Here is a 56768-nt window from a genome sequence, read left to right on the forward strand (position 1 = left end):
ATTATCATGTTGCTTTGGCTAATCACTTTAGTCGCCGCAAAATAATGCTCACATTTAAGCACTACATTACGGGCAAGTGCATGCTTTGCCAGCGCCATATCAATAATATCTACCTGCGCACCTTTTAACGACACCAACGCGTGCGATGCCTTTGCGTAATTTTGTACGGTTAAGTCATTTAATATTGGGTGATCGTGCCTACAAATTAGCGAAAAATGCTCATTACAAATAAAGGTGTTTTTTATGTGGTTACTGGTAGGGGTAAGCACATCAATGACTATATCGAGCTCTTGGTTTTCGAGTGATTTTTCCATATCAACATGCGACACCTGTCGGCTGTTAATTGTTATATTGGGGGTGTTTGTGAGTAGGTCGCTCATTAGCGGCGGAAAAAATATCGATTCTAAAATATCTCTAAAGCCAAATTTTATTTCGCGCTTAAAGGCGGCTATATCAAAAAGCCGTTCGTTATTTAAGGTTGACTCTAATACCTGCACCGACTCAATAACTTGCGCTATTATTTTTTGGCAAAAAGGTGAGGGCACCATACGCCGCCCGTGGCGAATAAATAATGGGTCGTCAAACTTTTCTCTAAGGCGAGAAAGCGCATGGCTAACAGCAGGTTGCGTTAAATGCAGTTTATCCGCTGCAGTGGTAATACTGCCCTCTTGATATACCGTTTTAAGTATTACAAACAGGTTTAAATCTATCTTTCCATGCATAGTATTTATGTTTAACCATTAATTAACATCACTTCTATTTATCTTAAGCGAGACTAAACTAAAGTCAACAGAGTTTAATTTAGGATTATTATGAGCAATACACTAGAGCAGCAAGCCGCAAAAATGACCATAGGCAGCGACAAATTTAAACTTATTATGCCGCCTAAATTTAACACCCTAAACGAGCAACGCAGCTACGAAAAACAACGCCTAGCCGCAGGCTTTAGAGTATTTGCTATGTATGGCTTTGATGAAGGACTTGCTGGGCACATAACACTTCGCGACTGCATAGAGCCCGATACCTTTTGGGTAAACCCTGTGGGTATGCATTTTTCGCATATTAAAGCGTCAGATCTTATTCGGGTTGATCATAAAGGTAATATTATTGAAGGCAGCACACCGATTAATAACGCCGCGTTTGCTATTCATTCACGCATACACATGGCACGACCCGACGTAAACGCAGTAGCCCATGCCCATACACGTTATGGCCGTGCGTTTTCGGCATTAGGAGAGTTACTTAAACCAATTTCGCAAGATGCCTGCGTATTTTACGAAAACCACAGCGTATTTGATGTATTTAGCGGCGTAGTGGCCGACAGCGAAGAGGGCGATATGATAGCTAAGTCACTGGCTGATCACTGCGCTGTTATTTTGCAAAACCATGGTTTACTTACCGTTGGTTCGTCGGTTGATGCCGCAGTTGCCAATTTTGTATTGCTAGATAGCTGCTGCCAAAGCCAATTATTAGCGCAAGCCGCAGGCGAGCCTAAGCTTATTTCTCACGATGTTGCGCTACACACTAAACAAGCCAATGGCTCAGAGCTAGTTACATGGGGGAACTTTCAGCCCATGTATCAGGTTGTTGCCGCAAAAGATAACAGCTTTTTAGATTAAAACACTGGCAATAGCTTAATTTTGATAGACTAAAATTTGCGCGGTAATGGCCCACACACCCAAAGCCGCGTATAAATACTATGCACTCACACGCAAACACACACATTATAAAGATACGTTGAGGGTTTTATGAATATAACAACAATTAAAAACCACGCCGATGTTGGCAATTTAAACCTTGCGGAAATATCACCAGAGCAACTTCCTCGCTCTACTTATCATGCCATTTTACAATCGGCAAAAAACTTTGGTGATGCAACCGCTATTGAATACATTTTAGATGGCGACTGCATTAGCGAAGCGCAAATTCCGTTTGCAAAAAAGCTTATTCACCGCATTTTAATGACCTTTAAAGGTAAAAGCTTTGCTAATCCGCACCGTAAAATGAGTTACAAAGCGCTTGCCAATAACGTAACAGGGCTTGGCAATGCATTGCACTCGTTGGGTATAACAAAAACCGAGGTAACCTCGCTGGTGCTACCTAACTTCCCTGAAACCTATGTGTCGCTTTGGGCAGCAGAGGCCGCTGGCATTGCAAACCCCATAAACCCCTTGCTTGATGAGTCCATAATGAAAGAAATTATGATCTCAGCCAATACCAAAGTAATTATTGCCCTAGGCCAAGTCCCTGGTAGCGATATTTGGCAAAAAGTAATGGCAATTAAAGAGCATATACCCGGCCTAAAAGCGGTTATTAGCTTATTTGGTGACGACATAGCGTGCTCGAAAAATAATAAAGTACCCGTGTATGGGTTTAAAAAGTTACTCGCGGCGCAAAGTACGCAAGCAGCTAATTTTACTTTGCCTGAGCAAAACGATGTGTGCGCGTATTTTCATACGGGTGGTACCACCGGCCTACCAAAACTTGCCAAGCACTTACACTTAAACCAGCTTACCAATGCAGGGCAGGTTAATTTACTTTCGCCAGTAAACGCAGGCGATACCATGCTAGTAGGTTTGCCCATATTTCATGTAAATGCGGCAGTGGCAACAGGCATAGCCTCAGTTATGAAAGGCTGTAAAATTTTACTCGCAAGCCCTTCTGGCTTTAGAGGTAAAAACATCATTCCAAACTTACTCACCCTAATTAATAATTACGATGTAGCCGTTATGACCGCCGTACCTACGGTTTACGCTGCTATGGTTGAGCAAATTACCTCGCAAAAAATATCGGTGCCACCGCTTAAAATGAAGTTTGCCATTTGTGGGGCCGCGCCGCTTTCATCAGATTTACAAGCCCTGTTTACTAAACTCACAAACACCCCACTGGTAGAGGGTTATGGCTCAACTGAGGGCAGCTCAGTAAGTACGTTAATGCCTGTAAACCCAATTAATAAAGAGGCTTCTGTAGGGCTGCCAATACCTGGTATTACGCTTAAAATTGCCGATATAAACGAGCAAGGTACGCTTGTTAAAATTTGCGATACACTCGATGTCGGCGAAATAATAATAACCGGTAATAACGTATTTCCCGGTTACGTAGAAGATGCGCATAACCAAGGCGCATGGGTAGTTGATGAAAACGGCCAACAGTATTTTAGAACCGGCGATTTAGGAAAAATAGATGAGAGCGGGTATGTATCTTTATGCGGTAGACAAAAAGAGCTAATAATACGTGGCGGGCACAATATAGACCCCAAAATGATAGAAGATGCCGCAACCAGCCACCCCGAAGTAACACTTGCAGCCGCCGTGCCACGCCCCGACAGCTACGCAGGAGAAGTGCCGGTACTTTACGTAACGCTTAGCCCACATAGCACGCTTAAGCTTGATGATCTCACCGCGTATGTTAGCGCCAACATACCTGAGCGGGCAGCAATACCAAAAGCTATTTATATAATTGATGAAATACCGCTTACTGCCGTAGGTAAAATTTATAAGCCCGAATTGGTTTGCCTAGAAATAAAACAAACCATTACAGAGGCTCTTAGCGAGCAATTAATCAACAAAACCGTGCAAATAAATGTGTTTGCTGATAAAAAGTTAGGCATAAAAGCCACAATTTTAGTTAATGAAGATGAGTTAAACGCGCTGCAACAACAGATAAAAACGCTGCTAACCCCGTACTCATTTAACTACGAAGTGCTGGCATTAAAAACAACAGAGGCCGTCTAATTTGAACGCATCATTTTTAACAGAAATCATACTCCCACTCGCTCTTGCCCTTATTATGTTTGGCATGGGGCTTGGGCTTACAGTTGGCGACTTTACGCGGCTTTTTAAAAAGCCCTTAGCAATTGCTATGGGCTTACTAGGCCAAATTATTGCCATGCCGCTACTGGCTTTAGGTTTGTGTTATTTACTTAATTTACCCACGCCTATAGCAATAGGGTTAATGATTTTAGCCGCGTGCCCAGGTGGTACTATGTCAAACGTAGTGAGCCAGCTGGCAAAGGCTAATTTAGCGCTTTCGGTAAGCTTAACCGCTGCCTCAACCGCTATTAGCATTATTACCACCCCGTTTATTATTGGCTTTGCCATGCACCAATTTGCGCCGCAAGACGATGCTAACTTTTCTATATTAACTACATCGCTTGGCCTGTTTGTAATCACCTTAGTGCCTGTAGCCATAGGGATAAGCCTGCGCCATTTTAAAAGCGAATTTGCGATTAAAAGCGAGCCGTTTTTTAGGCGTTTTTCGTTATTTTTTATGCTCGCCATGATAGCCGCGCTAGTAATAAAAGAACGCGCCTTACTGGCAAGCTCGTTTGATGCTGTATTTTGGGCCTGCCTTGCATTAAATATTGGCTCAATGGTCATTGGCTTGCTCATAGCTAAACTTTCAAACCTTAACCTGACCGATTCACTAACACTTGGGATTGAGGTAGGGATTCAAAACGCATCGTTGGCTATTTTAATTGCTATAAGCTTTTTAAATAAGCCCGAATACGCAGTAACAGGCGGTGTATATGGCCTTGCCATGTTTATTGGGCCGCTGTTATTAATTGCTGGGCTTAAGTTTAAAAACAAACGCCTTGTAAACGCTTAAAAAATAATGCGAAGCGCCAAGTTTAGTTCACTAAGTTTGGCGCTTTTTTTATAGCTATTAACGTTTAAAAATAGGCTGCACTTGTCCGCGTAACCATACTAAAGCGTCGTCTTTATCAGTACTTTGATGCCAATATAAATGCTGATAAATAGCAGGCATAGTGGTGGGCACGGGCCGTGCTATTAGCGTGTCGTCTAGCAATTGACTGGCAACCATTGAAGGCAAGGTGAGTAAAAATGGCGCGTCTTTTATTACCTCTTTCGCGGCAAAATAATTTTGACAACGTATAGCCACCTGCCTATTAAAACTCAATTGCAATAACGCAATATCTTCAATAACAGTACCGGTTGCTCGGTTAGATACCGCAACATGCTTAGCCGCTAAATAATTATCTATATTGAGTTGGTTTTTAAGCGGGTGGTTTTTTTTCATGAGTACACAAAAGTGATCACTTGAGAGAACAGCATGGCTAATGGGCGCTTTTATTGGCCGTGCTATATCAATTGCCATATCTATTTGATGATTAGCTAATTGCTTATGCATATCTTCGCGGCTTAATTTTACGCTCGCTAAGCTTGCATTGGGAGCATGTTTTGCCAGTGCAAGTTGCAATTTAGGCAAAACAATAGGCTCTATTGCGTCGTGCAGGGCTATTTTAAAAGTTTGTGCAGTGGTCGCTAAATTAAAATCACCGCAGGCTTGTAGCACTTGGCGTAATTTTTCGAGTAAATCTATTAGCTCGGGTGCCATACGTTGGCACGCAGGGGTGGGCAGCATTAATTGCCCTTGGCGCTCAAATAACGGATCGTTTAATACACTGCGCAAACGTTTTATAGCATGGCTGACTGCTGAGGGCGTTATGTACAGCACCTTTGCGGTTTCGCTCATGTTTTTTTCACGGTATAGACATTCAAATATTTTAAGTAAATTTAAATCTAACTGCTGAATATTTTTAGCTTCAATCATTATTACCCGCTCACACTATGAATGTAATTCACACTTAACTGGTAATATATTTCATTTAATTCATTAGGGCGAATGTTTTATGCTGGGTTAACTAAAAAATAAACAGGCAACCCTAATGAACTTTGAGCCAAGCCAAAAAAGCCAAGACTACCTAAAGCGTGTAACCGCCTTTATGGATGAACACGTATTGCCTATTGAGCAAGCAGTAGTTGCGCATAACCATGCTAAAAATAATTCAAACGATTGGGCCACTTGGCAGTTAAGTGAGCACATTGAGCCATTAAAAACGATAGCAAAAGCCGCTGGCCTGTGGAACTTATTTTTACCCGATGCAGAACTAGCACAAGGCTTAACCTGCTTAGAGTACGCCCCTATTGCAGAGCAAATGGGTAAATGTTTATTTGCATCAGAAATATTTAATTGTAACGCCCCCGACACCGGCAATATGGAAGTGCTTTATCACTTTGCAAACGATGAGCAAAAACAACAGTGGTTGACCCCATTATTAAATGGCGATATTCGCTCAGTATTTGCCATGACCGAGCCCGATGTCGCTTCATCAGATGCGACAAACATGCAAGCAACCATAGATGTTGATGGCGACGAGCTTATTTTAAATGGCAAAAAATGGTGGACCACCGGCCTTGGTCATCCTAATGCACAGGTGGCTATTTTTATGGGGCTTTCTAACCCCGAAAACGATAAACACAGCCAGCATTCAATGGTACTTGTGCCGCTAAACACACCCGGTGTAAACATTAAGCGTATGCTAAGTGCCTGTGGCGATTTTGATGCCCCCTACGGCCACGGCGAAATGGAATTTAATAACGTACGCGTACCAAAACAAAATCTTATTTTAGGGTTAGGCAAAGGTTTTGCCATTGCACAGGGGCGCTTGGGCCCTGGGCGAATTCATCACTGTATGCGCGCAATTGGTGCAGCAGAGCGCTGTTTAGAGCTCATGATTAAACGCGGGCTGTCGCGCAGTGCTTTTGGTAAACCCTTACTTAAATTAGGCGGTAATTTAGAACGCGTAGCGCAAGCGCGTATGGCAATAGATCAAGCTCGTTTATTAACCCTGCACGCGGCATGGAAAATAGACACTCAAGGCGTTAAACACGCCATGACCGAAATATCGAGCATAAAAGTAGTAGTGCCTAATATGCTGCAAATGGTCTCAGATATGGCAATACAAGTGTTTGGTGGCGCTGGGGTGTCGAGCGACTTTCCTATAGCCTCGTTTAATGCAATGGGGCGTATTTTACGCCTCGCAGATGGCCCAGACGAAGTACATATGGGCATGGTTTCGCGCCTCGAACTTAACAAATACCGCTAAGGCAACACCATGAAAACACGACTAATAATAACAGGTGGAGCCACAGGGCTGGGTAAAGCGTTAGCCCTGAGTTACGCAAGTAATTTGGGCGCTAACTTACAAATTTGTATTGCCGATATAAACGCCGAGCGTGCAGCTACAACCATTCGTGAGCTGCAAGCACTAAAAAGCGATGCTTTTTTTTACGCCTGCGATGTAACCAAGCAAGCAGATGTAAAGGGGCTTTACGATATTATCCAAACCAAGTGGCAGGGCGTAGATATTGTTATAAATAATGCAGGCGTTGCCACAGGCGGCTCGCTTGAGGGCGAATCGCTTGAGCAATGGCAGTGGATTATGGATATTAATTTGCTCTCTATGGTGCGGGTGTGCCAAACGTTTTACCCCGCCTTTGTGCAACAAGGCGGTGGCTACTTTATTAATATAGCTTCACAAGCAGGGCTTACCCCTATTCCGTTTATGAGCAGTTATAACGCCGTAAAAGCGGCGGTTATAGGTTTTAGCGAAACCCTAAAGCTCGAACTCGCCCACGATAATATAGATGTAAGTGTTGTGTGCCCGAGCTTTTTTAAAACCAATCTTGATGAATCCATGCGCACCAGCGAGCCGGCCATGAAAACCATGCTTAACCGTGCCTTTGAGCGCTCCCCCATAAACGCAGAGCAAGTTGCCGATATTATTTATCAGCAGTCGCTTAAGCGCCCATTTTTAATTTTGACCCATAAATTAGGTAAACAGGCCTTTTTAATGAAAAAACTACTCCCCATTGAGTGGTACATTAAAAGCATGCTGAAAAAAACACGCTCTATGCAACGTTTAAAATCAAAATAATAAAGGCTAGCAATGAACACACAATTATTAGATCAAGCCAAAAACGTACGCCAAGGCGAAGAGCTCGACACACAAAAAGTAGATGCCTGGCTTAAACAGCACCTTACACAGTTAACTGGTGAGCCAAGTGTTACTCAATACGCAGGGGGGGCATCAAACTGGACCTACTGCCTAGAGTACCCAGAGCAATCGCTTATATTACGCCGTGCTCCCAAAGGCACCAAAGCCAAAGGCGCACACGATATGGCCCGTGAATATAAGCTGCAGCAAGCGCTAAAACCAGTTTACAGCTATGTGCCAAATATGGAGGCGTTTTGCGACGATGAAAACATACTCGGCACCGACTTTTACGTTATGGAAAAGCTTACGGGGATAATTCCGCGTAAAAATTTACCACGCGGATTAACCCCCACGCCCGAGCGCACCAAAAAGCTGTGCGAAAACGTACTCGACTGCCTAGTAGAATTACACAAAGTAGATTACAAACAGGCCAATTTAAGCCATTTAGGCAAAGGCGAAGGCTACACCCAGCGTCAAATTAGCGGCTGGAGCGAGCGCTTTACTAAAGCCAAAACTTGGAATGTACCCAGCGGTAAAAAAGTCATTAAATGGCTCGAAAACAACATGCCAAGTAACGAGCGTATTTGCATAACACATAACGATTTTAGGTTTGATAACGTTGTGCTTGATGCAAACGACTACACCAACGTACTGGGTATTTTAGATTGGGAACTTGCCACCCTTGGCGACCCACTTATGGATTTGGGCAATACATTGGCTTACTGGGTAGAGCCAGGAGATGACTTTTTAGCCCAAGCCACGCGCCGTCAACCCACTCACTTAGAGGGCATGCTAACGCGCAAAGAAGTGGTGGCCTACTACTGTAAAAAAATGAATATAACCGTAGATGACTTTACCTTTTACGAAGTGTACGGGCTGTTTAGACTTGCCGGCATTGTGCAGCAAATTTATTACCGCTATCACCATGGGCAAACTAAAAACCCTGCCTTTAAACACTTTTGGGTGTTTGTACATTACCTTTTATGGCGCTGTAAAAAAGCCATTAACAACCAAGGTAAAGTCTAATGTGCATTTTATATTTAGTACGCCACGGGCAGGCCAGTTTTTCGGCTGATAATTACGATACGCTCTCAACAAAAGGGCAACAGCAAGCCACACTACTGGGTGAATATTTAGCACAAAAGCAGCTTACGCCCGATGCTGTATTTGCAGGCAGTATGCTGCGCCATAATCAAACCGCAGAGCTGAGTTTAGTAAGTGCTAATAATGTGCCGGTACTAATAAACGATGCGCGATTAAACGAGTACGATCACGAACATATTTTAGCGGTTTATAACCCACAGCTTGCCACCCCAAGCCAAGTTCGCGCGGCACTTAGCAAGCAAGCCGAGCCTATGGAATACTTTAAAACGGTATTTATTAGCGCCATACAGCAATGGGTACTCAATCCCGACAGCACTCAATATAACGAAAGCTTTAATGCATTTACTGCCCGTGTACTTGGCGCGCTTGAACAAATAGCCAATGAAAACCACGGTAAAAAGGTACTTATTTACACCTCTGGCGGGCCTATTAGCATTATAACCAGCCATTTAATGGGGCTAAAGCTCGAGCGCTTTATTGATATTAATTGGAGCTTAGTAAACGCAGGCGTAACCAAAGTAGTGGCGCGCGGCAAAGGAAAAAATCAAAAATTAACGATAAGCAGTTTAAACGAGCATCACTTTTTAGAGTGCCACCCACAACAAAAATTAATTACATACACCTAAGGATCTAATTATGCGCAAAAACATACTAATAACAGGTGCAAGTTCAGGCTTAGGCAAAGGCATGGCAAAAGAGTTTGCAAAACAAGGTTGTAATCTTGCTTTATGTGCTCGGCGCTTTGAGCTATTAGAGCAGCTAAAAAGTGAGCTTGAACAAATAAACCCAAATATAACCATTAGCATAAAAGTGCTTGATGTTAACGACCACGAGCAAGTATTTAGCGTATTTAACGCCTTTAAAGATGAGCTTAACGGCCTTGATAGAGTGATTATAAATGCTGGTATGGGCAAAGGGGCTTCTATTGGTACGGGTTATTTTAATGCCAACAAACAAACCGCACAAACTAACTTTGTGGCCGCACTTGCGCAGGCTGAGGCCGCAATGGAAATTTTTAGAGCGCAAAACCATGGTCATTTAGTGACTATTTCATCTATTAGTGCTGTACGTGGTTTTAGGCGCGCCATGACCGTTTACGCCGCCACTAAAGCGGCTATTACCTCATTAAGTGAAGGCATACGCATAGATGTAATGCACACGCCTATAAAAGTAAGCTGCGTACACCCAGGTTTTATAAGAAGCGAAATAAACGAAAAAGTAAAAACAGTGCCGTTTATTGTTGATACCGAAACTGGCTGCAAAGCACTGGTAAAAGCAATAAATAAAGAAAAAGCCAACAGTTTTGTACCAAGCTGGCCGTGGGCATTTCTGCATTGGATTTTACGAATAGCACCGCTGAGTACAATTCGTAAAATGTCGTAATTATACCAATCAGCAATAATACTTAACCATTTAATTATGCGGATTGGTATTGTTTGAGATTTAGGCATTAAAAAAGGTGGCAAATGCCACCCTTTATGTACGTGTTTACTTAACCTACGTTTAGGTTATTTGTAAAATTATAGTAGTGCAAAAATCTTTTGCAGCTGTGGCATGTACTCGCTCACAAGCTCAAGGTTGTTTTCGCTTACTAGTGGGTCTGTAGATTCTTCAGCCGCGCTTGAAGCCTTACCAAACGAGCCCATTAACGAGCTAGCGTCACTGCTTTTAGCACTTTTAAGGCTTTGCAGGCCACCCATTACTTTATTTGCTGTTTCTTGGTTTTCAGCTGAAAGACCCGACTTAAGGTTTTCGATGTAAGCCATAGATACTTCTGAGCCAACAGATACTAATTCTTCAGGCGAAAAACCGTAACGGTTAGTAATATCGGCAAAGCTTTTATATAAGCCTTGCTCTTTAATCATGCTTAATGCGCTATTAGCAAGAGAGCTTTGCTCTTCAACATTTTGATCTGCAGAGCCACCTAGCATGCTTGCTAAATCTAGGTTTTTTAACGAATCTTGACTGCTAGCCCAGCTAGAAACAGCCGGCAGTGCTTTCATGTAGCTTTGTAATTGGCCTTCGCTAATATCTTCTGCAAGGCTTGAAAAACTCATTGCTAATAAGCTAAGTGATAAAATTATTTTTTTCATTGGGCGTTTCCTATTATTTAATTAAAGCCATTAAAAACTAAATGTAAGCGCTTGCCAATACATAACTAAAGTATTAGGTGTATTTAGGCTATAAAGTAGTATAAATACTTTAAAGTTCTATAACTTAAGCTGATTCAGCACAAATATAGTTACAAATGTTATACTGCATTTTTGTCGATAAGAGCTGAACGTAATGTTAACTATTTCAAATACTGTCACTATAGATGAATGGGAACTAGAGCTAACTGCTATACGTTCGCAAGGTGCCGGTGGCCAAAACGTTAACAAAGTAGCCAGCGCCATTCATTTACGCTTTGATATTAACCGCTCAAAGTTACCCGATTTTTACAAAGAACGTTTATTAAAGCTAAACGACTCTCGGATCACCAAAGAGGGCGTGGTGGTAATTAAAGCCCAAAGCTTTCGCACCCAAGAGCTTAACCGAGAAGATGCACTAAAACGTTTAAAAGATTTAATTTTAAGTGCAACCAAGGTAAATAAAGCCCGCCGCGCAACCAAGCCAAGCCGTAACTCGCAGCGCAAGCGCATGGATAAAAAAACCAAACATGGGCAAACCAAAGCCCTGCGCGGTAACATTAAGTTATAACTCACTAAGTTTATAAGGCTTTACAGTAAAGTATGCTTAATTTACGCCTACAGCTAATAGTTAAGCGTAGGCGTGAGTGGGCTATTCGTAGGTATGATGGCGGGTGGCACTAAAGCGATTTAATATATGGTGCATTACATACACCGCAGATAGACTGGCCACAATAGCCACCGCAACAGAGCTAAAGCGATACATGGCGCTATAAACAAGGTCTTGCCCGGGGCCTAGTGAGTTGCCAAACAAAATACCAAACGTGGTTAACACACCAAATCCTATGCCCGGAGCGCCGCCACCAATAATATGAAAACGGCTAAATACAAACGACAACGTCCACAGTATAAGCACCGGAAACAATAAAAAGTCAGAGTGATTATACAATAACACTTGCGCCAACAGCGCGGCATTACAGCCAATTAATGTACCAATAGCGCGCTGCCAACCGGCCATACCTGCGGCTTTCCAGCACAGCGAAAACAAAATTAATACCGATGAGGCTTGCGCCGATATTGAATCTTGTAAATCGAGGACTTGAAACGCCACAAACGAAAGCGTAGCAACCGTTGCGCATAATAATACCTCATGGCGAATGCTTTCTTTAGCTTTAGCGGGTACCGCCCTCACGGCACGCGCGGTTACATCAGGAAAAACACAATGCATAACAAACGCTATAACAATAGAGAGAACAGTAGCCAAACCATTACTTAAAATAAGCGGGTATACACTACTTTTACCGGTTACATAGCTTGAAAAATGCAGCTGAATTGACAACCCAACCACGCCTAGTGCGCCAAATAAAAAAGCCGCACCTGAGCTCATTTGATAAAACAAAAAGCAAAACGCTAAAAATACGATAATGGTCATCAGTACCGGAAGGTGCGAAAACAAGCCCTGCATTATTAAAACCATTGGAATACTAATGGCGGCACTGGCTAAAAACTGGCGCACAATGCTTTTATTTAACACCGGCACTAAACCAAGTAGCAACATGGGGTAAACAGTAAAAAATATACCGTATGGCCAGTTCATTAATTTACTAATAGTAAATCCTATGGTGCAACCACCGGCTATGCGTAGCGCTTGGCGTAAACCGTTTGAGTCTAATTGCGGTGCTTGGCTAACAACTTGAGTCATACGGCCTCCATTAATAAATGTAGTGTAGCCAGCTAATAAACCTAATTTGAGCCGACGCTAACCATTGCCCAATTGTTGACTCTGGCAATAGTTGCACAGTGGCACGGGCACCACTTGGCATATTAGCAATTAATTTAGCATTATCTGGCATCACTAAATGAATACGCTGGCGCTGAGCATCGCGCACCCAACGATTACTGGTTTCGGTACTACTAAGCGAGCCATTTGCACTGAGTTGCCCATCGCTTACGCCTGCCTCAAACGTGCTTATATGCGCGTTGTAAACCTCACCTGGGCGGCTATCAAATACCACTCGCGCCAAACTACCTGGTTTCATATTTAGTAATGATTTTTCTCTAAAATCGGCAACAAGGTCGGCCTTATTAGCCACTATAGCTAAAAGCGGGCTACCCGTTACCGCATATGCGCCATCAAGTAGTTGTAAGTTAGAAACCACACCAGCGCTTAGCGCACGCACTTGGGTGTACGATAAGTTAAGCTCGGCTTGTGCTAATTGGTTTGCAGCATGGCGAAGCGCTAAGTTTTGCGCGCCGCTTTCGCCTCGGGCAAGTACGGCTTCTGCCAATTGCGCTTCTAATGAGGCGACATTTGATTTACTTGCTTCAAAGTTAGCTTTAATGCTTTCAAGCTCTTGCTCTGAAATAGAGCGCTGCTTAAATAATGCTTCGCCACGGTTATTAAGTAATTGCTGTTCGTGCAGCTTTGCCTTGGCCGCCGAAATTTGCGCCTCCAGTGCTTTTACATTGGTATCTAAACGTTTGTTTTGTAATTTAGCGTCGTCAAGGGCAAGCTGTGCCTGCTCTAGCGCTAATTTATACGGGCCTGAGTCTATTTCAAACAATACATCCCCAGCTTTTACGGTTTGATTATTATTAACCAATACCTTAGTAACACGGCCATTTATTTGCGGGGCAATTTGCACCACAGGATGATAAACCCGCGCTTGCGGCGTTACCGGCATAAACATGTCGGCAATTAAATAGTAAATAAATATAACAACAAAACCCGCTAACGAGAGCCTTACATAACGAGTAAATTTTTGATCTGGTGTCATTGTGTCTCTTACTCTTTACTTTGATTTTTAATACAGTTTAGTGCGTTTTTTTCCATATTGACGATGCCATAAGCAAGCGCATCGAGTTGCTGTGTGCTTAGCCCGCTGTATAGCTGGCTTTTAATATCAATGAGTTTTTCGTTTAGCGACTGTAAAATTGCCCCACCTTGCTCGGTAAAGTAAATTTTTTTACTGCGTTTATCGTGCTCATCAACTTTACGGGTAATTAATAGCTGCTCTTCTAATTGCTTTAATGTGCGAGTAAGCGAGGGCATTTCTATTCCTAAACTCTGCGCAAGCTCAAGCTGTGTTATGCCCTCGCCCAACATATTTATATGAGTTAGCGCCGTCCAGCGCGATTGCGTAAGCCCTAAAGGTTCTACAGCTAAAGTGATGGCCTCGCGGCACAGCCTATGAACCCGCCCCATGTTACCAATAATGGTTAAATCGAGCGTTTCGTGAAAAGGTTTTTGAGTAGTCATAACCACCTCAAATTAGTTAGCATGCTAAGTATTTTAGCATTAGTTAGCGTGCTAAGTAAATATTGAGGGGTGTGGCAAATAAAAAAGCCCCAAGGCTGGGGCTAAATAAATTTGTGGATTTAAAAATTAAGGAGGTTAGCAGGGGAGTACTGATCGGTAAGCACTTTTGTATTGGCAGGCCAATCTTGCTTGTTTTTGGTACTTTGCATATAGGTACTAATTGCTTTTAAATCTACATCGTATTTTTTTAAACGCGGGTTAAGTGCTTTAATTCGCTGATTAATTTGCGCCTCAGTAGGCATAGAGTTTACACCCGCCAAAATAATACGGTTAGAACGATTAGCACGGCTTACGTTAATAAAATCGCCAAACACGGCGTGGTAAGTTGCCGACTCATGCTCGTATAATTTACTGCTCGAAAACGTATTAGCGGCAATTACACCGCCCTCGGCCAATACGCTTTTTACCTCTTCAAAAAACTCTTTGGTGAGTAAGTGCTCAGGAATATAATCGCCGTTAAACGCATCAAGAATAATCCAATCGTACTTTTGCTTTTTAATGGCTGCGCGCTTTATAAATATACGCCCGTCTTGCACGCTTGAGGTGACCGCATCGTTTTCTATAAAGTTAAAATAGTTACGGGCTACTTTTAAAACTGCGGGATCTATTTCAACATTATGAATTTTAGCAGCAGGGTAAAGCGCATGAATGACATTAGAAAGCGTACCGCCACCTAGGCCAATAATAAGCACATTTTTAGGGTTGTCGGTTACTAAAAGGCTGGCAAACGTAAGTTTTGTATAATTAAAAACCAGTTTGTCGGGGTTGTTTTTGTACATACAGCTTTGGCTGGTTTGGCTACTTTTTGTATTAAATTTTAAGCAGCGAAGGTCATGTGTTTCATCAACAATAATATTGCGATATAAAGAACGCTCCTCGTGCACTACATTACTGTGCGCCGCAACCGAAAACAGTACCGCTAAAAATAATAAACAGTTACGCATGGGCAAGCTCCTTATTACCAGCAAGGCTATTAACAGTAATTGCCAGCACACCTAACAGGCCCAAGGTTAACGCAAAGGCACTTATAATGGTGTTTACATCAAACGCCAGTACAAAGTAAAACGAGGTAATAATAGTCCCTAAGGCGCTGCCCAACGTGCTTACAAAATATAAAATACCCGCCACTTGGCCACTTTTATGGCTGTCGGTGACTAATAAACGCACCGAGTAAGGCGAGATCATGCCTAAAATAACGGTAGGAATAAAAAACAACGCCGTAGAGGCAAGTAACGAGCCGTAGCGTGTATCTTCAATGTGGGTAAAAATAAACTCCATTATTGGCTGCGAAAAAAGCGCAATAGGCACCACCATAATACTGGCAGTTAAAAATATTAAGCCATATTTTGTAAGCGAAGCATTTTTAGTACTTAGCTTACCGCCAAGTAAATACCCAAAAGAAAGGCTAAGCATAAATACGGTAATTATGCTGCCCCAAATGTGCACACTACTGCCAAAAAAAGGCGCTAAAATACGCCCGCCTAATAGCTCAATACCCATAATGCAAAAGCCACTGCAAAAGGCTAAAAAATAGATTAACGCGTTTGTTTTTATACTCATGTAATTATCGTTATGTAACCTAAAGAGATCTCCATACTAACGTGATGGCTCGGCAGTCGCTAGTGCATTAATTAATCGCTCTGTGATTTTTTAAAAAGTTGTTTTGTTATAAAGTAACACATGTTAAACTTGTTGTTATAATATAACACCTTCGATTTCCCTATTATCATGAAGTATTCTTTAGTTTATTTAGCCTGCTTAGGCATAAGTGCGCAATCAGTGGCGCAAGAGCAAAACGACGAAATTGAAAAAATATCGGTTACTTATAAACAAGCATACCGTGGCGACATTCCTCAAAAGCAAATGCCGCAATCTATTGTAAGTGTTAGCAGTGATGCGCTTGATCAAAAAGGCATTACTAAATTACAAGACGCGCTCGATTTTTCGGCCAGTATTTCGCGCAAAAATAACAGCGGCGCACTATGGGATAGCTTTTCTATTCGGGGTCTTTCGGGTAACGAAAACATGCCATCGGGCTATTTAATTAATGGCTTTAGCGGTGGGCGTGGTTTTAGCGGCCCGCGTGATGTATCTAACATTGATTACATTGAAGTACTAAAAGGCCCTGGCTCAGCGCTTTATGGGCGCTCAGAGCCCGGCGGTACTGTAAATATTGTGACTAAAAAGCCACAGTTTGAGCCGCAAGGTGAGCTAAAACTAAGCTTAGGCAGCGACAGTTTTAATCGCGTTGAAGGCGATTACACAAACGGCATTAACGATACCACCGCGTTTAGAATAAATGGCGCGTGGCAAGATAGCGACAGCTACCGCGATGAGGTGTACACCAATAAAAAGGTAATTACGCCGTCTATTTATCATCAAATAAACGCATCAACCAGTGTGACTTATGAGTTTGAATACGTAGATTTAGCGCAGTTATTTGACCGTGGTGTTGTCGTACTCGATAACGATTTTGACACCGTACCAAGCTCGCGCTATTTAGGTAACCCAAACGATGGCGACACGCAGGTGTATTCACGCGGGCACCAAATTACTTTAAATCACGATATTAACGATGAATGGTCGTTAGTGGCCGGTGCAAACTACCGAAGCTCTACGTTAACGGGGGTTTCGTCAGATGCTGAGCTTTCGCCATCGCGCCAATCGTTATTTGACGATGGCCGCACACTTACTCGACAGCAGCGTTATCGCGACTACGAAGTAGAAGATTTAAGTGTAAAGTTTGAGCTAAGCGGCAGTGTAGACACTGCTGGTATTACGCATCATTTATTACTAGGAGCCGATGCATACAAGTACGATTTACGCACTGCGCTTTCTCGCTATCGAGGCGGTAACGGCACTTATACCGTTGATATTTTTGAGCCAAATTACGATGTTGAACGCCCAGCAGTAAGCCTGCTTTACGAAAACGACGAAGAGCAAAAAGCATACGGTATTTATGTTCAAGACCAAATGGATATTACCGATAAATTTAAGCTATTAGTGGGCCTAAGGTTTGACAGCGTAGACCAAGATATTTTAGAAACCAACAGCGGCGTGTTTTCAACAAGCTCTGAAAGCCAAGTAAGCCCGCGTGTTGGCGTAGTGTACGAGCTAAATAACGCAATCACTTTTTACAGCAGTTACTCAGAAGGCTTTTTGCCACTGAGTGGCACAGATGCAAGCGGCGACCCGTTTGGTTTTGAATACAGCGACTCGTTTGAAGTTGGCGCTAAGTTTGAATACTTAGGGATAAACGGTACTGTGGCATTTTTTGATGCGTCTAAAAGTAATATGTTAGTGGCAGACCCTGTAAACGTTGGTTTTTCAGCGCCTATTGGTAAAGCCGATAGTAAAGGGTTTGAGCTTGATTTAAACACCTATATTACTGATTCAACCGCGTTTAACTTATCGTACGCCTATATAGATGCCACCACAGCAAACGACATTATTAATGCCGATTGGGGCGTGCCAATTGAAAAAGGCAGCCCGCTGGTTAATGTACCAAAAAATAACTTAAACCTTACGCTTAGCCACCAAACAGCGTTAATGGGTAAAGAGCTTGAGTTTGGTGCAAGCTACCAATACACCAGCAGCCGTTTAGGTGATGCCGCCGATTTAAGCTTTAGGTTACCGAGCTACCAATTAGTAGGCGTGTTTGGCAACGTTAACTTAACCGAGCAAACCGAGCAAACCGAGCTTAATATAAGTGTTAATAACATTTTTGATGAAGATTACGCCGAAAGCAGCTACAACGCTTTATGGGTTTATCCTGGTGAGCCAACTCAATTTAAAATGTCGTTAGCGTATAATTTTTAATAGCTAACAAATTAAAGTTTTCATCCTAAAGCGTCTTAATGTAGTGGTTAAGGCGCTTTATATTTTTAAGCGCTTTTTTATAAAGAATGCATAAGTTTATTAAGCCAACCATCGGCCTTTGAAGGTTTGTATATCATTACAATGCTTTCACTGTAGTGACTGTTAACCCCCTTTACAGTTAATTTTCTAAGCCCTAAATCATCAATCACAAAGTTAGGTAAATACGCCAACGCCAAGCCACTTTGTACCACCTCTATTAATGCACTGTAATCGCTACATCTAAATACAATATTACGCGGTGCAATATCATCTTGCCAGCCGTCGGAGCCTATACCTTGCTCAAGGCCGCACAGGGGTGAAAACAAAGGGCATGCAAAAGCAAGCTCTAGTAATTGATCTTTATTAAGCGTTAAAGAGCCAGTTTGTACTAGCTGATGCGAAGCATGCGCAGCCACACTAAACCCAGTATTAAATACATCAACCGCCACTAAATTAGTATGTGAGCTGTTATTTAATGCCTCGCGAGTTACTAGCGCAATATGCGCAGCGCCTGATGCAACTTGGCTTATGGCTTCACCTTCAAACACATTATTAATACGTACCGAACAGGGCAGGTTACTCAGGGGGGTAAGTAACTTTTTTAAGCCACTTTTAAGTAAAATGGCAGGGCCTGCAATAACTGCATTAAATTTATGATTATCGCTTTTAAAACGGCTAGTAAGCTGCTGGTAATTATGTACTAAATCACTACTGTGCTTAACAAACTCTTTGCCTTTATCATTAAGTACCAAGGTTTTGCCCACACGATTAAACAACTCCGTGGCTAAGTTTGCCTCAACCTTTTTTAGCGTTTTAGACAGCGCTCCTGGGGTAATATTAAAATGCTTAGCGGTTGTGTGCAGGTTTTGCGAACTCGCCATATGAATTACTTTTTCAATGTCATCTAAATGCATAGCGCCAAACCGTATTGATTAAAAGGAAACAGCTAACAACTTATTATCGATTATTTATATATATAAATCAGCTTATAGTGACGCTATATTTATTTTTGAGCATTAACATGAAACACATACTGCTAATTTTTATTTTATTTTCAAGCGCAGCACTAGCAAGCGACCCTCAGCACAAGGCACACAACACACATAAAGCCCACAGCTATGTGGGGTTTCATGGCATGGCGCTTATATTAGCCGGCGATAAAGTACTTGCTAGCCACATGCCGTTATACGCCCCCCCACACAACTACCAAGTAGTGTACGAAGTAACTACCAATGACACCCATCTTAAAATAATCAAAAAAGCACTGAACGAGTCACTAAAAAAACAAAGTCAGATCACCATTTTACCAACCAAATTTGATTTAAATTTATTAATAAATAAGCTGACACCCACATTAAATACCACTGTGTTTAATGGCCATTTTGAGCGCGGAGGTACGGCTTTGTTTTCGACAAAGCTGACCTTTAAAAATCCGTTATATGTAAAAAAGATCGCTATAACACAACCTGAAAAAGAAGAGTTTGATTTAATAAAGGTTTCAGCAGAGCAGGGGGTGGTAATTCATAAAATACAAAGTAAACCAAGCTATGACTCACTCAGTTTAGTAGCACTAACTAACGGAAAATATAATGGCCAGTTAAAATGTGATGCGCCAGTAACCACAGCGCTTGCAAGTAAGCTAAAGGCCTGTTTTAAAAGCGTACCAAGCTATTTAGAAACTCGCGATTTTGCAGTTAATTAAAAAATTATAGCAGCGCTTTAGCTTAAAAAGCGCTGCTATATAAATTACTTAACGTTAAGAGCATATACATTTGCCTGAACGTATTCGCCGTTTAACAATTTTATTTGCGTTAAAATGCGTGAGTACGCATCGCCTTCAAATTCATCGAGCACATGCCAGTGATCTTTTAAATTAGTTGAGCTAAACACATAGCCTTTTATCTCTTGGCCTGTTTCGTCTAATACCAGTGCAGGAAAGCCCATTTTGGCGCCCCAGCCCTCGTTAATTAAACTGCCAACCACACTGCCTTGCTCAAACGTACCGCCAATATTGGCAAGAATATGCTCGTTCGGGTGCCCTGGGCATAAGGTACCATATACAAATAACGCTTCTAACACGTAAACTCCTAAATTAAGGCTAATGATTATGTTTAACTAAGCTAAAGCTTAACTAAATATGAAAAAACTCACGAGTGAAATTTTACTTTTACAATGACACCCACCTTTATTTTTGCACTTTACGCAATAAGCATCTACTTTTTTAATTGGTTCATCAAAAGCTAGGTGCTACATGGCTATTGCAAGAAAACGCCAAATAAGTTTGGCAGATACAAAATATTATCACTGTATTTCGCGCTGTGTACGTCATGCTTATTTATGCGGTGAGGATTCATTAACGGGTAAATCTTATGAACATCGAAGGGGCTGGGTAGAACAAAAGCTATTTAGCCTCGCTAAAATATTTTGTATTGATATATGTGCTTATGCAGTTATGAGTAATCACACGCATATTGTACTTTATGTTGATGATAAAAAAGCAAATAGATTAAATGACAAAGCCATAGTGCTGCGCTGGCATAAGCTTTGTAAAGGTACACCACTAACGCAAAAGTTATTACAAGGTGAGAAGCTTAGCACTACTGAGCGATACTTTTTAAGCCAAACTATTATTCAATACAGAGAAAGGTTATCTAGCATTAGCTGGTTTATGCGCGTTTTAAACGAACACATTGCTCGTAAAGCAAATAAAGAAGATAAATGCACTGGCCGATTTTGGGAAGGGCGATTTAAATCACAAGCTCTCCTTGATGAAGCAGCCCTTGCAGCTTGCATGGCTTACGTTGATTTAAACCCAATAAGAGCAAAAGTAGCTAAAACCCCCGAGTGCTCAAACTTCACCAGCGTGCAAAAGCGCATTCAGGGCGCTAAAAACGCAAAACAACCCAAACAACTTTTAAAATTTGCAGGTAAACCCTGTAAATTTATGCCTAAAGGTTTACCGTTTGAGCTTAAATGTTACCTCGAATTAATTGAGCTGACAGGCCGTATTATTCGCGATGACAAACCAGGTTTTATTGAAAACACACAGCTCCCTTTATTAGAAAGAGTAAACATATCGCCAGAGAATTGGTTAAAACTCACAAAAGACTTTACACGCGTATTTCATGGCGCTGTAGGTAAGCCGCAATCACATGTAAATTACTGTGAGCATTTAAATAAAAAGCGACGAGTTAATTTTAGTAATTGCGAAAAGCTACTAGCCTAAAAAAACCTTCTTTCATTTAAAAAACAGCCTAAATGCTGGTTTCAGCGTGCCCTCAATTTAGTTAACTACATAAATAGCAGCACATTTTTAAAATAACCGCAGTATATGCCTTGAGCTTACGTGTTTTTAAATTAGGCATTTAATTAAGTCGATTTTTTGAAATAATTAAAATGGGTGTCATGTTAAATAAATTATATTCTTGTGAAGAATTTAAGATGGGTGTCATTTTAATTGAGTTTATATTTCATATAAAACAGCCTCGCTACAAGAATTAAAAGTAAGGCAATTTTGCCAGCAGCTTAATAACCTTTAGCTTGCTAATAAAAGCGGCTTGTAGAGCAGTTAGTGTGTTTAAGCTTGCTCGCTAAAATTGGCTTGGCATTTTTTGGTTAATATCAAAACAATAACGGCCAGTAATAAAGGCAAAAACGACGCCCATAAAACGGTGTGCCAACCGTACGCACTTAATAACCCACCTGATGAAAAAGAGCCTACCGCCATTAAGCCAAACACTATAAAGTCACTAAACGATTGAGCACGGTTTTTTTCTTCTGGCTTGTGCGTTTCTAACACTAATGCGGATGCCCCTAAAAAGCCAAAGTTCCAACCTATGCCTAACAAAATTAATAGCGCGTAAAAGTGATATACACCTCCACCTAAAAAGCCTATAGCTGCTGAAATTGCAGTTAAAATAATACCAAAAACAGAAATACGAGCAGCCCCAAAACGTGCAATGAGCTTACCGGTAAAAAAGCTAGGTGCATACATAGCAATAACATGCCACTGCATTCCTAAGTTTGCTGACTCTTGGCTATGCCCGTGCATATGCATTGCCAAAGGTGCCGATGTCATTAAAAAGTTCATCACCATATACGATGCTGCACCACAAATAACCGCGCTTATAAATCGTGGTTGCAAAGCAATTGTTCTCAATGGTCTTCCTGAATATGCTTGATTTGCTAAAGGCTTAGCCAATTTAACGCCAAACAAAATAACACCAGCGAGAGCCGCGACAATGGCTTGCGCAATAAATGTGGCAGCAAACATTTTGTCTGACCACAGGTGCATGGTATGCGTAACTAACTGCGAGCCAATAACACCTGCAGCTACGCCACCGGCCATTACCATAGAAAGCGCTTGCGGGCGTTTATTTTCGGGCACGCCATCGGTTGCAGCAAACCGAAATGACAAAGCCACTGCCGCATAAGCGCCGCCCAATAGCGCAGATAAACAGTACAGCCAAAAGCTGTCTATATACAACGCAATAGTCGCTAATAGTCCGGTTAAAACACCCGCGCCAGTGCCTGCCATAAAGGCTGCACGCCGGCCATATTTTCGTGCTAATTCACCGGCGGGTAAAACACACAACGCCATTCCTAAAACAAAAATAGAAACAGGTAAAGTGGCTAAAAGTGCAGTAGGAGCAAGCAAGCTGCCCACTACCGCACCTGTTGCATATAGCACAACGCTATTAGCCCCAGAAAGTGCCTGGGCTAACATTAAACGCCATAAGTTAACTGTTTGAACTTGAGGGTCGCTTTGCTCAAGCCTATCTGAGTCTATAGCGTTTAATTTTTCCATGATTTCACTTTCCTAAAAGTATTCAAGGCGCTTAAAAGCGATTTATGGTTGAGGTATTTAAATGGCTAACGCCACTAAAAAGCGCGATACCATGTTGTAAGCAGCAACCGTTGCTACCGCTTCTACTGTTTGCGTTTCACCAAATAGTGCTTTTAAACGTTCAATAACGTCGCCATCAACATTTACTTTAGTGGTTGATTGCTCAGTAAGCTCAAGCAAAGCCAGCTCCTGCTCAGAGAATAACTCAGCATTTACTACCACACTTTTAAGAGCAGTTGCTTTTTCATCGCTACCGCCAGCCTGTATGTATGCAGGGTAGTGCACATTCCACTCAAAATCGGCTTTGTTTAATACCGCTACCTACACGCAGCATAATAAGTTCGCGATACTCAAGCGATAAGCCAAAGTTTGCTCTAACGCGCCCTAACAGCTCATTCCAGCCTTTAGCTAAAGGAAAGCTTTTTAGTAGTACTCTATCTATGCCTATTAGTTCACCGTTTGGACGACGACCTTGCATTTCGGCTAGTAGTTCGGCTGGGGCTTGCTCGCCATCTTGCCATGGCGTTACTCTTACTTGTGACATAATGTTTACTCCTAATTAAACGCCACTTTAGTCATTAAAGAGGCTAACTTGGAGCGAAAGCTTACGGGGAATGAACGTACTTAACCACAGAGATTATCTTTTACCATGGTAAATATTTTCTTTATTGCTGTATTTTATCAAAGCACTCCTGAGCTTTAATCTCTTTTAGCCCGCGGGTTTTCTACCTCTTTAAACAGCCATTCTTTAAATGCGTGTATTCTTGGCAGTTCAGCACATTCGGGGCGGTAAATAACGTAATACGCCAAAGGCGATTCAAAATAAATATCAGGGAATAACCTGACCAATCGCCCTGCGGCTAGATCATCTTTAGCCATAACACTGCGTGCTAACGCCACGCCGTGACCATCAATAGCTGATTGCAATACAGCCGCTGAGTTATTTATTTGAATGCTTTTAGTGGTTAAAGGGCCTGTTACTCCGGCTTTTTTTAACCACGCCGACCAAGACGGAAACCCCGTGTGGTCATCCATTGATTGATCGTGTATTAGGGTTTCGTTCAATAATTTATCTATGGTGTTTAAGCGGTTTGAGTCTTCTAAAAACTTAGGTGAGCATACCGGGTATACCTCTTCATCCATTAGTTTTTCTGCGTTCAAGCCTTGCCAAGTGCCTACACCAAAGCGTATGCCTATATCTATACGCTGCTCAGTAAAATCAACAGGTTTTAAATTAGTATTTAGATTTACACTGGTTTGCGAGCATATCTCTTGAAAGAAATGCAACCTAGGTAATAACCACTTGGCGGCAAATGCGGGGCTTACTGCCACTGTTAACGCGCCACTTATGGCGTTGTCTTTTAAAATGTCTAGTCCTTGGGCAAGTTTATCAAAGCCTTCGCGTATTAGTGGCAGGGCACTTTGCGCGGTTTCGGTGGTTACTAGCCGTGTTTTACCTGAGCTCATTCTATGAAATAGCGGCGTGTCGAGCCACTCTTCTAATGTTTTTACCAGCTGCCCAACGGCTGCAGGCGTTACATTTAGCTCTTCAGCTGCCGCTGAAAAACTTTGGTGCCTTGCGCTTGCTTCAAACGCTTTTAATGCATTGAGGTGTATAGGTGATTTCATACGATAAACTTTTTCTTTACTGATGATTCAGATTATCTCGTTTGTTAAAGCAAGTAAATAAGTAAAAAATACCGCCCAAGCCAACCAGCAAGTTACTTGCTATTAGGCAACCCAATACTTTTTATTTATATAACAAATACAGCGCTTAGTGGCGCTTGGAGCAATAAACATGACTAAGCAATTTTTAGGTAAAAAATTACTCGTTATTGGTGGTACTAGCGGAATGGGTTTTGAAACGGCTCGATTAATTTTAGAGCAAGGCGGCCACGCTGTTATTGTTGGCCACCGTAAAGAAAAAGCCCGAGCAGCAAAAGAGCAGTTATCAGCTTTAGGCACTGTTGAGGTGTTAACCGCTGATTTAACCAGCGACGAAGGCGTGCAAAACTTAATTAACACACTTTCACAAGACCACGCAGACGTGGATTTACTGGTAAATGCGGCCGGTGTGTTTTTCCCTAAACCATTTTTAGAGCACGAAGCGGCTGATTACGATCAGTACATGCAAATTAACCGCGCACTATTTTTTATTACACAAAAAGTAGCCGCTAATTTAGTGGCAGCAAAACGCGCAGGCGCCATTGTAAATGTGGGTTCTATGTGGGGTAAGCAAGCTATTGCCGCTACACCATCGTCAGCGTATTCAATGGCTAAAGCGGGCTTACATGCGCTAACTCAACATTTAGCAATGGAATTAGCCGCGCACAACATTCGCGTTAATGCAGTATCGCCAGCGGTTGTACAAACGCCAATTTACGAAGGTTTTATTCCTAAAGCACAAGTAAACGATGCCCTACAAGGCTTTAACAGTTTCCACCCAATTGGCCGTGTAGGTACCAGCGAAGATGTCGCCAATACCATTGCGTTTTTACTCAGCGACAAAGCCGCTTGGGTCACAGGTGCCGTATGGGATGTTGACGGCGGCGTAATGGCAGGTCGTAACTAAATATCGTAAGCGCTAATGGGCTAAAACTGCCCGTAGCTAAATTTAATCACTGGAGAACAAATATGGTTTATTTACAAATTACACTAAATGTTGACCACGGTAATAGAAAAGCAGCAGCAGAGGTTTTTAATACCTACAAAGCCCCATTTTTAGACATTGTAAGAGGCGCAGTTTCAAAAGAGTTATTAGCGCGTGATGAAGATGTACAGGTACTTCACGGCTTTGAAACTATTGAGCACGCTCATGAGTACTTAGAAAGCGATTTATTTAATGCAGATGTAGTTACCGCGCTCGCGCCACTACTTACTAATGAACCAGAAGTACGCATTTACTGCGTAGCTTAGTAAAAAATTAAGATAGGAAAGTAAAAAAATGTCACAAGATTGGAACGCGTACCGCACCGAAGTAATGAACACTGTAGGTGCGTTTGCTAAGCAAAGCCCAGATACCCTACGCGGATTAATGACAATGGATGGCGCTGGCGAAAAGACAGGCCACTTAACGCCTAAATTACATGAGCTAATAGCGCTCGCTGTTGCAGTAACAACACGTTGTGATGGGTGTATTGCGATGCACACTAAAAAAGCGGTTGAGCACGGCGCAACAATTGGTGAAATATCTGAAGCGTTAGGCGTTGCTGTAGCCTTAAATGCAGGTGCTGCGCTAACTTACAGTGCACGAGTACTTGACGCTCACGCACAATTACAAAACGCTTAATAAGCGTAAATTTATAGAGCAATAACATACATTATTGCTCTTATTTTATTTAGGTTAGATATATGCGAGTAAATTCAGATTTTTCAAAAAACGCTTTAATGCTGCCAAGTCAATATAGTTGGCAAACATCGCCTCAGGCGGGTGTTGAGCGCGTAATGCTCGACAGAATAGGCGCTGAAAAAGCCAGAGCAACAAGCGTAGTGCGCTACGCGCCTGAGTCTACTTTTCCAAGTCATGCTCACCCAGGTGGTGAAGAGATATTGGTACTTTCGGGCACTTTTTCAGATGAGTCGGGCGACTACCCACAAGGCTTTTATTTACGAAACCCGCCAGGGTCTTCACATGCACCTAAAAGTAAAAGTGGCGCAACCATTTTTGTAAAACTGTGGCAAATGTGCGTAACAGAAGCCACCTCTGTGCGCATAAATACACACGATCCGGCTACGTGGATAACCCAAAATAACCGCCTAATATGCCCGCTTTATCAAGATGATAACGAAGTAACTAAACTGGTAAAGTTAACCCCGCAACAGCCCCTATTTGATAACCTAAAAGCACATAATGCCTTAGAGCTATTTGTACTGGGCGGCAGCGTAATACACAACGAGGTAGAATATTCAAAAGGAAGCTGGCTAAGGCTGCCAAGCACGAGTAAAGCGTTAATATCTGCGGGAAATAACAGCGCTACAATTTACCTAAAAGTAGGTAATTTTAAAAACATAGGCTGTGGAGGCTAAATAATGCGTACAAAAATTGCGATTATAGGCGGTGGGCTAAGCGGCGTGTATGCAGCTTACCAGTTAGAGCAATGCGGCATTACCGATTACATATTGCTTGAAGCCAGAGACCAATTAGGTGGCCGTATTATGGACTTTACAAGCCTGTCGCAAGCGACAACAAATAGCTTTGATCTTGGCCCAACGTGGTTTTGGCCAGAGTTTCAGCCGCAATTAAATGCCATTATTAAAACCCTAAACCTAGAAACATTTGCCCAGTACGAGCAAGGCAATACGTTAGTAGAGCGCTCACATACACAACCGCCCACAGCAATGCCCGGTTATACGCATGCGCCTACGTCTATGCGGTTAAAAGGTGGCATGGGCACCCTTATTAATGCCTTACATGCAAAGCTTAGCAACAAACACATAGTGACCGGCGCTTTGGTTAAAACAATTACCCACCAACACGGTAATATTGAAGTTAACTTTAGCACCTCAAACACAACCGATAATAAAGTAAACGTTGAGCACATAATGCTTGCGCTACCACCACGCTTAGCCGCAAGCCAAATAACATTTACCCCCGCATTGCCAAGCGATTTAGTAACGCAGTGGCAAAATACCGCAACCTGGATGGCACCCCACGCTAAGTATATTGCAGTGTACGATACGCCATTTTGGCGTAAGCAAACGCTCTCGGGCAGCGCCCGCAGCAGTGTTGGGCCAATGGCAGAAATACACGATGCATCAAATCCTCAAGGCCAAGCCGCATTATTTGGCTTTATTGGCATACCCGCCGATGATCGAAAACGCATTAGTAATGAAGATTTAATCACCCATTGCAGAGCGCAGTTAGTCAGGCTTTTTGGCGCACAAGCCGCCACACCCAAAGCCGATATTATTAAAGACTGGGCACAAGACCCACTCACCGCAACACATTTAGATACACATGCGGCTAATACGCATACCCCAGCACCTTACATAACCGCGCAAAATGGCCCATGGCATCAAAATTTAGTCGGTATTGGCAGTGAATGGTCAGTGCAATTTCCGGGCTACGTTGCCGGTGCAGTTGATGCGGCAAGTATAAGTGTTGAGCATTACTTAAAAAACGTTAAAGCGTGATGTGTAATGGCTGACGTTTAAGCTTAGCGTTTTAATGGATTGCTCATAACGGCAGCTGATGGGCGGTTATGAGCGTTCAGGAGACAATCATCATTATAGTGATTTAAACAGATTAACTTATTTGTATTTAAACTTCCTAAATATCCATACATTCAACCCAATCAGCAACATAACAATTAATGTCAGAATTGGAGGCTTTGATTGTAATGGTAAAAACTCAGCAGTTACTTCTGGAATTATGTGAACATACACTGCGACAATCATAATGGATAGCGCTAATAGTGATGAGCAATAAAATACTTTTCTTATTCTACTTTTTGTTAAAACCTTGGATAGAGTAAGCACAATCAGAAATCCTAAACCAGCTGAAATTTCACCTAATTGACCAGCCCACCTAGCTATCTCGGGTAATGGCAGTCCACTCAAAGCTATTTGTTTAGTAAACATAGTGTTGAACGGCTCAAAGAACTTTACTGTGCCAGCCATAATTAAAAAAATAGCTAACAAGCCGGTTAATAGCTTTTGTATGATGGCCAAAGGGGTCATCGCTGAATGGCGTAACGCCATCCACATTAACCCGACAATAACCAATACACTCGATATTAGTGATACTTCTATTAATAATTGTTTCCCCATTTCATTTTTCCTATATTTTATGGTGAATTATTTCTCTTCAGATTCTAATAATACTTTGCTAACAAAAAGCCGAACTGTTGGTGCAATTACAGCTAAAAGTAATAGTGCAGAAGGAATAACTTCTCCTATAGAGTAAGACCATGCACTCATAAATGAGATATCGTCAGACATCATTTTACTGGCCATAATAGCCGTCATGCCTAAAAGCATTGAAGGTAAAACCATTGAGGCTATTAGCGGATATTTAAATTTTTGAGGAAACTTTTTCATATTGGTCACAACTTGAATAATTTAGAGGGCATATTTTAAAGCCTTGCCCTTCTTTCAAAAATAGCTATTATTGAAATTTATAAATTCATATTTGAATGATTAGATATTATGGACGCCAAAGAGCTCGGCAATTTATATTGGTTTTGCCTATCAGTAGAATGTGGTGGTTACGCCTCTGCTAGTCTCATAGCTACAGCCTCTGCCCCGACGCTTTCTAGGGCTGTGAGTCAATTAGAAGAAAAAGTAGGTGAAAAACTCATTCATCGCCATGCCAAAAAATTCCAACTCACTAATGCAGGTGAAGAATATTACCGACGCTTTGCTCCCATTTTCAAACAAGTTGATGAACAATGGCTCAACCTTTCTAATACACAGGCAACATTAACAGGTGATATTTATGTTTCGTGTCCAGAGCCTTTCGCTGATTATTTTCTTCAGAATTTAGCAATCGAATTTATGACAGAACATCCCGGTGTTAAAATCCACATTAGTTTCTCTTCTGACACTGAAAACTATATTGATGAACGTATTGACCTCGCTATTGTTACTACACCGAGCAATATACCTACATTAATTCAAAAACCCTTATTTCAAACTGAGCTAGTCTTAGCTGCATCACCCAAATACCTTAAAGCTCAAGGTATTCCCAATAATATAGAGTCATTACTTGAACATAATTTACTCGCTGGAAATACTATGCCTTTTTGGGAATTTAAGTACCAAGGTGTAACTACAAAGCTACCTGTAATGGCTAAGTATTCAATAAATAGCCTCCGTTTAATGATTAATGCAGTTAAAGCGGGCATGGGGATAGGCTTGATACCGAAAGAAGTGTTATTAGAATTTGAAAAAGACGCAGTGCTACAGAGGGTATTGCCCGATGTAGAGTGCCCGAATGGCAAAGCTTATATTGTATGGAGTGATCGTCAGTTGATTGCTAGTAGGGTGGTCGCATTTAGAGAAAAAATAATTCAAAAAATGGATAAACCATCAGACTTATTTAAATCCATGGTGAGTTAGTTTTTGCTAGAACAGATTAAGTGCTAACTACAATAAAAAAATAAGTCTAATAGACCGCTATTGGCTATTATAGTATTGATGACGTTGATAAAAATAAGCGCTTAAAGTCAGTACAACTTCTCATTTTGCTTCTGGCTCTAACAATATTTTCGTCACAAGTAATTTAATCGTTGGTGCGACAACTAATAATAGCATTATTGCAAAAGGGATAACTTGCCCAATTGAGTTTATCCATGCACTGATAAACGAAGCTTCATCTGACAGGGTTTTATAGGCCATCACCCCAGACGTTCCTATCAACATTGAAGATGACACCATAGAAACAGTAAGTGGATATTGATACTTACGCGGAATTTTTTTCATATTTGCTCCAAGGTGTCATTAAAATTCAGCTTTTTGAGTAGAAAGTAAATAGCTAAGCACTAATACAGAAATAATACCAAAGCTTGCCATGGTCCATTTACTTCTATTTTTATCTACCATAAACGACAGCAGCAAATAACAGTACTTGAGAGTAGATAGCCGTATAACCCTTAGCTATTAGATCTAGATTTACTACGAAAAATCTTTCAAGATAATATTGTCTGCGTAGCTTTGGTAAGCACCTTCAATCATCTTAGCCATATCGTCTGGGAAGAGTAGAAAGTCACCTTTTTCAAGAGAGTCTATAATGCCTTCAGAGACAGACTCAGCACTTGCTAAGTTATCGAAGCCAGCTCTTTTTCCCATATCTGTTTCAATTGGACCGGGGTGAACACTAAGTACCTGAACGCCTTTTTCGGCAAATGCGTCTTTCAACCCTTGTGTGATTGAGTAGGATGCAGCTTTAGATGCCGAGTAAGTGGTTTCCTGAAGAAAGTTTTTCATCGATACAACAGAATTCAGTTGGACTAACGCACCTTTATTACGCTCAAGCGTTTTAGCAAAGGCGTTGGCAATACGCACTAAACCATAAACATTAACGTCTATTTCCTTAGCTAAAGACTCAAAAATATTCTCTGCTAAAGGTGTAGTCGACAGCATTATACCTGCGTTGTTAACTACAAGATCGACATCAGTAGCCTCAGCTGCCGCTTTGTTAACTGAGTCGGTGCTTGAAATATCCGTCTGGATAGTTGCTACTTTTTCACCGTATTGCTTTTCTAATGCTTTAGTTGACTCAGGATTGCGCACACCAAGATATACTTTTTTGGCACCGTGTTGCAGAAGTGACTCAACAATGGCTTTACCTATGCCACGATTTGCGCCGGTAACGAAAGCTACTTTGTCTTTAATGATAAAACTCATTTGATATTCCTTTGGTTTAGCATCCGTTGCGATTGCTAAAGTTTTATCGCAACGGAAAATTGATTAGGCTGTAATAAAGTATTTACTATAACTGTGCAGTTATAACTCGTTACTTTTTAGTCCATTCAAATTTATTAAACATTGAATCTACTGGTGTTTCAGCAATGTGGTTTACATAGTTGCTGATCACTTTTTGTGATAACCCAAGAATGATTTCTAATACTTGTTGCTGCGCGTAACCTGCGGCAAAGAAAGCATCGACTTGTTCAGGTGTTACGTTGCCGCGTTGGCGTACGATAGCTAGCGTGAAATCTTGAAGCGCTTGTAGTTTCTCTGTTGGCATCGCTTCTTGGTTACGTAACGCCTCAGTTAAAGCGGCATCAACTTTCATTGAGTGTGCAATACCAGTATGAGCTGGCACACAATAATGACACTCATGCTCAACGTTAATTGTTTGCCACACTACAGTTAATTCTTCTGCGTTGAATGATGTTGCTGTAAATAACTGATGTAGCTGTGTATAAGCTTTTAATATTTCTGGTGATTCAGCCATTGCTGCATATAAGCCAGGAACAACACCCATTTGCTTTTTAGCGCCCTCTAAAATTGCTTTGCTTTTTTCTGGTGCTGTTTCTACTGTGTGTAATGTAAATTTGCTCATTTTTAATCTCCAATGACATAGGTTGTTTAGGGGTTGTCCCTATATAAAAAGGGAATAAATCTTGAAGCCCCTTAGTTGATGGAGTGAACTATACACCCACCTGAACGATCGCTCAAGTTATATTTGAGCGATCGTTCAATTATTTTAAATGTGTAAATATAATCTATTGTATTTAAATGGATATTTGTCTTGAAATATTTTTGCTTTATTAGAAGTCACCTCTGCTGAGTTTAACTTTACCTAAAGATAAAATATAACTATAATTGAACGACTGTTCATTTAATGTTTTTAGGTGGAGTTATGGCAAAGACCACAACATTTGATCGCCAAGAAGTGATAGATAAGGCAACCAATCTTTATTGGAAGAAAGGCTTTCATGCAACATCAATGCGAAACTTGCAAGACGCGGTAGACCTTCGCCCCGGTAGCATATACTCAGCATTTGGTAATAAAGATGGTTTATTTAAGGAAGCCTTAGCTAACTATGCTGATATGAGCCTGTCACTATTACAGCAATGTAAAGACGAACATGATTCGCCACTTCATGCACTAAAAGCCTTTATGAAGTTAATAATAGTAGAGTCACAAAATAGTGCTCCAAATGGCATTTGTATGCTGTCAAAAACTATTTCAGAATTAACAGATGAGAATCAAGATTTAATTGATGTAACGAAAGCACATCTAGTTAATATATCCTCAGCATTGGTCAGATTAATTGAAGAAGCACAGACATTAGGTGAGGTGGGTAAAAATAAAAATGCTGAAGATCTTGCTACCCATGTACAAATTCAAATAACAGGTTTACGTACTTTTGCCAAAATTAATAAAGACAAAAATAAGGTTAATGCCATGATAGACGATATTTTTACGCATTATCCTTTTTAATAGGTGTTAAGGGTTAGTCATAAAGGCCTAAAGGATCAAATCTTGGCGGCCTACAACATGTTCCTGATCCTCTGCAAATGGCACTCCCTAGCTACTCAACAACATTAAATACTGTAATAATTGGCAAAGTATTTTACTGTGTCGGATGGCGCTTCGCTTATCCGACCTACACTGGCACATATCTAACAGCTCAAGTTAATACTCCACGAACTTAGTTAATTCACTTTAACACCCTACATTTAACAGCAAAGCTATTTACACATTAGAGCGTGTTGATTCTATAAACCCTTTTACATAATCAAGCTGTAAGTCGTCATCGCGCACGCCTACATTAACGCTTTTTTGCAGCCCTTTATTACCTATGCGGATGCCTTTTACGCCTAAACGGCTTTCGTGCGATGACACTAGCCACTCGGGTAATGCAGCCACGCCACGATTGGCAGACACTAATTGCAACATCATTTCGGTGGTTTCTATGGGAACTCTGCGTTTAGGTTGCACGTTAGCGGGGTCTAAAAATCGGGTGTATACATCTAAGCGGTTGTAGCCTACGGGCACGGTGTAAAGTATTTGGTCTTCGAGATCTTGTGCTGTAACAAACGCTTTGTTGTATAGCGGGTTTTGCTCGCTCACGACAATACATAAATTGTAGTTAAACACCGACCTAAAGTTTAAGCCCTCTGTATTGATGGGGTCGGGGGTTATTAGCACATCTATTTCGTTGGCTTTGAGTGCTGCTATGCCATCAAATCTAAAGGCACTTTTTATTTCTACGTCTACCTCTGACCATGCTTTTAAAAATTGCTGAATTTTGCCCATTAACCATTGCTCACACGGGTGGCATTCCATGCCTATACGCATGATTCCTCGCCGGCCTTGGGCAAATTCTTGCAATACGCGCTCGGCGTGCTCAAACTCGGTGACCATTTTGTCTGCAAGTGAAAGTAAATAAAGCCCCGCCTGAGAATACACCAGCGTATTGCCTTTACGGTGCCACAGTTTTACGCCAAATCGGCGCTCTAATTTAGCAATAGTATGGCTCACAGCCGATTGGCTTAAGTTTAAACTTTCGGCCGCAGCGGTCACGCTTTTAAGGCGATTAACCTCTTTAATAATGTGTAGATGATTACGTTCAAGCATTATGATTTATATTCATTCCAAAACCAGTTTTTACCATTAGTGTTCATAATGGTGTTTTGGTAATATTATCACATTACATACCCAAGTCTATGCACTTTGCTGTTGTGCTATGTATACACACCAGCAAAACACCTAGCATTTAACGTATTACCAGGAGATACAGCCTATGTTTAGCGACTCTATCTATACTTTTATATTAATAGGTATAGGGGGCACACTAGTGTTAGATATTTACGCGGGGTTACTCGCTAAGTTTTTTGATTTACCTGCCACCAATTGGCGATTAGTCGGGCGCTGGGTAGGTCATATGAAGTCGGGGCAATTTTATCAGCCTGCACTACCTAAGGCCGAAAAAATACAGGGTGAGCTTACCATTGGTTGGGTTGTACACTACCTAATTGGCATAGCGTACGGGTTAATATTAATGGTGTGTGTAAACACGCAGTGGCTTGATTTGCCAACCATACTACCTGCATTACTTGTTTCATGGTTTGGCATAGTTGCCCCCTTTTTTATAATGATGCCAGGCATGGGGGCGGGTATGGCCGGTGCAAAAACACCTAACCCCACCGTTACGCGCATAAAAAGCTTTGTAGGGCACACCATATTTGGCTTAGGCATGTTTTTAACCGCACTGGTTTTAGCATAATTTTAAGTAGGAAAGCAGACTATGAACATTTTAAATTTAAGCACCTATTCTACGCATATAAAAATAGTGGGCTTATTAGCTATTGTTATTTCAATAGCTGCGTGGAGCACAGATTTATTAGGCATAGTGTATGCCTGCCCCTATTGTAGAGTGCAGCGCTCAGTAATAGGCCTGTTAGGCTTATTATTAATAACGCCTGCGGTTACACACTGGATAGGCAAATATTTTGCTTTAGTAATTGGTTTTTTTGGCGCAACAGTGGCCGCTAATCAGCACTTTATAGGCTGGAAAAAAATATCAGCAGGCACCTTTGAATTTAAAGATAACCTGTTAGTTGACCCATTTATTTTATCGGCCTGTGCACTAACAGGTATTATTGGGCTCACTTATTTAGCAATAACAGCCGCAAAGTTACCTGCTAAAACGGCTTAACATTTAGTACCGTAGCTAAAACAAACAAGGCGCACTTTTTATTAAAAGTGTGCCTTGTTTTTTTATATATAAATTTAATTTAGTTACGTTAAATCTGTTTTTTCTATGCGCTTAAAGCAATCTACTTATTACCACCTATCTAAAAATAACTCACAGGCTTCTAAAAGCTTTTCCCGTGCAATGCCGTCTCTTGATTGAATAGAAAGGCCATTAATAAAGGTATCTAAAATTAGCATAAATTGCTCTACGGGCATTTCTTGTTGCCACTCTTGCTGGGCTGTTCCGCGCTCTATGCATTTTACAAGCGCTTTACGAATGTCGTTGCGTACCGACAGTGCCATTTGCTCAACTTCTTTATTTTCGTCGCCGCAATTTAAGCCAGATAAAACAATCATGCAGCCAGAAGGTTGCTTAGTTGAGGTTTGCATATGAATGGTTTTAAACACCATGTTTTTAATCGCTGCTTTTGCAGGAACCGACTCGTTTTCTAGCTCCGAAAAGGTCTCTCCACAGGTACTGGTATAAAGTGCTAAACATTCACTGTATAGAGCTTGCTTTGAGCCAAATGCTGCGTAAAAACTCGCAGATGAAATATTGCCTAACACTTTGCGTAGCTCAGCTAAAGAAGTGGATTCGTAGCCTTTTTGCCAAAATAAATCCATTGCACTTTTTATTGCATCTTCACGGTTAAACTGGCGTGGGCGTCCGGTTCGGGCCATATAAATTACCTCAAGTAAGTAAATTTTAAATAAGTGTATTGTTAGTTAAAACACTCAAGCCCGAAATACTAAGTATTGTCGGGCATTGTGCTGATCATATCATAAGTTTTAAATACAGTTGCTGTGCTAAGCACCTAAGCGAGTAAAGTATTGCTCTACATCTAATGCTGCTTTACACCCAGAACCTGCAGATGTAATTGCCTGCCTATAATGGTTATCGCTTACATCACCTGCGGCAAATACGCCGGGAATATTCGTTAATGTTTCACCATTTTCAAACCCAGAATACACATTAATGTAGCCATCACTCATATCAAGCTGATCTTTAAAAATATGTGTATTAGGCTGATGCCCAATGGCAATAAACACGCCATTAACGCTCAGTGTTTCTCTATTGTGCTCCGCTAACGTTGATTTAATAGTAATTCCTGTAACGCCGTTAGCGTCACCCACTATTTCATCAACCTGGTTATTCCACTTAATGGTTACTTTACCTTGCGCTACTTTATCAAATAGGCGCTGTTGTAAAACCTTTTCGGCACTGAGTGAATCACGACGGTGAATAAGCGTAACGTGCGAGGCAATATTAGCTAAATATAAAGCCTCTTCAACTGCGGTATTACCACCGCCAACCACAGCTACGCTTTGGTTTTTATAAAAAAAGCCATCGCAGGTTGCACACGCCGATACACCCTTACCTTTAAACTCGGTCTCGCTTTGTAGGCCAAGGTACTTTGCCGATGCGCCCGTAGAAATAATTAACGCATCAGCTGTGTAAGTTTGCTGCCCTTTAAGTACAAATGGCCTTTGCTGCAGGTCAACATGTGTGATGTAGTCATGCACGATTTCGGTATTAAAATTTTCAGCATGTTCTTTAAACTGTCTCATCAGTTGTGGCCCCTGAATACCCGTTGGGTATCCTGGCCAATTTTCAACATCAGTTGTTGTTGTGAGTTGCCCACCCACTTCAAGGCCAGTAATTAGTAATGGTTCAAGGTTTGCTCTAGCTGCATAAATAGCGGCAGTGTAACCAGCAGGCCCTGAACCCAAAATTATCAACTTTCGATGTGTGCTCATTTATCACCTCTTTGGCGTACTAATCTTTTAAAATTAGCGCTTGTAGCTCTGGCGCAGGCATCATACCTACAGAGCGATTTATTTCTTTACCATTTTTAAATACAACCACAGTAGGAATACTTCTTACCGCTAATTTGGCTGCAACTGATGGAAAATCATCAATATTAAGCTCACCCATAATAATATTTTCATCAGCGAGGTTATCGGCTACTTGCTCGTAAATAGGCGACATCATTTGGCATGGAGCACACCACTCAGCCCATAGTCTTACAACTAATTTGGCGTCTTTTTTGTTTAGCGATTCAAAGTTTTCATCATTTAATTTAATTACTTGGTTAGTCATTTTTGGCTCCTAGTTAAAAGTAAAAATCGACCCACAGTGACACACCTATATTTCGCCTAACAGGTTATTTATATATGCAAACTACGCATAATAAATATCAGAGCTATAAACGTGTTTTAAAAAGATGCTATTTAAAATAAGAGGAACAAACTCTTAAAAATATCAACTTAAAACACATTACCCACAACACTTGTGGATCGATTGATCCGAAATTTACACTCAAGAATAGCGAGTGTCAACAACTTATAGAACACTCATTCCACAAATAAGTAAAATTAACACTCAAAAAGCCGCACTCATAAATTAATTTGAAGCGGCTTTGTTTTTATTTTTTAAATTAAAGCAATAGGTTATAAAGTAAAAAAACAACGCAGCTAAGAGCTGAAATTTAAAATAATTAATTTATGGTTTTTGAGAAAAGAGTAGGGAAGGTGAGCAATATACATTCTGAGGTTGTGAGTTATTCTTAAATAATTTGAATAATAAATGCGATTTAAAAGCATAATAATGAACGCACATTGTATTTATTATGCTATTTGAAGGTTTAGAGGCCTACAACGGCGCTGCGCCTTTCCATTAAAGTTACATTGCGCCATACGCCATGCAGTTGGCCTAATTTTTCTCGGTTTCCAACTTGCCTAAAACCATTACGAGTATGTAGTGTAATGCTGCTTATGTTTTCAGGGAATATACTGGCTTGTAGCATCCATATACCGTTTTTTTCTGATTCTTTAATGAGTGCACAAAGTAATGCGTGCCCCAAGCCTTTACCTTGGGCTTGGTTTGCAACATATACACTTACCTCGGCAACGCCCGAGTATACCTCACGGCTTGAAACCGCAGATAACCCGGCCCAGCCAAGCACCTTTTCATCCTCAACTGCTACAAGACGGCAACAGTTGAGCATAGAACTATTCCATTGTTCCCAATTTTTAGCTTCAGTTTGAAAGGTCGCGTTGCCGGTATCAATGCCTTGCTGATTAATATTTTGAACGGCTAAAAAGTCGTTCTCTGCAAATGGCCTTATGATCACAGTATTTCCTTAAAACTATTATTATTCTTTAAAATTAGCGCTTACTTATAAATGAGTTAACGGCTAATTTTAATTACCGCTAACATATCGTCTTCGTCCTCATCGAGGCCAACTTCCTCAAACCCAAAACTTGAATAAAAATCTTTAGCTATTGGGTTTTGCGGGTTATAACAAATCTCGATTTGTTCAAGCTTAGAAATCGTTTTAATCTCTTCAATTGCCATAGCCAGTGCTTTGCGCCCAATGCCTTTATTTTGATAATACCAACTCCATTAAGTATGTGTTCTAAATTTTACGCCGAAAAAACAATTCAGTTCTAGGCGTAAATTGATGTAAATGGTTGTTCCCTTTACGAAATTTAAAACAAAGAAATGGGTTGTTTTAGCAAGTAAAATAGAGCAGCTATTTATTGGAGTTGGTATAAGTTTGATCTACCATAAAGCGCCAAATAGAAACCTTTTTAGGGGTTTCTTGTACCCACATAAAAAAGCCAACTGGCAGAGCATTTAGGTATATCGCTTTACAGGTATACCCGCTATTATAGTGCGCCTCAACTAACGACCACATATTACACGCTACGTATTCTTCTTGCGTTTTAGTAACCTCTAAATCGCATATGGCTTCATAGTTATCGGCGGTGATGTCTTCCAGTGACAGATTCATGTTTTTCCTTTAGAACAACTTTGTGCAATTAGTAAGCTATCAGTGTATGTACCTATAATCAATCAAATGAAGATATTGATTTTTATACACCCAATATTAGCCAAATTAATAATCTACAAGTCTATTTAACACAAAAAGGCCGCAGTAAATAAATACTGCGGCCTTTGTTTTTAGCTAAACTTTTTTAAATTAGCTACGTTTAGTAAGCGCCTGCGCTGTAAATAAGCTCGTAGCTGTGGCTGTAAATCTCAAGGATGTTACCAAACGGGTCTTCCATGTAGATCATGCGGTACGGCTTTTCGCCAGGGTAGTAGTAACGTGGCTCTGGCATACGTTTTTTACCACCTGCAGCAACAATGCGATCCGCTAAGCCTTCTACATCTGGGTCTTGTACACAGAAATGAAAGATACCGGTTTTCCAGTATTCAAAGTTGTCTTTAGGGTTTTCTTGGTCTTTAAATTCAAAAATTTCTACACCAATACGGTCGCCTGTTGAAAGGTGCGCTATTTTAAATTTTTCCCAATTTGGACTAAATACATCGGTGCACATTTCGCCAATGGGGCTGTTATCTTCTGTGATCACGGTAGGCTCCATTATGGTGTACCAGCCCATCACCTTAGTGTAAAACTCTACGGCTTTTTCAACATCCGGTACAGAAATACCAATGTGCGAAAAACTACGTGGATATGTATGACTCATAATGCTTCCTCTTTAACTGTAATTAGTTGATGGAGTTAGTTTACGAACCCGTGTTTATTAAGTAAAATTATCATTAATCATCATTTTGAGTACGTTTTGTAATGATAAACCCGACATGGTTAAACACGTTTTGTACGTTGGTTGAGGTAAATCATTTTACCCAAACCGCCGAACGCTTATTTATGACCCAATCTGGCGTAAGCCAGCATATTAAAAAGCTAGAGCAGCAAGTAAACTGCGCGCTACTAGAGCGCCACGGCAAACAATTTACCCTTACCGTGCATGGGCAAAATTTGTATCAGCAAGGCAGCTTGTTATTAAAAGAATGGCAATTTTTAGAACAACAATTAAAAGATGACTCGCCTTACAGTGGCCTAGTAAAAATACAATCGCCTGGTAGTTGTGGGCTACAATTTTATAGCCAATTATTAGCATTACAGGCTGAGCATACCGAGCTTAATATTGATTATCGCTTTGCACCTAATACCAGTGTAGAGCAAGCGGTAGCAAACCACAGTGCCGACATAGGCTTTTTAACCCAAGCCCCCACGCTTAGCGAAGTTACCAGCCACAAAATTGGTCAAGAAGCTTTATTATTAGTAACCCCCGCACATATTAAAAACCCAACATGGGAGGTTTTATGTGAGCTTGGCTTTATTGGCCACCCCGATGCAAAACACCACGCGCAGCTATTACTTAGCGAAAACTACAGCGAGTTTGAGCATGTTGACCAAATTAAGCGTACGGGGTTTTCTAACCAAATAAGTTTAATACTCGAGCCGGTAAGTTTAGGGCTAGGTTTTACTGTTTTACCTGCTTATGCGGTGGGCGCATTTAATAAACCAGCACTTATAAAAACGCACCATTTAGCTAATCCAATCAGCGAAAATATTTATGTGTGTCATCATCGTAACAGGCCAATGGCAAAGCGCATGCACACGGTAATTGAGGCGATAAAAGCGGGGGAATAGTTTTTTAAAAAGGCAGTACAGCCAGCTTTTATTTGCTGTACTGCCTTTTTGGGTTTTAGCGTGTTTAAACCTTAGACATATAGGCGCTTACATACGCCTTATTTTTAAATACCAACCATAAAGTAAGCGCTATAAGGCCAATACTTAGCTGAATAATACCTAAGTTTTTAATTAATGTTTCTGCATTAAGCGATACAAGCGCCATGCCTATTGCGCCTGCAATCATAGAGCAAAACTGAATAACGGCCACAGCAGAGCCCGTGTCCGTTGTTTGTTGCTCTAACATTAAATTAGTACCGGGCACGCGGGTAATAATAACGGTTAGGGTAGCTATTGCTGCTAATGCACCAAATACCCAAGGCGATAAGCCGCCTATAAAAATGGTACTTATACCGCATGCTGTTAGGGTTAAAAAACTCGCAGTAATTATTTTTTTTACCGATACACGTTTAGAAAGCCGCATATAAATTGTTGGCCCAAACGAGGCGCACACAGCATTCGCTGCAAAGGCGTAACTAAAGGTTTGTTCAGACAAACCAAACCCGTTGATATATACATAAGAGCCCGCCGCTAAAAACGACATTAACGCCATAGGCACAATAGTAAAAACAGCCAATAGCGATAAAAATGGCGGGTTTTTAACTACTACAGCTAATCGCCCCCACGACTGAAAAACAGAGCCGGCGTAGCGTGTATGTAAGGTTTCGCGGTAAAAAAAGGTAAATAACATAGCCACCGAGCCAAACACGGCTAAAGCAGCAAACATCATATGCCAATTAGCAATTTTTAATAGCAATGCGCCCAGCACAGGCGCCACCATAGGGGCAATAATAACCAGCGACATAATAGTGGCGATAATTTTTTCTCGCTCGCGGCCATCGTACAAATCTTTTACTATTGCCGTGGCTACAACCGTTACTGCACTTCCGCCAAAGGCTTGTAATAAACGCGCGCCTATAAGCATTTCTACAAAATTAGATAACGCACAAAGCACACTGCCTATTACGTATATTCCAAGGCCCATAAGCAAAACAGGTTTACGGCCAAATTTTTCACTTAGTGGGCCCCAAAACAATAGTCCTATGGCGTAGGCTGCAAAGTATACGCTAAGTGTTAAGTTAACCATGGCTTGGTTAGTATTTAGTTTCTCTACCATAGTAGGTAAAGCAGGAAGATATAAATCGGTAGTTAAAGGGGGAAATGCACTAATAATAACTAAAAAAATTAACGTGCCAGTTTTGCCTAATACAGGCTGCTCTACTTTCAAACTAAACTCCAAAAAAACAAAATAACTGACTAATACACAATCTTGCTTATAAATAACGTGGTAAATGCAAAGCACGACTGCACTCATTACCTACTTAATAGACTCCTTTTGTATGCTCCACGTTATAAGTAGATTTTATATACTCTAAGCCCATGTGTATATTGCTCATTTTTTATGTTCGTTTTTTATAGCTGGCTATTACTTTACCAGTAATAGCCAGAGAGTTTAATTTATGCTGTACGCTTAGGCTTTTGCTTAATAGCGAGTATGGTTTGCTTAGCTTGCAAATACACTTTGTGCACTGCAAAGGTTAATAAGCTCATAAGTACCATTAAGCACAACGTTGGCCAAAACGACTGTGTATGATAACCAAATACGCCCATAAGCCAGCAAATTAGCACCCATTGAATAATGTAAAGGGCCGTTACATGTTTGCTCGCATATAAAAGAGCGCGGGTAATAGGGCCATTAAATTTATTGGCAATGGCATATTCTATTAAGGCTAGTGCACATAAATTTAAACCCACTAAATAAATAATACCGCCGCCATTTAAGTGAAAAAAGTTACCAAACTGGCCTTTAAAATCAATAAATAACCACACTGAACCAATCACTAATAATGCGGCCCCTAACTTTGCACACACATTAAATAAATACGCTGCATTATGTTGGCTATTTATATATACACGCCCAAGCACGTAGCCGGTTAATATAGCGCTTACCCATGGAAATACCGGAAAATAAACTTGGTAGTTATTAGCAAAAAACAAATCGCTAATGTAAGGCGAAAGCGCAAACTGCTGCCCCCTAACAAACTGGCTTACAAGTGCAATAGCCATGGCTAAACATGCAATCCATGTGGTTTTCCAGCGGGCAATATTAAGCGTACCAAACAGCACTAAGCTCACCCCAGCAAGTTGTAAAATATCACCGGTTAACATCATAAATTGTAATTGCCCAGCACTGATCGGGCTTTGCCAGCCATAGGCATTTATAAATGCCTCGGGCATGGTATTAAATACCTCAATGGGTAGCCAAAATTTTGCCGCATTCATTAAATAGGCAAGTAGTAAAAGCTGTATACCACGCTTAATTAATAACATGGGGGTTTGCCTGCGCGAAAGCGCCATAGACAGCCCCATCGCCACCAAAAACGAGGCAGTGCCTTTGCCAAGTATATGAATAACAGCACCAAATAGGCTTTCACTTTGAAGCGTGGTGTTCGAGTACATCCATAAAGTGTGTACCAAAGTCATAATAAAAACGCTCGCACCTCGGGCAAGGTCTATCGTTTTAAGACGTGTGTTCATTGGTTTTAATATCCTTTTTAGGGCAGGTTTGGCATTTTTTATAACCAGCTAAATAATAACGACAGCACGTTAAGCGATCGGCCGTTAATTTAAATGGGGTGTTTAAATTAAAGTGATTGCTGATTAAATTGTGTAGCTGTTGATGGCAATGTGTAGTGTGATCAGCGCTTGCTAAATTTAAGCTATGGGCGCGCTCAAATGCGCTGTTAAGGGTGTCGATTAATAAGCGCCCTTGCTCCTTTTTGCCCAGCGCATAATCGCTATTTATCCACTTACCTACACAGCTAATAAACTCAATAAGTGCAGTGTTTTGTTCGGCTTTACTTAATATAGGCGCACCGCTGAGGTTAAACCCTCGGCTATAAGCGCCATTAATTTTAAGCTGTAATTGCATGGGGTTATGTGCATTTTGTTTAGAAGTATGCCAATAACAATAGGCATAAATAGTTTGCCAACAAAGCTGCAAATATAAATGCCGACTAATAAATTGCCCAGGCGCATGTGGGTAATGCGCCTTGCAATGAATCGCTAATGTGCGCACTAAATCTAAGCTTGGGTGAGCCGCAGTAGCTGGCTCATTTGGGAAAAATAAAAAGTGCGCAAGGGTTACAGGCTTAGCCATACAGCTTTGCCGATACCGGGTTATTTAAACTTCCGGCAAACTGTAAACTGCCTGCTGGGTCGGTTAAATCAACCATTTGTTTATTATTGCCAAGCTGCAAGCGGTTTAAGCAAGAGTGTGCAAATTCATCACTAAAAAAGTCATACTCTTTAAAACGCGCATTTAAGGCAGGGTTAGCCTGTTGATACGCTTTAACACTTTGCGCAACGCCGTGCCAAAAGTCGTGCTCGGTAATGCGCTCTTCTCTTACTAAAATAGCCACTAGGTATCTAAAAAAGCAGTCAAATACATCGGTAAATATGCTCAGTAATTCAAGCTCTTTTGGCATAGTAATATGAATGCGCGAAACCTCATCAGGTAAAGGTTCAGTGCTATTAAGCAGCGCTACTTCTTCGCCGATGTCTTTCATGTAAGCGCCAACAGGCACTGAGTTTTTAAGCTTTAAAATAAGGTTTTCGCCGTGGGGCATAAACACTAATTTATGGGCATAAAAACAATGCACTAACGGGATAAGATAGGCGTTAAAATAGTGTTGCAGCCAAGCATGTGTGCTTAAACCACTTTGATCTATTAATGCACCTGCCATACTTTTACCGTTGTTATCTAGGTGCAGTAGTGCGGCCATGGTGGTGAGCTGCTCATTATTTTGTAAGTTATGGTTTGGGTTTTCGCGCCATAAACAGGCAAACATTTTACGGTACGGTGTATCGCCCAACGCGCTTTGCTCAAAGGTATGATGCGCATACCCTAAGGTGGCGTACTCTCTTAGTGCCGTAAAATTGCACGCGCTAAGCGTGGGGTCGTAGTTTACTTTATTAAATACCCAATCATTTATAGCCGGGGTTACCGCCATATAAGCGCGCGAAAGCCCGCGCATAAAACCCATATTTAAAATAGACAGCGCCACTTTTAAATACGGCTTATGCGGGTGTGAGCAGTTATATAAGGTACGAATAGATTGTTGCGCTTGATATAAATCGTCGCCTTCACCTAAGTAAACTAAGCGGTTATTAGCAAACTCGTTGGCAAACACCACACTTAATTTATGTTGGTATTGCCACGGGTGCGCTGGTATTAATAGGTAGTCGTCGGGGTTTAGGTTTTGCGCTTTTAGCGCTTTGGTAAACGCATCACGGGTGGTTAAATCAAGCTCGCCACTAATATGGCTTGGGTAATCACTAAAGTATTCACTATAAGCAAAATCACATACTGTTTTGTGCGCCGCTAACCACAGCACTTTAAACGGTTTACCCACCTCTGGCGCATAGCGTAAAAAGTCGCTTTTGCTAAAACCAATTCGGCCATTATTAGCCACAAACGCAGGGTGGCCTTCGCTCATTGCGGCCTCTATTTGTTGCAGCCCTAATTGCGCAAGTTCGGCTGCGCTAAGGGTGTTGTTTTCGCGTTTATAACAGGCACTGGCAAGTGTGGCGTTAAGCTCTTCAAGGTAGGTGGCTAAACGCTCGCCAGTTAAACCCAGCGCAGGGCCTTGCACGCTAAAAAAGCTCAGTACATCAAGCTCTGCTTGCTCATTATTAAGGTTATAAAAGCATAAGCTTGGCTCGTCTATATCTATGTGATTAAGCGCCATAGCACGGCCATTAAATATAAAATAACCCCCTTCAATATTTACTTTAAAACCTTGTGGGGTTTGCTCTGCAACCAATAAGCGCTCGTGTACCAGTTCGCTAATGGCTTTACTTTGTAAGTGCCTGTTAGCCCACTGCCAGTGGTCAAACTTTACATAGTCGGTGTTTATTGGCGTTTGCGCTTTGTGATGTAAATTAACATGCGTTTCAAATGCAGCTTTATTACAAAACCCAAGGTAGGCGTTTTTATCACCAAGGGTTATTTGCTTAGTATGCACAAAGCCTAAACGCTTATTTAAGGTATGAATTTTACTATTGGCAATATCGGGCTCTACTACTACGCGTGCATCGGCATTATGAGTAAAAATACTGTGCAATACGCACTGCATTATTTCAAAACTAAAATGGCGTTTAGGCTGTGTATTTGGGGCAAGTAAAATATGCATGCCGGTATCGTTTGGCAGTACCTCATAGGCAGCTGCGAGTAGCTTGTCGTGCTTTGGGCTGTAAAGCTCAACTAAGGCAAGCAGCTCATTATTTTGCTCAATAACATAGGCATGATGGTGCGGGTTGTTAATTATATCTTGGTAGGCGCTACAAATTTGCTCGGGGGGGTGTTTACTCATACCCCAAAAATGGGCGTAAGGTAGTGTAAGCCACTGGCAAATTATGGGCATATCGCTTTGCTGTAGTAACCGCATAGTCACATTACCTGTGTGTTGTAACGTGGTTACAAAAGATGAAAAATACATAAAAACTCCTAAATCTTTTTAATTATTAAGTGGCTGTGTGTGCAGCTTGACCAACAAATTTAACGCGCCATAGCAAAATAGCGCCAAGGCTTGCAAAGCCAATGGCAGCAAAGTAAAAAGGCACGGTGGTATTAAAATATTCCACACTCATACCCACTAATAACGACGCTAAAATAACGCCAATATTTTGCGCAACATGCACTTTGGCAAAATCACTGCCGTAGTGAGCAGGCTCGCTTTTAGCAAATAGCATCACTTCTAATAAAACCATGACTTGAAACAGCGCTATACCGTATAAAACGCGAGAGCTGACAACTAACCACACCGACTCTTGCGCCTGTAAATAAAGCCCAATAGCGCCAAAAATAAGCGCGCACGAAAACGTACTGGTGCGGCTAAGCGTAGGAAAAGGTAAGTGCTGCCGAAAGTGGTTAAACAACAGCATAAGTAGGGCTGCAAAAGCAGGAATGGCGTACACAAGCGCACTTTGGAATGCACTGCTTTGTGCGCTCATTCCTTGCCAATGGGTAGTAAAAAACGGCCTAATTAAAAACGCACTAAAGTAAACAACCACGCTTATAAAGCAAAATTGCCAAATAAAATACGGTGTACGAGTACGTGGTTTTTCGCTTTCAATCGCTTGCTGATAAATACCTAACTTTAAGCTCACCATTAAATAGGCGCACAGCAGCACTTGTATAACATCGCCCGCAGCACTTAATAACAATGCATAACGCGGTGCATTTATACTAAAAAAGTACCCTCCCACTAACGCGCCGCCAATAGCACCAAAGTGCATAAGTACCGAAAACAAGCCAATAATAGAAAGATGCTTACTTTGCTGCTCTAAACGCAGTGCAAACGGGTAAATAAGCAGGTAACTGGCTTTAAGCACCAACATAAGCTGATAATAAAACCAAAATTCCCACACGTTAGTTGCAAAATAACAAAGTAAACCAAAGCAGGCGGCAATAACTTGCGTTACAAGCCAAAGAGCCAGCTCGTGGTATTTTTTGGCAACCTTTGCCCACAGGGGCAACGCGAGCATAACGGTAATACAACAGTTAGCTACAAACACGCCAATAAGTGTGGGGTTACTTACAGAAAATTCGCTGGCAAAAAATTGCGGATAAAACGGCAGTAATAAGGTGTCGCACACGACCGAAATAACCGTAAGCAAAATAAGCGTTAAACGTAAACTCATGCGGCGTTACTCTTTTGCTGTGAATGGGTTTCTACATCGCTTAAATCAAAACACTGAAAAGCAATTTTTTGCTCAACCTGATACGGCTCATAACCGAGTATTTCGCGCAAAATTATACTGTTGCGATAACACGCCATGCCTAAATCGGGGGTTACAAAACCATGGGTGTGCTGCTCTGCATTTTGTACAAATATACGTTTTTGGTCGGTGTCTACCGCATACTCGCGGCTAACTAAATAGCGGCCTTGTTCATCTTCTGGGAGTTGCTGTGCAATGGGGTTTAAAAAAGCAGGGCGCTTGTATTTAAAGCCTGTGGCACAAATTAAGTAATCGGTTTTTATTTCAAAGGCTTCATTTAGCTCTTGATGATAAAACTCTGTGACTAAGCGACCAGCACTTTTACGTGTATTAGTAAGCTTGCTGTTAGTTTTAAATGTGGTAGAAATGGGCCCATCTAGGCTTTGCGCGTAAAGGGTGTCAAAAATGTCATTAATTAAATCGCCATTAATGCCTTTAAATAAGTTTTTTTGATTTTGATTAAGCCAATCTCGTTGCTCGGTTTTTAAATTATAAAAGTAATCAACATACTCAGGAGAGGTCATCTCAAGGGTGAGTTTAGTGTATTCCAGCGGAAAATAACGCGGCGAACGCGCAATCCAATCTAGTTGCAAACCTTGTGGCACAGCTTGTTGTAATAAGGTGTGATAAATTTCAGCCGCACTTTGCCCAGCTCCTACAACCGTAACGCGTTTAGCTGCTTTTAGCTCATCAAGGCGGTGGCAAAAATCGCTACTGTGCAGTACGTTATTAGAATTACTTTGCACTGCGCAATCAGGAATGTATGGGGCAGGGCCAGTGCCAAGCACTAAGTGGCGCGTAACATAGTGTTGCTCCCCATTTGGGGTTTTACAGGTAACGGTATAGCACCCACTTTGCTGGCAAAATTCAACCTTAGTTACACTTTGCTCAAAGCTTACGTTGCTAAGCTGCGAGCACACCCACTGGCAATAGAGATTGTATTCTTTACGCAGTAAAAAAAAGCTCTCGCGAATATAAAATGGGTATAAGCGATTATTAAGCTTGGCATAATTTAAAAAACTGTACTTACTGGTAGGGTCTGCAAGAGTCACCAAGTCAGACATAAACGGCGTTTGCAAAGTAACACCTTCTAGCATCATGCCGGGGTGCCAATCAAATTGGCTACGCTGCTCTAAAAATAAGCTTTTCACGTCCTCTAGCGGCTCACTTAAACACGCTAACGACAAATTAAACGGGCCAAGGCCAATGGCTATAAAATCATAAGGTTGGTTACTCATTATTTTTGCTCCTTATACGTTTGCCACGCAATAGTGCTAATTTGTTCAAGCACGGCGCGCACATCGCTCAATTGGCACTGGGCATTAAGTAACGTAAATTTAAGGTAATGACGGCCGTTAATTTTGGTGCGCGCAATCATGGCTTCACCAGTATTTAAGAATGTTTGGCGTACGTGCAGGTTTAGGGTGTCGAGTAAATCGGGGTTATGTTTTAGCTCCTCTGGCGCAAAGCGAAATACCAATGCGCTGAGCTCTGGGTAATTTATAACTTCAAAATCTGGGTGGTCGTTAAGCACAATATGGGTTTGACGAGCAAGGCCAATTACTTTATCAAACGCTCGCCCAAGTGGCGCTTCGCCAATGGTGCGAAGTGTTAACCAAAGCTTTAGGGCATCAAAACGGCGTGTGGTTTGTAAGCTTTTATCAACTAAATTTGGCGTGCCATTGCCAGCCTCAGCAAGCGGGTTTAGATAGTCGGCGTAAAGGGTAATATGGCTAAAGTGGCGTTTGTCACTTAATAAAAAAGCACTGCAGCTAACCGGTTGCATAAACGATTTATGGTAATCAATGGTAATTGAATCTACTTGTTCTATGCCGTTTAAAGCACTTCGGTGATGCTCACTCACCAATAAACCACCGCCGTATGCGCCGTCAACATGGCACCAAAGCTGCTCTTTTTTAGCAAGTTTTGCTATGTCTTCAACAGGGTCAATTGAGCCAAAATCGGTTGTACCTGCGGTAATTACTACAGCGATAGGTAAATCGCCCTTAGCTTTAGAATCCGCAATTGCGTGGTTAAGTGCGTCCATATCCATTTGCATTTTATTGTTTGTAGCCACGGGCACTACCGCGTTATAACCAAGGCCCAATAATGCCGCTGCCTTTTGAATACTAAAATGCGCAACCTCAGAGCAATAAATACGAAAACGTGAGGCTACTTCAGGCAAGCCTTGCAGTTTTACTTCATGATTAGGTGCATAGCGGCTCACTGCAACTTCGCGAGCAACAAGCATGGCCATTAAGTTCGATTGCGTACCACCACTGGTAAAAACACCATCAGCAGTGCTAGGTAATTTTGCTTTTTCACAGCTCCAATCAATTAATTTTTGTTCAATAAGGGTCGCACCAGCGCTTTGATCCCAGGTGTCTACCGACGTATTGATTGCGCCAATGATGTGCTCTGCTACAACTGCAGGGTACGTAACGGGGCAATTTAAATGCGCCATATAACGCGGATGATGAAAATACACAGCGTGATCTAAATACACACTTTTAAGCTCGTTTAATACCGCCGGGAAATCAGCGAGAGGTTTGGCTAAATCTACATCATTTACAGTGGCGGCAAGCGTATTAACCGCCACGCCAGAAAACGGCTTTTGCGCTTTAGCCATAGCTTGTTGTACAGCCGAAAGCCCCTGCAACGACGCTATTTGGTAGTTAATAAACTGATCGAGATTAAATTGAGGAGGTAACCCGTTTTGCTCAAATAATGCTTTATTTTCGACAGGGCTGAGCTGCGCCGATTGTAATTGTGACATATTCGCTCCTTGGTTGTACTTGTATTGGGGTTGAGGATCTTAATGGTAACAATTTGCATTTACAATAATGATTAAGGGTTAGATATAGGTTTATTTTCACAATTAGGAGTGACTGATTAGTTATAAGGAATTACTTTTAAAACTAACAAAGTGTATAAAATGAGCTATGAGAAGGTGCCAAAATGCGTGCTAAATAATGACAGTTTGTAAAATAGTGCGATGGTTTAAATATAAGAGTTGAGAAATGGGGGGTAGCTAAAAGCTAACGTATTATAAGTGGGCAGTACCACTATAAGAAGTAAGCCCCCTTTACAACTCGGTTAAACCTTAAGTGCTAAAGAGGGATATAAAAGAAAAAATGCAGCTTAATTGATATCTTCAAGCTTATTTTTTAAATCCACTAGATCGGTGGCTACGGTGGTTGGCTGAATTTCCCACGGATCAAAAATAGAATCCTCAGAGCGTTTTATCCATGCTCCGCGCATACCATGTGAAATAGCGCCGGTAATATCAAACGGGTTACTCGAAATAAGCCAGGTGTTTGCGCCCGTTGAATTGGTCTCGCGTAAGAAATGGCTGTAAACACCTGGGTTTGGCTTAAATGTTTTCATATCGTCGGCACTTACTACACCTTCAAAAAGCTCACTAATACCTGCAGTTTCGAGCAATTTATTTACCGCATCAGCAGCGCCATTAGAAAATGCAAACAATCTGTAATTTTGCGCTTTAAGTTGCTCAAGGCCTTTTTTAACATCGTCAAAGGCCGGTAAAATTTTATACTGCTCAAGCAATTGCTGCTTCTGATCGTCACTAAGCTGCGTTTTGTGCGCTAAACACGCGTAATCGAGGGCATGTTTGGTACATAACGAAAACGGTATATAGTTTTGCATCAACCCACGCCTAAACGAATACTCTAATTGTTTTTCGCGCCATGTATTTGAAAATTTTTGCGCGGTATCGCCTATCATATCTTCAAGTAAAGACAGCACGCCGTGAGTGTTTATAAGCGTACCGTATACGTCAAATGCGAGTGTGGTTGCCATGTTTGCTCCCAATAAATTTAAGATACTTGTAAGTTAATCGTTTTGAGCTTAACTTACTTTGAACGATTGCTCAAATTAATATGATTTACAACACGATTGCAGCGCCTATTAATTAAAAACGATACAAATTAAAGGACTAAATAACATAGTATGAAAATATATTTTTTAATTTATGACAAAGTTGAAGAGCTGGATTTAGTTGGTTCTTGGGAACTAATAGGCCTGCTGGCAGAAAAGGGGCTATGTGAAAAACCCGAATTAATATCGCTAAATTCTATGACTCCCTCAGGTGAGCACGGCATGCGTTTTAGTGCCGATTATCATTTTACTGACCCAGTGCAGCCCGATGTATTATTTGTACCTGGCGGTAGTGGTGCACGTATAGCAATGGAAGACCTTGACGTTATTAATTATCTTAAAAAAACAGCTGAAAACTGCCACAGTGTTTTATCTATTTGCACTGGTATGTATTTAATGCAAAAAGCGGGGCTATTCAAGCATAAAAAAGTAACCACCCACTGGGCTTTTCTAGATCACCTTAAAAAAGATAACACTGTAACCGTAGTTGAAGAACGCTTTGTAAAAGATGGCAATATTTGGTCTTGTGCGGGTGTTTCAGCAGGTATGGATATGTGCCTTGCTTTTATTGCTGATTATTTTGGTGATGATGTTGCCTCCACCATACAGTTAGACGCAGAATACTATCCGTCACCAATTATTTATGGTGACGCGCATAAAAATAGCGCCACATCTAATTACATTAAAAAGCTGCGTTAAAGCCCACTTTATAACTTTATGTTGGGCTTTGCTGCTCTTAACCCAACATACGCTTTGTAAACCCCCATTACACTTTGATTAAAAAACCAAAGGCGCTTGCACCATGCTGATTAAAATTAATAAAACTTATAGGTATCAAGCGCTAAAATATCCATTTCAATATCACTAAAGAGTTTTTCAACTTGCTTGCCGCCTGCGCCCATAGCAGCAAAGAGTGGCAAAAAATGCTCTTGGGTAGGGTGGTTAAATAACACATGGGGTGCATCGGCTAAGTAATTTAAAAGTGCGGGTGTGTCTAGCGCTAAAAGCTTATATTCAACCCATTGGGTAAACGCTTTTACCATTTGTACACGGTTAGGTGTAGCAGGGGTTTTAAACACTTCTCGTAGGTTGTGGCTAATGCCGCCAGAGCCAATAATTAATATATTATCATCGCGAAGTGGGGCAAGTAACTGCCCATATTCATACATGGCTTTTGCGCCTAATTGAGTATTTATAGATACTTGTACAATAGGAATATTTGCCTGCGGGTACATTAAGCGCAGTGGTATCCATACTCCATGATCCCAGCCTTGGCGTCCATCAAGTATTGCTGTAATGCCTTTACTTTTAAATAGCGTTGCAATATTACCCGCAAGCTCAGGATGACCTGGTGCAGGGTATTTAATGTTATACATATGCGCAGGGAAATTGTAAAAGTCGTGAATGGTTTCAGGCGCTTGCCCTGCGGTTATTACAATATTATGAGCCGCTTCATCGTGGGCCATATCAAAGTGCGCCGAAAAAATAACAATAGCGCGTGGCGTGTTGAGTGACTTGCCAAGCGCTTTTAAAAAGTCGGACGTTGGCGATTGCTGTACGGCCATAATAGGTGAACCGTGAGAGATAAATAGTGCAGGTTGAGCCATGGTAATACCTAAGGGTTTTATTAATATACCCTTATTTTATTGGCTTTTATTTTGTTAATAAATAAAGCGCCCATTGAGATATTATAAATACAGTATTGTTAAACTGATTTTTATTTGCTCCCTCGTTAAAAAGCCGATGCGTAAACATCGGCTTTTAAATTAACACTAAATAAGCAATAAAGGCGTGTTAGTAGTTAATTGCGCCACCATCAACGTTAATACATTGTCCGGTCATAAAATCGCTGTCTTCACTGGCTAAAAAGCAAACAGGGCCAAGTAAGTCTTCAGGCTCCATTGCACGTTTTATTACTCGTGAGCCTAGTGTGCTATTTTTAGCTTTATCAAACTGTGCGTTATTTTTAACGCCTTCGCTTTCGGTTAAGCCAACTAATAGGCAATTAACTAAAATATTATCGTTAGCAAGCTCAGTGGCCAACGCACGTGTTTGCCCAACAACCGCGCCTTTAGATGCCACATAATGGCAAAACATAGGCGCACCACGTAAAAATGTACCCGATGCAATGTTAATGATTTTACCGCGACCTAATTTACGCATGCTAGGCAACACTGCTTTGGTACACTGAAAAGGCCCACGTGCATTTACGCGCATAACTAAATCCCATTCGTCTTCAGATATTTCCCAAAATGGTTTAAGCTCAAGCGCAGCAAATATAGCAGCATTGTTAACTAATATTTCAACCGGGCCAAATTCAGCTTCGGTTTGTTTTACCATGGCATCTAACGATTCACTATTCGTTACATCTACTTTGCAGCCTATTGCTTGGCCGCCAGCGGCAATAATTTCAGCTACAGCTGCGCTTGGGTCGGCTAAATCAGCAAGCACAACTTTAGCGCCTTGTTGAGCTAAACCTTTTGCATAAGCAGCGCCAATACCTTGTGCTGCACCAGTAACGATGGCTACTTTGTTGTTTAATCTTTTCATGGCTTTATCTCTTAGTCATTAATAAAAATATAAGCGTGCTTATTCACGTACAGCGATACTGCATTATTAATAAACCCGACTTGGCGTTAGAATGGATAAAAAGAAGCGTGATTGCTGCAGTAGCACGTATTAACTCCATTTTGTTGTAAATAAATAGTTATTTACGCAAAAAAATGTGTTTATAACGCTATAAAAACTCACTAACTGTGCAAAAATGCGATATGTGGACTTTAACTGTTTTTATAAACATAATTAATACGATCTTTATTTAAAAATTATAAACAAGGCATTGCTAATAATGGATAAGCTAACCACCATGAAGACTTTTGTAAGTGTTGTACAAGAGGGGTCTTTTTCTAAAGCTGCCGATAAGCTCGACATATCGCCGCAACTTGTGAGCAAGTATGTGTCTGCGCTAGAAGAGGGGCTTGCTACCCGATTACTGCACCGCACCACGCGCAAAGTAAGCACTACCGAGGCGGGAGATCACTATTTTACCCGCTGCTTACAGGTGCTAGACGATATAGACGACATGGAAAATTCGCTCGATAACCTAAACGAAAATGTCTCTGGTGTGCTCAGTATTAGTGCCCCTATGTCGTTTGGGGTAAAGCACTTAGCACCGCTATTGGTTGAGTTTCAAAAGCGTTATCCAAATTTAAAATTAGATCTAAACCTTACTGACCAGTTTGTTGATATTGTTGAGCAAGGTATTGATATAGCGCTGCGCATTGGGGTTTTAAAAAGCTCATCACTTATTGCTAAAAAAATAGCGCCTATTAGGTTAGCGGTGTTTGCCTCTCCTTCTTATTTAGCGCAGCACGGCACGCCTACTACCTTAGAAGAGCTGCAATCGCATAACTATTTACGCTACGCACACACCGAGCCTACCAAAAAGCTACGTGGAGCGAACGAGCTTAAAAACGAGTTAAAGCTTGAAAGTAACCTAGTTGCTAACAATGGCGACCTGCTACTCAATGCCGCTATAGCAGGTGGCGGTATTGCCATGCAGCCAACATTTATAGCTGGTGAGGCGATGGCACAGGGTAAAGTAGTACGTATATTAAAAGACTACGAGCCTGACCCAATAGGGCTTTATATGGTGTACGCAAACAGGCAGTTTTTACCCAGTAAAGTGCGCGCGTTTGTTGATTTTGCGAGCAATTATTACACCGATACACCTTATTGGGATTTAGGAGAGTGAGATGTCAATCACCAACCAATTAGCGTTATTTGTTGACGTAGTACAGCAAGGCTCATTTGCTAAAGCCGCGGCGCTGCACGATATGGACAACTCATCGCTTTCAAAGCAAATTAAAAAGCTAGAAAGCAGTTTAGGTATTCAGTTACTTAATCGCTCTACGCGCTCGTTTTCGCTTACCTCCGCAGGGGAGGAAATACTCCAGCAAGCGCATATTTTAATTGATACGCTCAGTGATATTCATAGCATTGCCGACTCCTACCAAGCAAAACCTAAAGGTATTTTGCGCATTACCTCGGGCATGTTTTTTGGGCAGCAGTATGTGCAGCCGGCCATTAATTTATTTATGCAAAAATACCCTGAGGTAAAAATAACCCTCATGCTTGATGATAAGCGCAACGATATTATTGCCGATCATTACGATTTAGCATTTAGAATTGGCAAATTGAATGACTCCAATCTAATGGCAAAAAAAATATCTGATATGCACTTTGCTTTGGTTGCCTCTAATGACTTTATTGCACGCCATGGTATGCCAAGCACACCCGAAGAACTTATCGCCTTACCTGCGGTGGTTTATGGCAATGGCGATGTAAGCCTAGATCAAATTAAATTAAGCACCCAGCCTCATGGTGATGAATACAAAACCCACAAAATGAAAGGCAACTATAAGGTAAGCGATGTACGCGCCATGCTTGATGCCACAAAAGCGGGTTTAGGGTATGTGATGCTAGATTTATTTAACCTAGAAAAACCCATAGACGAAATGGGGCTAGTGCCGCTATTAACTAATTATAAGCTCAGCGCATCGGGCACCGGTATTTATGCGCTGTATCCTCACCGTAAACAAACGCCACTAGTGAGCGAATTTATAAAAACTGTACAAGAGTATATTGGCAGCCCTGCATTTTGGGTAAAGCATATTCCTAATTACAATCAGTTATATAAATAATAGCCACAAAAAAGCCCCGTTAGGGGCTTGGGTATACTCAAAAAAAATATATTAGCTAAAGGCCTTAAAAGCCTTCTAACACCACTTTACCTTTAGCGGTTTGCGATTCAAGGTGCTGATGCACTTTGCGTAAATTGGCTGCGTTAATTTTACCTAAGTGCTCACCTACCGTGGTTTTAATTTGCCCTTGGTCAATCATAGTGGCTACGTTATTTAAAATAACGTGTTGCTCTTGCATGTCGTCGGTTTTAAATAACGAGCGAGTAAACATAAGCTCCCAATGTACCGACACGCTTTTGTTTTTAAATGGCACAATATTAAGTGTTTCAGGGTCATCAATAAGGGCAAATTGGCCTTGTGGCTTCACTACTTTTTCAATTTCAGGTAAGTGCTGCTCTGTATTGTTTAAGCTAACAACGTAATCCACTTCGCTTAATTTTTTAGCTGCAAACTCTTCACTTAACGGGTTACGGTGATTAACAATGGTATCGGCACCTAAATCTTCTAACCACGATATTGTTTCAGCACGAGAAGCACTGGCAATAATATTTAATTTAGTGCGCTGTTTTAATAGCTGCACCATTATTGAGCCCACACCACCGGCGGCACCAATAACTAAAATGCTTTTAGAATCATCGTTTTTAGCTACGTTTAAACGGTCAAACAATAA

Annotated in this window: 61 protein-coding genes and 2 pseudogenes (2 of these 63 cut by a window edge); 25 read left to right on the forward strand and 38 right to left on the reverse strand. The window is 41.3% G+C overall.

Translation table 11 applies throughout. The features are described 5' to 3' along the window. Positions 1–722, reverse strand: partial view of a LysR family transcriptional regulator gene (locus PSH48_RS04980; RefSeq protein WP_273611013.1) — the 5' portion only. It extends 208 nt beyond the left edge of the window; the window shows 722 of its 930 coding nt (coding positions 1–722); it begins with the start codon at positions 720–722; the stop codon falls past the left edge of the window. A 90-nt stretch (positions 723–812) separates the two neighbouring features. Here PSH48_RS04980 and PSH48_RS04985 point away from each other — a divergent pair, with 90 nt between their 5' ends. The 3 genes from PSH48_RS04985 to PSH48_RS04995 all read left to right on the forward strand — a co-directional run bounded on the left by PSH48_RS04985 (position 813) and on the right by PSH48_RS04995 (position 4608). Further along, positions 813–1619 carry a class II aldolase/adducin family protein gene (locus tag PSH48_RS04985; RefSeq protein WP_273609890.1) on the forward strand — a complete coding sequence of 269 codons (807 nt, stop codon included), beginning with the start codon at positions 813–815 and terminating at the stop codon, positions 1617–1619. 129 nt (positions 1620–1748) lie between these two features. Then, a complete protein-coding gene (locus PSH48_RS04990; protein WP_273611014.1) occupies positions 1749–3734 on the forward strand; it encodes an AMP-binding protein in 1986 nt (661 codons plus the stop codon). A gap of 1 nt (position 3735) precedes the next feature. Then, entirely contained in the window at positions 3736–4608 is an 873-nt protein-coding gene (locus PSH48_RS04995) for a bile acid:sodium symporter family protein (RefSeq protein WP_054982042.1), read from the forward strand. Positions 4609–4665: 57 nt separating this feature from the next. On the opposite strand, the gene PSH48_RS05000 is transcribed toward PSH48_RS04995, so the two are convergent. Beyond that, on the reverse strand, positions 4666–5574 hold the full coding sequence (locus PSH48_RS05000) for a LysR family transcriptional regulator (RefSeq protein WP_273611016.1): 909 nt from the start codon (positions 5572–5574) through the stop codon (positions 4666–4668). A 115-nt stretch (positions 5575–5689) separates the two neighbouring features. Here PSH48_RS05000 and PSH48_RS05005 point away from each other — a divergent pair, with 115 nt between their 5' ends. Genes PSH48_RS05005 through PSH48_RS05025 form a run of 5 tightly spaced genes read left to right on the forward strand, consistent with a single transcriptional unit; the run spans position 5690 to position 10288 of the window. Next, positions 5690–6910, forward strand: coding sequence for an acyl-CoA dehydrogenase family protein (locus tag PSH48_RS05005; RefSeq protein WP_273611017.1), 1221 nt, complete (start codon positions 5690–5692; stop codon positions 6908–6910). A 9-nt stretch (positions 6911–6919) separates the two neighbouring features. Further along, on the forward strand, positions 6920–7741 hold the full coding sequence (locus PSH48_RS05010) for an SDR family oxidoreductase (protein ID WP_273611018.1): 822 nt from the start codon (positions 6920–6922) through the stop codon (positions 7739–7741). Between the two features lie 12 nt (positions 7742–7753). After that, on the forward strand, positions 7754–8827 hold the full coding sequence (locus tag PSH48_RS05015) for a phosphotransferase family protein (RefSeq protein WP_138579637.1): 1074 nt from the start codon (positions 7754–7756) through the stop codon (positions 8825–8827). After that, positions 8827–9531: a histidine phosphatase family protein gene (locus PSH48_RS05020; protein WP_273611019.1), complete on the forward strand. Its 705-nt coding sequence runs from the start codon at positions 8827–8829 to the stop codon at positions 9529–9531. The genes PSH48_RS05015 and PSH48_RS05020 overlap by 1 nt, the downstream gene beginning before the upstream one ends. A gap of 10 nt (positions 9532–9541) precedes the next feature. After that, a complete protein-coding gene (locus PSH48_RS05025) occupies positions 9542–10288 on the forward strand; it encodes an SDR family oxidoreductase (RefSeq protein WP_171036111.1) in 747 nt (248 codons plus the stop codon). A gap of 137 nt (positions 10289–10425) precedes the next feature. Here the strand turns inward: PSH48_RS05025 and PSH48_RS05030 are convergent, their stop codons facing one another. Then, complete coding sequence (locus tag PSH48_RS05030) at positions 10426–10998, reverse strand: hypothetical protein (protein WP_004586261.1); 573 nt, start codon at positions 10996–10998, stop codon at positions 10426–10428. 193 nt (positions 10999–11191) lie between these two features. Here PSH48_RS05030 and arfB point away from each other — a divergent pair, with 193 nt between their 5' ends. Beyond that, positions 11192–11605, forward strand: a complete 414-nt coding sequence (gene arfB / locus PSH48_RS05035) for an alternative ribosome rescue aminoacyl-tRNA hydrolase ArfB (RefSeq protein ID WP_024033019.1) — start codon at positions 11192–11194, stop codon at positions 11603–11605. An 81-nt stretch (positions 11606–11686) separates the two neighbouring features. Here the strand turns inward: arfB and PSH48_RS05040 are convergent, their stop codons facing one another. The 5 genes from PSH48_RS05040 to PSH48_RS05060 form a co-directional block, all read right to left on the reverse strand. Next, entirely contained in the window at positions 11687–12736 is a 1050-nt protein-coding gene (locus PSH48_RS05040) for a DUF2955 domain-containing protein (protein WP_273611020.1), read from the reverse strand. 10 nt (positions 12737–12746) lie between these two features. Beyond that, on the reverse strand, positions 12747–13811 hold the full coding sequence (locus tag PSH48_RS05045; RefSeq protein ID WP_273611021.1) for an HlyD family secretion protein: 1065 nt from the start codon (positions 13809–13811) through the stop codon (positions 12747–12749). An 8-nt stretch (positions 13812–13819) separates the two neighbouring features. Further along, a complete protein-coding gene (locus tag PSH48_RS05050; RefSeq protein ID WP_054982034.1) occupies positions 13820–14293 on the reverse strand; it encodes a MarR family transcriptional regulator in 474 nt (157 codons plus the stop codon). 119 nt (positions 14294–14412) lie between these two features. After that, on the reverse strand, positions 14413–15297 hold the full coding sequence (locus PSH48_RS05055; protein ID WP_029772874.1) for a spermidine synthase: 885 nt from the start codon (positions 15295–15297) through the stop codon (positions 14413–14415). Then, a complete protein-coding gene (locus tag PSH48_RS05060) occupies positions 15290–15913 on the reverse strand; it encodes a fused MFS/spermidine synthase (protein ID WP_004586267.1) in 624 nt (207 codons plus the stop codon). Before PSH48_RS05060 ends, PSH48_RS05055 begins: the two co-directional genes overlap by 8 nt. 168 nt (positions 15914–16081) lie before the next feature. Here PSH48_RS05060 and PSH48_RS05065 point away from each other — a divergent pair, with 168 nt between their 5' ends. Further along, positions 16082–18172: a TonB-dependent siderophore receptor gene (locus tag PSH48_RS05065; RefSeq protein WP_273611022.1), complete on the forward strand. Its 2091-nt coding sequence runs from the start codon at positions 16082–16084 to the stop codon at positions 18170–18172. Between the two features lie 77 nt (positions 18173–18249). On the opposite strand, the gene PSH48_RS05070 is transcribed toward PSH48_RS05065, so the two are convergent. Further along, positions 18250–19125: a LysR family transcriptional regulator gene (locus PSH48_RS05070; protein ID WP_273611023.1), complete on the reverse strand. Its 876-nt coding sequence runs from the start codon at positions 19123–19125 to the stop codon at positions 18250–18252. Positions 19126–19232: 107 nt separating this feature from the next. On the opposite strand from PSH48_RS05070, the gene PSH48_RS05075 reads away from it, so the two are divergent. Then, positions 19233–19913, forward strand: coding sequence for a hypothetical protein (locus PSH48_RS05075; RefSeq protein WP_273611024.1), 681 nt, complete (start codon positions 19233–19235; stop codon positions 19911–19913). Positions 19914–19957: 44 nt separating this feature from the next. On the opposite strand, the gene PSH48_RS05080 is transcribed toward PSH48_RS05075, so the two are convergent. Next, on the reverse strand, positions 19958–20290 hold the full coding sequence (locus tag PSH48_RS05080; protein ID WP_273611025.1) for a gamma-glutamylcyclotransferase family protein: 333 nt from the start codon (positions 20288–20290) through the stop codon (positions 19958–19960). Between the two features lie 172 nt (positions 20291–20462). Between PSH48_RS05080 and PSH48_RS05085 the strand changes: the two genes are divergently transcribed. Then, entirely contained in the window at positions 20463–21437 is a 975-nt protein-coding gene (locus tag PSH48_RS05085) for a transposase (RefSeq protein WP_273611026.1), read from the forward strand. 351 nt (positions 21438–21788) lie between these two features. Here PSH48_RS05085 and PSH48_RS05090 read toward each other — a convergent pair whose 3' ends face one another. The 4 genes from PSH48_RS05090 to gcvA all read right to left on the reverse strand — a co-directional run bounded on the left by PSH48_RS05090 (position 21789) and on the right by gcvA (position 24686). Beyond that, the gene (locus PSH48_RS05090; RefSeq protein ID WP_273611027.1) at positions 21789–23018 is read right to left on the reverse strand and encodes an MFS transporter; all 1230 of its coding nucleotides are present in this window, start codon (positions 23016–23018) and stop codon (positions 21789–21791) included. A gap of 57 nt (positions 23019–23075) precedes the next feature. Further along, positions 23076–23342 (reverse strand): carboxymuconolactone decarboxylase family protein, encoded by a 267-nt coding sequence (locus tag PSH48_RS05095; RefSeq protein WP_273611028.1) that lies wholly within the window; start codon positions 23340–23342, stop codon positions 23076–23078. A 7-nt stretch (positions 23343–23349) separates the two neighbouring features. Beyond that, positions 23350–23601 (reverse strand): hypothetical protein, encoded by a 252-nt coding sequence (locus tag PSH48_RS05100; protein ID WP_273611029.1) that lies wholly within the window; start codon positions 23599–23601, stop codon positions 23350–23352. Positions 23602–23756: 155 nt separating this feature from the next. After that, on the reverse strand, positions 23757–24686 hold the full coding sequence (gene gcvA, locus PSH48_RS05105) for a transcriptional regulator GcvA (RefSeq protein ID WP_273611030.1): 930 nt from the start codon (positions 24684–24686) through the stop codon (positions 23757–23759). A gap of 169 nt (positions 24687–24855) precedes the next feature. Between gcvA and PSH48_RS05110 the strand changes: the two genes are divergently transcribed. From PSH48_RS05110 to PSH48_RS05130, 5 genes are all read left to right on the forward strand, one after another. Further along, positions 24856–25629, forward strand: coding sequence for an SDR family NAD(P)-dependent oxidoreductase (locus PSH48_RS05110; protein ID WP_273611031.1), 774 nt, complete (start codon positions 24856–24858; stop codon positions 25627–25629). A 62-nt stretch (positions 25630–25691) separates the two neighbouring features. Continuing rightward, on the forward strand, positions 25692–25973 hold the full coding sequence (locus PSH48_RS05115; RefSeq protein WP_273611032.1) for a hypothetical protein: 282 nt from the start codon (positions 25692–25694) through the stop codon (positions 25971–25973). A 28-nt stretch (positions 25974–26001) separates the two neighbouring features. Continuing rightward, positions 26002–26346 carry a carboxymuconolactone decarboxylase family protein gene (locus PSH48_RS05120; RefSeq protein ID WP_096042627.1) on the forward strand — a complete coding sequence of 115 codons (345 nt, stop codon included), beginning with the start codon at positions 26002–26004 and terminating at the stop codon, positions 26344–26346. A gap of 62 nt (positions 26347–26408) precedes the next feature. Further along, positions 26409–27083 carry a cupin domain-containing protein gene (locus PSH48_RS05125; protein WP_096042626.1) on the forward strand — a complete coding sequence of 225 codons (675 nt, stop codon included), beginning with the start codon at positions 26409–26411 and terminating at the stop codon, positions 27081–27083. A gap of 3 nt (positions 27084–27086) precedes the next feature. Next, entirely contained in the window at positions 27087–28190 is a 1104-nt protein-coding gene (locus tag PSH48_RS05130) for a flavin monoamine oxidase family protein (protein WP_273611033.1), read from the forward strand. A 117-nt stretch (positions 28191–28307) separates the two neighbouring features. On the opposite strand, the gene PSH48_RS05135 is transcribed toward PSH48_RS05130, so the two are convergent. Then, positions 28308–28826: a hypothetical protein gene (locus PSH48_RS05135; RefSeq protein ID WP_273611034.1), complete on the reverse strand. Its 519-nt coding sequence runs from the start codon at positions 28824–28826 to the stop codon at positions 28308–28310. A gap of 27 nt (positions 28827–28853) precedes the next feature. Further along, a complete protein-coding gene (locus PSH48_RS05140; RefSeq protein ID WP_273611035.1) occupies positions 28854–29096 on the reverse strand; it encodes a DUF2798 domain-containing protein in 243 nt (80 codons plus the stop codon). A 108-nt stretch (positions 29097–29204) separates the two neighbouring features. Here PSH48_RS05140 and PSH48_RS05145 point away from each other — a divergent pair, with 108 nt between their 5' ends. Next, the gene (locus tag PSH48_RS05145) at positions 29205–30116 is read left to right on the forward strand and encodes a LysR family transcriptional regulator (RefSeq protein WP_273611036.1); all 912 of its coding nucleotides are present in this window, start codon (positions 29205–29207) and stop codon (positions 30114–30116) included. A gap of 120 nt (positions 30117–30236) precedes the next feature. Here PSH48_RS05145 and PSH48_RS05150 read toward each other — a convergent pair whose 3' ends face one another. The 3 genes from PSH48_RS05150 to PSH48_RS05160 form a co-directional block, all read right to left on the reverse strand. Continuing rightward, positions 30237–30479 carry a DUF2798 domain-containing protein gene (locus PSH48_RS05150; RefSeq protein WP_273611037.1) on the reverse strand — a complete coding sequence of 81 codons (243 nt, stop codon included), beginning with the start codon at positions 30477–30479 and terminating at the stop codon, positions 30237–30239. A gap of 192 nt (positions 30480–30671) precedes the next feature. Beyond that, positions 30672–31403, reverse strand: coding sequence for an SDR family oxidoreductase (locus PSH48_RS05155; RefSeq protein WP_273611038.1), 732 nt, complete (start codon positions 31401–31403; stop codon positions 30672–30674). Between the two features lie 109 nt (positions 31404–31512). Further along, positions 31513–32064: a carboxymuconolactone decarboxylase family protein gene (locus PSH48_RS05160; protein ID WP_054982016.1), complete on the reverse strand. Its 552-nt coding sequence runs from the start codon at positions 32062–32064 to the stop codon at positions 31513–31515. A 300-nt stretch (positions 32065–32364) separates the two neighbouring features. Here PSH48_RS05160 and PSH48_RS05165 point away from each other — a divergent pair, with 300 nt between their 5' ends. Then, positions 32365–32949, forward strand: a complete 585-nt coding sequence (locus tag PSH48_RS05165; protein WP_273611039.1) for a TetR/AcrR family transcriptional regulator — start codon at positions 32365–32367, stop codon at positions 32947–32949. 255 nt (positions 32950–33204) lie between these two features. On the opposite strand, the gene PSH48_RS05170 is transcribed toward PSH48_RS05165, so the two are convergent. Beyond that, positions 33205–34089: a LysR family transcriptional regulator gene (locus PSH48_RS05170; protein WP_273611040.1), complete on the reverse strand. Its 885-nt coding sequence runs from the start codon at positions 34087–34089 to the stop codon at positions 33205–33207. Between the two features lie 166 nt (positions 34090–34255). Here PSH48_RS05170 and PSH48_RS05175 point away from each other — a divergent pair, with 166 nt between their 5' ends. Both PSH48_RS05175 and PSH48_RS05180 read left to right on the forward strand, forming a co-directional pair. Next, positions 34256–34738 carry a DUF2938 domain-containing protein gene (locus tag PSH48_RS05175; RefSeq protein WP_273611041.1) on the forward strand — a complete coding sequence of 161 codons (483 nt, stop codon included), beginning with the start codon at positions 34256–34258 and terminating at the stop codon, positions 34736–34738. Between the two features lie 21 nt (positions 34739–34759). After that, complete coding sequence (locus PSH48_RS05180) at positions 34760–35170, forward strand: disulfide bond formation protein B (protein WP_273611042.1); 411 nt, start codon at positions 34760–34762, stop codon at positions 35168–35170. Positions 35171–35298: 128 nt separating this feature from the next. On the opposite strand, the gene PSH48_RS05185 is transcribed toward PSH48_RS05180, so the two are convergent. The 7 genes and pseudogenes from PSH48_RS05185 to PSH48_RS05215 form a co-directional block, all read right to left on the reverse strand. Next, complete coding sequence (locus tag PSH48_RS05185; RefSeq protein WP_054982011.1) at positions 35299–35889, reverse strand: TetR/AcrR family transcriptional regulator; 591 nt, start codon at positions 35887–35889, stop codon at positions 35299–35301. Positions 35890–36015: 126 nt separating this feature from the next. Further along, positions 36016–36966, reverse strand: a complete 951-nt coding sequence (gene trxB / locus PSH48_RS05190; RefSeq protein ID WP_273611043.1) for a thioredoxin-disulfide reductase — start codon at positions 36964–36966, stop codon at positions 36016–36018. Positions 36967–36985: 19 nt separating this feature from the next. Then, a complete protein-coding gene (locus PSH48_RS05195) occupies positions 36986–37309 on the reverse strand; it encodes a thioredoxin family protein (RefSeq protein ID WP_054982009.1) in 324 nt (107 codons plus the stop codon). A 544-nt stretch (positions 37310–37853) separates the two neighbouring features. Beyond that, a complete protein-coding gene (locus tag PSH48_RS05200; protein WP_273611044.1) occupies positions 37854–38342 on the reverse strand; it encodes a GNAT family N-acetyltransferase in 489 nt (162 codons plus the stop codon). A gap of 56 nt (positions 38343–38398) precedes the next feature. Continuing rightward, positions 38399–38602, reverse strand: a pseudogene (locus tag PSH48_RS05205) (GNAT family N-acetyltransferase); the annotation flags it as partial. Between the two features lie 160 nt (positions 38603–38762). After that, positions 38763–39005: pseudogene (locus tag PSH48_RS05210) on the reverse strand (GNAT family N-acetyltransferase); the annotation flags it as partial. A 199-nt stretch (positions 39006–39204) separates the two neighbouring features. Then, positions 39205–39705, reverse strand: coding sequence for a lactoylglutathione lyase family protein (locus PSH48_RS05215; protein ID WP_273611045.1), 501 nt, complete (start codon positions 39703–39705; stop codon positions 39205–39207). A gap of 101 nt (positions 39706–39806) precedes the next feature. On the opposite strand from PSH48_RS05215, the gene PSH48_RS05220 reads away from it, so the two are divergent. Then, positions 39807–40676, forward strand: coding sequence for a LysR family transcriptional regulator (locus PSH48_RS05220; RefSeq protein WP_055254265.1), 870 nt, complete (start codon positions 39807–39809; stop codon positions 40674–40676). 64 nt (positions 40677–40740) lie between these two features. On the opposite strand, the gene PSH48_RS05225 is transcribed toward PSH48_RS05220, so the two are convergent. The 8 genes from PSH48_RS05225 to PSH48_RS05260 form a co-directional block, all read right to left on the reverse strand. Beyond that, positions 40741–41943, reverse strand: coding sequence for a multidrug effflux MFS transporter (locus tag PSH48_RS05225; protein ID WP_096042620.1), 1203 nt, complete (start codon positions 41941–41943; stop codon positions 40741–40743). A 230-nt stretch (positions 41944–42173) separates the two neighbouring features. Further along, positions 42174–43253: a heparan-alpha-glucosaminide N-acetyltransferase domain-containing protein gene (locus PSH48_RS05230; protein ID WP_273611046.1), complete on the reverse strand. Its 1080-nt coding sequence runs from the start codon at positions 43251–43253 to the stop codon at positions 42174–42176. Continuing rightward, positions 43237–43875, reverse strand: a complete 639-nt coding sequence (locus PSH48_RS05235) for a hypothetical protein (protein ID WP_273611047.1) — start codon at positions 43873–43875, stop codon at positions 43237–43239. Before PSH48_RS05235 ends, PSH48_RS05230 begins: the two co-directional genes overlap by 17 nt. Continuing rightward, positions 43868–46216 carry a GNAT family N-acetyltransferase gene (locus PSH48_RS05240; protein ID WP_273611048.1) on the reverse strand — a complete coding sequence of 783 codons (2349 nt, stop codon included), beginning with the start codon at positions 46214–46216 and terminating at the stop codon, positions 43868–43870. Before PSH48_RS05240 ends, PSH48_RS05235 begins: the two co-directional genes overlap by 8 nt. A gap of 25 nt (positions 46217–46241) precedes the next feature. After that, positions 46242–47420, reverse strand: a complete 1179-nt coding sequence (locus PSH48_RS05245) for an MFS transporter (RefSeq protein ID WP_273608388.1) — start codon at positions 47418–47420, stop codon at positions 46242–46244. Beyond that, the gene (locus PSH48_RS05250; protein ID WP_273611049.1) at positions 47417–48736 is read right to left on the reverse strand and encodes a lysine N(6)-hydroxylase/L-ornithine N(5)-oxygenase family protein; all 1320 of its coding nucleotides are present in this window, start codon (positions 48734–48736) and stop codon (positions 47417–47419) included. Before PSH48_RS05250 ends, PSH48_RS05245 begins: the two co-directional genes overlap by 4 nt. After that, entirely contained in the window at positions 48736–50274 is a 1539-nt protein-coding gene (locus tag PSH48_RS05255; protein WP_273611050.1) for a pyridoxal phosphate-dependent decarboxylase family protein, read from the reverse strand. Before PSH48_RS05255 ends, PSH48_RS05250 begins: the two co-directional genes overlap by 1 nt. 365 nt (positions 50275–50639) lie before the next feature. After that, positions 50640–51317: a haloacid dehalogenase type II gene (locus tag PSH48_RS05260; RefSeq protein WP_273611051.1), complete on the reverse strand. Its 678-nt coding sequence runs from the start codon at positions 51315–51317 to the stop codon at positions 50640–50642. A 150-nt stretch (positions 51318–51467) separates the two neighbouring features. Here PSH48_RS05260 and PSH48_RS05265 point away from each other — a divergent pair, with 150 nt between their 5' ends. After that, positions 51468–52094, forward strand: coding sequence for a DJ-1/PfpI family protein (locus tag PSH48_RS05265; RefSeq protein ID WP_273611052.1), 627 nt, complete (start codon positions 51468–51470; stop codon positions 52092–52094). 116 nt (positions 52095–52210) lie between these two features. Here the strand turns inward: PSH48_RS05265 and PSH48_RS05270 are convergent, their stop codons facing one another. Then, on the reverse strand, positions 52211–53002 hold the full coding sequence (locus PSH48_RS05270) for a DODA-type extradiol aromatic ring-opening family dioxygenase (protein ID WP_273611053.1): 792 nt from the start codon (positions 53000–53002) through the stop codon (positions 52211–52213). A gap of 187 nt (positions 53003–53189) precedes the next feature. Beyond that, a complete protein-coding gene (locus PSH48_RS05275; protein ID WP_273611054.1) occupies positions 53190–53945 on the reverse strand; it encodes an SDR family NAD(P)-dependent oxidoreductase in 756 nt (251 codons plus the stop codon). 298 nt (positions 53946–54243) lie between these two features. On the opposite strand from PSH48_RS05275, the gene PSH48_RS05280 reads away from it, so the two are divergent. Further along, complete coding sequence (locus tag PSH48_RS05280) at positions 54244–55149, forward strand: LysR family transcriptional regulator (protein ID WP_273611055.1); 906 nt, start codon at positions 54244–54246, stop codon at positions 55147–55149. A 1-nt stretch (position 55150) separates the two neighbouring features. Continuing rightward, positions 55151–56098, forward strand: coding sequence for a LysR family transcriptional regulator (locus PSH48_RS05285; protein WP_054981994.1), 948 nt, complete (start codon positions 55151–55153; stop codon positions 56096–56098). A 64-nt stretch (positions 56099–56162) separates the two neighbouring features. Here PSH48_RS05285 and PSH48_RS05290 read toward each other — a convergent pair whose 3' ends face one another. After that, positions 56163–56768 carry the 3' portion of a zinc-binding alcohol dehydrogenase family protein gene (locus PSH48_RS05290; RefSeq protein WP_273611056.1) on the reverse strand. 402 nt of this gene lie beyond the right edge of the window, so 606 of the gene's 1008 nt are visible here — the last part of the coding sequence; the start codon falls outside the window, past its right edge; it ends in the stop codon at positions 56163–56165.

This window comes from Pseudoalteromonas sp. Angola-4, from assembly GCF_028599265.1.
Lineage (GTDB): Bacteria > Pseudomonadota > Gammaproteobacteria > Enterobacterales > Alteromonadaceae > Pseudoalteromonas > Pseudoalteromonas atlantica.

Bases quoted from the DNA above. Each gene is read 5' to 3' on its own strand.
- PSH48_RS04985 (WP_273609890.1), top strand. From the start codon at position 813: ATGAGCAATACACTAGAGCAGCAAGCCGCAAAAATGACCATAGGCAGC.
- PSH48_RS04990 (WP_273611014.1), top strand. From the start codon at position 1,749: ATGAATATAACAACAATTAAAAACCACGCCGATGTTGGCAATTTAAAC.
- PSH48_RS05000 (WP_273611016.1), bottom strand. From the start codon at position 5,574: ATGATTGAAGCTAAAAATATTCAGCAGTTAGATTTAAATTTACTTAAA.
- PSH48_RS05005 (WP_273611017.1), top strand. From the start codon at position 5,690: ATGAACTTTGAGCCAAGCCAAAAAAGCCAAGACTACCTAAAGCGTGTA.
- PSH48_RS05010 (WP_273611018.1), top strand. From the start codon at position 6,920: ATGAAAACACGACTAATAATAACAGGTGGAGCCACAGGGCTGGGTAAA.
- PSH48_RS05015 (WP_138579637.1), top strand. From the start codon at position 7,754: ATGAACACACAATTATTAGATCAAGCCAAAAACGTACGCCAAGGCGAA.
- PSH48_RS05020 (WP_273611019.1), top strand. From the start codon at position 8,827: ATGTGCATTTTATATTTAGTACGCCACGGGCAGGCCAGTTTTTCGGCT.
- PSH48_RS05025 (WP_171036111.1), top strand. From the start codon at position 9,542: ATGCGCAAAAACATACTAATAACAGGTGCAAGTTCAGGCTTAGGCAAA.
- PSH48_RS05030 (WP_004586261.1), bottom strand. From the start codon at position 10,998: ATGAAAAAAATAATTTTATCACTTAGCTTATTAGCAATGAGTTTTTCA.
- arfB (WP_024033019.1), top strand. From the start codon at position 11,192: ATGTTAACTATTTCAAATACTGTCACTATAGATGAATGGGAACTAGAG.
- PSH48_RS05040 (WP_273611020.1), bottom strand. From the start codon at position 12,736: ATGACTCAAGTTGTTAGCCAAGCACCGCAATTAGACTCAAACGGTTTA.
- PSH48_RS05045 (WP_273611021.1), bottom strand. From the start codon at position 13,811: ATGACACCAGATCAAAAATTTACTCGTTATGTAAGGCTCTCGTTAGCG.
- PSH48_RS05050 (WP_054982034.1), bottom strand. From the start codon at position 14,293: ATGACTACTCAAAAACCTTTTCACGAAACGCTCGATTTAACCATTATT.
- PSH48_RS05055 (WP_029772874.1), bottom strand. From the start codon at position 15,297: ATGCGTAACTGTTTATTATTTTTAGCGGTACTGTTTTCGGTTGCGGCG.
- PSH48_RS05060 (WP_004586267.1), bottom strand. From the start codon at position 15,913: ATGAGTATAAAAACAAACGCGTTAATCTATTTTTTAGCCTTTTGCAGT.
- PSH48_RS05065 (WP_273611022.1), top strand. From the start codon at position 16,082: ATGAAGTATTCTTTAGTTTATTTAGCCTGCTTAGGCATAAGTGCGCAA.
- PSH48_RS05070 (WP_273611023.1), bottom strand. From the start codon at position 19,125: ATGCATTTAGATGACATTGAAAAAGTAATTCATATGGCGAGTTCGCAA.
- PSH48_RS05075 (WP_273611024.1), top strand. From the start codon at position 19,233: ATGAAACACATACTGCTAATTTTTATTTTATTTTCAAGCGCAGCACTA.
- PSH48_RS05085 (WP_273611026.1), top strand. From the start codon at position 20,463: ATGGCTATTGCAAGAAAACGCCAAATAAGTTTGGCAGATACAAAATAT.
- PSH48_RS05090 (WP_273611027.1), bottom strand. From the start codon at position 23,018: ATGGAAAAATTAAACGCTATAGACTCAGATAGGCTTGAGCAAAGCGAC.
- PSH48_RS05100 (WP_273611029.1), bottom strand. From the start codon at position 23,601: ATGTCACAAGTAAGAGTAACGCCATGGCAAGATGGCGAGCAAGCCCCA.
- gcvA (WP_273611030.1), bottom strand. From the start codon at position 24,686: ATGAAATCACCTATACACCTCAATGCATTAAAAGCGTTTGAAGCAAGC.
- PSH48_RS05110 (WP_273611031.1), top strand. From the start codon at position 24,856: ATGACTAAGCAATTTTTAGGTAAAAAATTACTCGTTATTGGTGGTACT.
- PSH48_RS05115 (WP_273611032.1), top strand. From the start codon at position 25,692: ATGGTTTATTTACAAATTACACTAAATGTTGACCACGGTAATAGAAAA.
- PSH48_RS05120 (WP_096042627.1), top strand. From the start codon at position 26,002: ATGTCACAAGATTGGAACGCGTACCGCACCGAAGTAATGAACACTGTA.
- PSH48_RS05125 (WP_096042626.1), top strand. From the start codon at position 26,409: ATGCGAGTAAATTCAGATTTTTCAAAAAACGCTTTAATGCTGCCAAGT.
- PSH48_RS05130 (WP_273611033.1), top strand. From the start codon at position 27,087: ATGCGTACAAAAATTGCGATTATAGGCGGTGGGCTAAGCGGCGTGTAT.
- PSH48_RS05135 (WP_273611034.1), bottom strand. From the start codon at position 28,826: ATGGGGAAACAATTATTAATAGAAGTATCACTAATATCGAGTGTATTG.
- PSH48_RS05140 (WP_273611035.1), bottom strand. From the start codon at position 29,096: ATGAAAAAGTTTCCTCAAAAATTTAAATATCCGCTAATAGCCTCAATG.
- PSH48_RS05145 (WP_273611036.1), top strand. From the start codon at position 29,205: ATGGACGCCAAAGAGCTCGGCAATTTATATTGGTTTTGCCTATCAGTA.
- PSH48_RS05150 (WP_273611037.1), bottom strand. From the start codon at position 30,479: ATGAAAAAAATTCCGCGTAAGTATCAATATCCACTTACTGTTTCTATG.
- PSH48_RS05155 (WP_273611038.1), bottom strand. From the start codon at position 31,403: ATGAGTTTTATCATTAAAGACAAAGTAGCTTTCGTTACCGGCGCAAAT.
- PSH48_RS05160 (WP_054982016.1), bottom strand. From the start codon at position 32,064: ATGAGCAAATTTACATTACACACAGTAGAAACAGCACCAGAAAAAAGC.
- PSH48_RS05165 (WP_273611039.1), top strand. From the start codon at position 32,365: ATGGCAAAGACCACAACATTTGATCGCCAAGAAGTGATAGATAAGGCA.
- PSH48_RS05170 (WP_273611040.1), bottom strand. From the start codon at position 34,089: ATGCTTGAACGTAATCATCTACACATTATTAAAGAGGTTAATCGCCTT.
- PSH48_RS05175 (WP_273611041.1), top strand. From the start codon at position 34,256: ATGTTTAGCGACTCTATCTATACTTTTATATTAATAGGTATAGGGGGC.
- PSH48_RS05180 (WP_273611042.1), top strand. From the start codon at position 34,760: ATGAACATTTTAAATTTAAGCACCTATTCTACGCATATAAAAATAGTG.
- PSH48_RS05185 (WP_054982011.1), bottom strand. From the start codon at position 35,889: ATGGCCCGAACCGGACGCCCACGCCAGTTTAACCGTGAAGATGCAATA.
- trxB (WP_273611043.1), bottom strand. From the start codon at position 36,966: ATGAGCACACATCGAAAGTTGATAATTTTGGGTTCAGGGCCTGCTGGT.
- PSH48_RS05195 (WP_054982009.1), bottom strand. From the start codon at position 37,309: ATGACTAACCAAGTAATTAAATTAAATGATGAAAACTTTGAATCGCTA.
- PSH48_RS05215 (WP_273611045.1), bottom strand. From the start codon at position 39,705: ATGAGTCATACATATCCACGTAGTTTTTCGCACATTGGTATTTCTGTA.
- PSH48_RS05220 (WP_055254265.1), top strand. From the start codon at position 39,807: ATGATAAACCCGACATGGTTAAACACGTTTTGTACGTTGGTTGAGGTA.
- PSH48_RS05230 (WP_273611046.1), bottom strand. From the start codon at position 43,253: ATGAACACACGTCTTAAAACGATAGACCTTGCCCGAGGTGCGAGCGTT.
- PSH48_RS05235 (WP_273611047.1), bottom strand. From the start codon at position 43,875: ATGGCTAAGCCTGTAACCCTTGCGCACTTTTTATTTTTCCCAAATGAG.
- PSH48_RS05240 (WP_273611048.1), bottom strand. From the start codon at position 46,216: ATGTATTTTTCATCTTTTGTAACCACGTTACAACACACAGGTAATGTG.
- PSH48_RS05245 (WP_273608388.1), bottom strand. From the start codon at position 47,420: ATGAGTTTACGTTTAACGCTTATTTTGCTTACGGTTATTTCGGTCGTG.
- PSH48_RS05250 (WP_273611049.1), bottom strand. From the start codon at position 48,736: ATGAGTAACCAACCTTATGATTTTATAGCCATTGGCCTTGGCCCGTTT.
- PSH48_RS05255 (WP_273611050.1), bottom strand. From the start codon at position 50,274: ATGTCACAATTACAATCGGCGCAGCTCAGCCCTGTCGAAAATAAAGCA.
- PSH48_RS05260 (WP_273611051.1), bottom strand. From the start codon at position 51,317: ATGGCAACCACACTCGCATTTGACGTATACGGTACGCTTATAAACACT.
- PSH48_RS05265 (WP_273611052.1), top strand. From the start codon at position 51,468: ATGAAAATATATTTTTTAATTTATGACAAAGTTGAAGAGCTGGATTTA.
- PSH48_RS05270 (WP_273611053.1), bottom strand. From the start codon at position 53,002: ATGGCTCAACCTGCACTATTTATCTCTCACGGTTCACCTATTATGGCC.
- PSH48_RS05275 (WP_273611054.1), bottom strand. From the start codon at position 53,945: ATGAAAAGATTAAACAACAAAGTAGCCATCGTTACTGGTGCAGCACAA.
- PSH48_RS05280 (WP_273611055.1), top strand. From the start codon at position 54,244: ATGGATAAGCTAACCACCATGAAGACTTTTGTAAGTGTTGTACAAGAG.
- PSH48_RS05285 (WP_054981994.1), top strand. From the start codon at position 55,151: ATGTCAATCACCAACCAATTAGCGTTATTTGTTGACGTAGTACAGCAA.